Below are 56574 nucleotides of genomic sequence, written 5' to 3'. Positions count from 1 at the left end.
AACTTTACAGCGCGGGCAAGATTAGCCAGATGTTTAGCACAGCAGAAGATGGGACTTATTACCCCGTGTGGTTGGCTTTAAAGAACAAAGAAGACTTGCCCTTTGTGCAGGTTTCACAACGCCCTATCACTATTGCCTTAAAAGAATATGCGCTCAATGCAAAGAGCTCAACCCCGGCTTATGGCAGGATAGAAACCCACCACGAACGCCTATTACACCCTTTGCTAGCCCACTTTGCTTACACCAAATGGGGCGCACACACCAAGACCATCTACCACGAAAAAGCCTTAAAGGGCACAAAGGGTAAAAACTCTTGGCTTTATCCGGACATGGTGGGGGCAAGCTTACCTACCAAAACTTTGAGCCCACCTTGCGCCAATTTGTAGAAAACTTTGGCAATTTGCCCTTGAAACTCTTTTCTTTTGAGCTCAAAAAGGAGATGGATTTAAGCCATTGCAGAGAATATTACTTCCAAGCCATTAGCAATAGTTCTTGGGCGCATGAGGGTTACCTAGTGGTGGAGAAAATCAACACACAAGATAGCGATTTAATGGACTTGCTCAAACGCTTGCACACCAGCTTTGGCATTGGCGTTGTCTTGCTCAATGTGCAAGACATGCAAAAAAGCCAGGTGTTGTTAAACGCCAAATTTAAAGAAAATTTAGATCACGCCATGTTAGGCGAATTGTCCCAAAACAGCCCCGATTTTAAAGACTTCTTAAAGACTTCTTAAAACGCTTTGACTCTCTATCACGAGGCGATCAAGGCGCACATGAGTGAGCAAACCAACTTCCAAGTCTTTGATAGCGTACTAGACAAAGCGGCATTGCAAAGTTATATAGAATTAGAGATTTTGGGGCAAATGCCTAAAGAGGCTTAGGAGAAAGCTATGCAAATTAGCCATGTGGAGCAAAAGGGCACTAAGGTTTATGCCTACGATGAAAATGGTGAAGAGCTTTTTAAAAAATCCGGAGAGTGCATTTTCTTTGTGAATAATTATGCGCTCGTCAGGCGGGGGAATAAAGTATGCAAACTCGACTCATATGGCTATGTTTTAGATGCTAATTTTATTTTAATAATCGGCGGTGTAAGGCACAACGATACCGAAGTCAGTGTTTATGATGAAGAGGATAACGAACTCTTTAGAAAACCCGGGGAATATTTGAGTCGCACAGGAGATAGTGTACGCATCAAACAAGGGGATAAGATAAGCGTATTCAACCCTTACGGTGTTTTGATTAGGACCGAAACACCTAGCACTGAAAAACCCATGGGTTGTCTAGGGTGGTTTATGCTTGTGCTTATTGGGCTGGCGGTCATTGTTTTCATTGCTTATTGCTCTGTAAAACAACATACCAGCAACCAAACTACAAGCCGTGTTTTCACCAAAGATTACAGCCACCGGCAACAAGCCTTTCACGATGCGATGGGGCTTTTTACAGAGCAAGAATACAAAAAAGCCCTAGAGCATTTTATTTGGCTCGCTCAAATCAAATACCGCCCTGCTTTTAGCTCTTATATGGCTGGGCAATGCGCCTATAAAGAAGAACACTACAAAGAGGCTAGTGAATCACCCACCCGCTAAAGACGGGTGGGCTTCTTGCTTCAACGATCCATAACTAGCAGTATCCAGTATGTAGCCATACTTGGTTACAGCCCCGTTAGCGGAATCTCCACAAGCGTAACTTCGGGTAATCCCTACCCTAGTTTTATCTACCTTGATAGCGTGTCGCTCATCTAGCATTCCCAAAGCATAGTTTCTGATATTGATGCTAGCGTTTAGGTCTCTGTGGTGGTATGTTTGACAACAAGGGCAGATAAAATTTCTAATAGGCAGTGGCTTTTTACCTGTGTTGCTCCCACAGGTCGAGCAGATTTGAGAGCTAGGGAAGTATTGGTCAATTTTGATAAGGGTTTTACCCTTCCAACCAGCCTTATATTCTAATAGACTAATGAGCCTAGACCAGCTGGCATTGGCAATGCTCTTAGCTAGTTTGTGGTTTTTGACCAAATTCCTAACTTTCAAGGTTTCTACTGCTATCAAATCGTATTGATTGGTTATCTCATTACTGATTTTATGTAGGTAGTCCTCTCTGCTATTCCTGATAGAAGCGTGGATTTGTGCCACTTTCTTGGCTTGTTTTTTTCTATTACTAGAACCTTTTAGTTTCTTAGACAATCTCCTTTGCGCTTTAGTGAGTTTGGTTTGTAGATTCTGAAAAAACTTTTTATAGGGATAGAGCACGCCACTACTGGCTATCACTAAAGACTCTAAACCCATATCTAAACCCACAGCTTTTTTGATAGTTGTGGGTTTAGGTTCAGGCTCATTATCCTCATAGCTTATAGAGAGATAGTATTTATCTGCTACGCAAGAGATAAACCCCTGTTTGACGATAGAGTTTGTAGGCAAATGCCTATGAAACTTGGCTTTAATAGCTTCTTTGAATTTGGGTAGCTTGACTTGGTTGTTGCCTAAATCCATCTCTAAGTGTTGCGGGACACAGAAAGACTGCTTCGCATGCTTTTAGATTTGAATCTAGGATAATCTGCCAGCTTAGAGAAAAACCTATCAAAGGCTGTTGTCAGCTGTCTTAGTGCCATTTGCAAGCTTTGAGAGTTGCATTCACTTAGGTAAGCGTAAGCCTCTTGTTTTTTGAGAGTAGTGAGCGCCTTTTGCATGCTAAAGTAATTTTCTCTAATGCCTTGTGCGTATTGCTTTTGGCGGTATGCTAAAAAGTAGTTATAGACCACCCTAGCACAGCCAAAGTGCTTGTGTATCAAGGTTTTTTGCTCTATGGTGGGATAAATTCTAAACTTTATTGCTTTAAGCAATTTCTTACGCCTTAACTTTACATCATTATAACATAATTTTATAAAATATTTTTGAGGTAGAGCTATGAAAGAAAACCATTACAAACTCAAAGGCTATTTGTCCACAAACAGGAGCAAACATAATCTAAAAGCCCATTTGATTTTAGTGTGTAAATACAGAAAAAAGTTGCTCGTAGGAGATGTGGCTATTTTTATAAAGTCTGTGCTTGAAGAGATAGAGGAAAGTTCAGATTTTATCATCATAGCAATGGAGACAGATAAAGATCATCTACACCTGATGATTCAATATATCCCTAGGGTGTCTATCAGTTCCATTATCTTGCGGATCAAGCAGATGACTACTTATAGAGTTTGGAGAGAACCAAGATTTATCCCGTTCTTACGCAAGCATTTTTGGAAAGAACAAAAATTTTGGACAGATGGATTTTTTGCCTGTTCCATAGGAGAAGCTAACCCAGAAACCATCAAAAGATACATAGAAAATCAAGGGTAGGGGGCATTCATCCCACCCGCTAAAGACGAGTGGGATTTCTGCCGGAGAGTCTTAAATTTTACCAGCAAAGCCTAAAAATCAAAGAGCAAGCCACCTACACAGCCATTTTATTAGAAAATCTAGCTAACTCTTATAAAGCCCTCAAAGATGAGAAAAATTATGCGCGCTACAGGCATCTTTTAGATCACTATCCCCAAAATGGGCAGGGCAAATAAGCCCACACTATTTGGCAACAAACCCACGCTAAACAGAAAACTCTATACGGATTACAGATTTATTAAAAAGAATACATCCTCTAACACCTAAGCAAGAGAGCCTTGAGCCTGCTCTAAGACAACGAAGTCTTAAAGGGTTTCTCTAAGAAAGGAGGTGATCCAACCGCAGGTTCACCTACGGTTACCTTGTTACGACTTCACCCCAGTCGCTGTGTGTGCCGTGGGCAGTAGCTGCTTTAGCATCCTGACTTAAGGCAAACACAACTCCCATGGTGTGACGGGCGGTGAGTACAAGACCCGGGAACGTATTCACCGCAACATGGCTGATTTGCGATTACTAGCGATTCCAGCTTCATGCAGGCGAGTTGCAGCCTACAATCCGAACTGAGAGGCGTTTTTAAGATTGGCTCAACCTCGCGGCATTGCATCTCTTTGTGCGCCCCATTGTAGCACGTGTGTAGCCCTAGGCGTAAGGGCCATGATGACTTGACGTCGTCCTCACCTTCCTCCTGCTTACGCAGGCAGTCTTCTTAGAGAGCTCAGCTTAACCTGTTAGCAACTAAGAAAGAGGGTTGCGCTCGTTGCGGGACTTAACCCAACATCTCACGACACGAGCTGACGACAGCCGTGCAGCACCTGTTTTCAGGGTCTAGCAAGCTAGACACTCCGCTATTTCTAGCAGATTCCTTCAATGTCAAGCCTAGGTAAGGTTCTTCGTGTATCTTCGAATTAAACCACATGCTCCACCGCTTGTGCGGGTCCCCGTCTATTCCTTTGAGTTTTAATCTTGCGACCCATCTCCCCAGGCGGGATGCTTAAGGCGTTAGCTGCATTACTGGGGGGACAAAGCCCCCAACAACTAGCATCCATCGTTTAGGGCGTGGACTACCAGGGTATCTAATCCTGTTTGCTCCCCACGCTTTCGTGCAATCAGCGTCAGTATTGTTCCAGCAGGTCGCCTTCGCAATGAGTATTCCTCTTGATCTCTACGGATTTTACCCCTACACCAAGAATTCCACCTACCTCTCCCACACTCCAGAGTTGTAGTTTCAAATGCAGTTCTATGGTTAAGCCATAGGATTTCACACCTGACTTACAACCCCGCCTACGCACTCTTTACGCCCAGTGATTCCGAGTAACGCTTGCACCCTCCGTATTACCGCGGCTGCTGGCACGGAGTTAGCCGGTGCTTATTCGTGAGATACCGTCATTATCTTCTCTCACAAAAGGAGTTTACAATCCTAAAACCTTCATCCTCCACGCGGCGTTGCTGCTTCAGGCTTGCGCCCATTGAGCAATATTCCCTACTGCTGCCTCCCGTAGGAGTCTGGACCGTGTCTCAGTTCCAGTGTGTCCGTTCACCCTCTCAGGCCGGATACCCGTCATTGCCTTGGTGGGCTCTTACCCCGCCAACAAGCTGATAGGACATAGACCAATCCTTTAGCGATGAATCTTTCCCCCATAGGGTGGTATTTGGTATTAATCACCATTTCTAGTGGCTATCCCAAACTAAAGGGCATGTCATCTATGCGTTACTCACCCGTGCGCCACTAATCCGCCTAGCAAGCTAGGCTTCATCGTTCGACTTGCATGTATTAGGCACGCCGCCAGCGTTCACTCTGAGCCAGGATCAAACTCTCCATAAAGTTAAGTTTATCCTAAACTGGCTCTGTGCTTGATAGATTTCTCTACAAGCACACAAGATTACTCTGTTATAGACAAGTTGTGTCAAAAACTAGAGTTCTTTAAAGCCAAAAACAAAATGCAAAAACAAATTTGGCTTCAAGACTCTCTTGCTTAAATGTCAAAGAACATTGCGCTTGCGTTTCAGCTTTTTAAGGGCTTTAACTTTGGCAAAACGCGATTATAGGATTTTAAAGCTTAAGGGGGGCTTAAGCGGAGGTTAAATCTCCAAATCATAACTGATCGAAGTCATCACATAGCTACGATCCTGTGTAGTGGGGGCAAATTTAGGGTTAGGCGCACCAAAGTAATCCACTTTATAGCCTCGATGCATCCTCACTTCATAGCCATTGAGGCGTAGCATTAGGTGGATGTGCTTGCCTAAGTTGTATTCACAAGTTACCCCCAAGCTCTGCGCATTAGCTCTAGGCGCAAAGGTGAGTTTGCCAAGCAAATACCAAGAGAAATCATGAAACTTGCCCCCCACTCTAGCGTGCAAAGTGAGGGCATTGGCATCGTAAAGGTTGGTGTAAGCGTCCTCATAGGGGGTGTCATCGGTTGTGTCAAAGGACACAGGCGAGCCATTCCAGCCCAGCTGGGCATTGGAGTTGCCAAAGTTTTTATACACACCCCAACCGATGTAGTAGTTTTTGTAATACAGCCTTTGGCGCACGAGTAAAGTCGCTGTGGCTGTACCGATTAAATTGCCCCGATAATAAGTCTTGGCTAGAGCGTGGCTATAAATGGGAAACCATGCATAGACATCGCTTTGGAGTTTAAACTGCCCCCGCTCAAATACAGCACTTAACTGCACACCCGGAGCGTTGAAGTTTTTAGGGTAAAACCAAAAGAAGGGCATGAGGGTGTAGTGTTTGGTGTTGTAAGCTAGGCTCACCGCGTGCATGCCGTAATTGACCCGTCTGCCATCGCTAAATTCATAGCTCACAGGGGCGTAGAAGTTGCGGATAAACTGGATATTAGCCAAACCCCGTCCATAAGTGCTAAACCATCTAAGCTTGAATTTGCCTAAATGCAAAAAGAGGGTAAAGCCTTGATTATAGCCACGCAAAAACAACGCTTCAGGGCTTAAATACCGCCCCGCCTTGATCCCAAAAATGTCTTTGTAGGTGTAGCTTAGATAGGCATTGTATAAAATGTAATTTTTGGCGTGCGACTCGTCCTCTTCGCGTGTATGCCGCCAAGGGGCGTTCATTAAATAGCCCTCCCAACGCCCCATATAATACCAGTTAGCTGGCTGGAGCACCCCGTTTTGATCTCTTAACCCCCTAGTGGAGTCGTAGGCAAGCCCGCCGATCTCCCCTCCAAGCCCCACTTCTAGTTTTTGATTCTCCACAGATTTAGGCAATAAATTAGCGTTTATTTCTAAAGCCCCAATGGTTGTTACATAACTGCCTGTGGGGTAAAGTCCTTTGTTTGTATTGATGGGGGCATTGTTAAAACCGATGCGTGAGAAAGAGCCGACACGCCCTGAGATTTTATAATCTAGAGCGCGCAACTGCGGGGCAAAAGGGGAGAGGAAAAAGGCACAAAAGGCTAGGACTTTTTGAATCAAGCAAAGCCCCCTTTGTGAGATTGTGTAAAAACTAGATTGTATAATAAAAGTCCTTAAAAATCGTAGCCCATGGAGGTCATCACATAGCTGCGATCTTGCGTGTTGGCTTGAAACTTAGGGTTATATCCTGCCGAAAAATAGCCCACTTTATAGCCCTTATGTATGCTAACATCGTAACCATTGATTTTCAACATTAAGTGGGTGTGCTTATTTAGGTCGTATCTTAAGGTCAGCATGAGGCTTTCGGAATTGGCCCTAGGTGATTGTATGATTTTGCCTAGTAGTTGCCACGAAAAGTTTTTTACCTTAAAGCCCAAATAGGAGAAAGCCGTAAGAGAGTTAGCATTATATAGATTGGAATAAGCCTTTGCATAGGGGGTGTTGTCTTTGGTGCCAAAGGGGACGGGCAAACCGGTCCAGCCGATACACGCGCTGGCGTTGCCAAAGTTTTTATACACCCCCCAGCCAAAGTTGTAATGGTTGGCAATGTCAAAATGCTGGTAAATCAATAGACTAGCCGTGTCTTCCCCAACCAATGCGCTTCTAAAATATCTGTGCGTCATATAGGAGTCATAAATGGGAAACCACGCATAAAAGTGGGTGTGGACTGTCCAATTGGCACGGGCTAATTTAAGGTCAAGCTGCAATCCCGGGGCAGTGTAAAGCTTGGGATAAAACCACACAAAGGGCATCACCGTGATGCGGTTGCGTTTGTAGTCGCGTCTATAGACAAAACTTAAAGATTGTAGACCGTAGTTAATGTGCTGGCCATCGGGGAATTTGTAGCTAATGGGAGCGTAGAAGTCGCGGATATACTGCAAATTAGCACGAGCCCGTCCGTAGGAGCTAAACCATTGCAAGCTCCAGTTGCCAAAGTGTAAAAAAAGTTGGACACCCTGATTATATCCACTTAGAAACAAGGCACGGCTACGGTAACGCCCAAGCTTAAAGCCAAAATGGTCTTTGTAGTTGTAATCCAAATACAAAGTGTGGAGCACGAAATCGCGCGTATGCATGTCGGTTTCATAGCGTGAGTGTTTCCAAGGGGCATCCATAAAATAGCCTTCCCAGCGTCCCATGTAATAATAGTTTGCCGGTAGAAAACCTTTTTCTAGCCCACTCGTGTCCGTTAGGGTTTGTGTCGAGTCGTAAGCCAAATCTCCGATCTCTGCCCCTATGGCGGCTTTTAGTTTGTGGTTTTCCACCCCTTTGGGCAAGAGATTCACGCTCATTTGCAAAGAAGCCACCAAAGTAACATAGCTGCCTGTGGGGTAAATGCCTTTTTTGGTGTTGATGGGGCTGTTGTTAAAGCCAATGCGCGAGAACGAGCCTGCAAGTCCAGAGATTTTATAATCTAGGGCGTGGGCAAGATCAAAGACACCAAAAAGTACCGCTACAAGCCGTTTCATAATCTTGTCATTTTAGCAACCGTTTTCACAAAATTCTAAGATTTGCCATGCTAGAATGCAGGCCACTTTTATTTTACCATAAGGAGTTTTGATGGGGTATTTAAGCCATTGATTTGTTTGGCTTTCTTAAGCCGTTTGGGTGCATATGTAGAAGTGGGGTATGCTGAGGGGCGGCGAGCACCTTTACACCCCGTGAAATTAACTGTGTTGAGCGTCAAGGCGTTGGCAAATGCAAAACGAAGGCAACAGCTTTTAGAAAAGCGGGCGGTGCAAGAGGCGCTTTTAGCGACCGAGCAAGCCCTCAAGCGTTTAGTCAACTTTAAGGCTTTAGACATCCGCTCCGGGCAGTACGATGGGTTTGTGGGTAAGTGCCAAAAGCATGTCAATATTTACTTCCCCATCAGCAACGCCTCTACGGAGTTGCAGAGTGATTACCATGTCAGTTTCCATTGGCGCTTTTAGGCGCTCTTGGTGATGATCCCTCCACCTAGCACGCAATCTTTTTCATAGACTGCTAGGGCTTGCCCTAGGGCGACTCCATAGACAGGCTCTGTAAAAGTGGCTTTGATGGTGTCGCCTTCTAGGTGTACCTTAGCTTTAGTGGGGGTGCTTCGGTAGCGCACTTTCACCAAATATATCCCCTCTTTGAAGGTTTTGGGCAAGGATTTGTTTTGCGCCTCTACTTTAAAGACCGCCAAATCTTGCTTTTTGCCCACAATGATCTCGTTTTTGCTTGCGTCAATGCCTACGACAAAATGCGGGGTGTGTGCGCCTTTCAAGCTAAAGCCTTTGCGCTTGCCGATGGTGTAGTGCATGTAGCCCTTGTGCGTGCCGACCACCTGCCCGCCCAAATCCCTAACCACGCCCTCACAATCCACTTTTAAATGTTCTTTGAGCGTGTCTATATAAGATTTTTCCACAAAGCAAATTTCTTGCGACTCTTTATAACTTTGCAAATCCCCTAAAAAGGGCATCGCTTCTAGAGCTTTGGGCTTGATCTCACTTTTGGACAAATCCCCTAGCGGAAAAACGAGCGCGTCTATCGCCCTTTGGGGCAGGGCGTATAAAAAATAGCTTTGATCCTTGCTCAAATCCGCGGCCTCTCTAATCCTTAGCACCCCTTGCACCTGCTCTAAACGGGCATAATGCCCCGTGGCGATTTTCTCACAGCCCCTACTTAGGGCAAAGTCTAGCCCTAGCCCAAATTTCATCAAGGGGTTACACAGAGCGCAAGGGTTTGGGGTTTGCCCGCTTTTATAGGCATCTATGAAAGCTTGATACACCTTCTCTTTAAACGCCTCTTGAAAATCCACGACCTCAAAGGGGATATTTAAAAACTCCGCGACAGCCTCACAATTTTTAATGTATTGGGCATGTTTTTCCTCTTTGCCGTGTAATTTTAAATACACCCCTAAAAGTTCATGCCCAGCCTCTTTTAAGAGATAGGCACTATAAGAGCTATCAACGCCCCCACTCATCAAAACAGCTATTTTCATTCATTCATCCTCATCTTTTGGTTTAGGCGGCGGGGGCGGCGGGGGCGGTGCTTTAAATGGCGGTCCTTTTTGCAACATTTCGGTCAAGTTGGCTGCTTTTTGCGGGTCCATTTTGGCCAGAATTTTACCCATGTCCTTTGCTTCAAGTTTGGATAAAATCGTGGCGGCTTGATCGATGGGCATGTCTTGCAAAATGGGGGCGGCTTTGGAGTCTTTCATTTTGGCATAGGTCGTGGCGACCTTAGAGCTGCTCGCCTCTTTGATCTCTTTTAAAAGTTCTTCATTTTGTGCAACCAATTTTTTTAGATCTTTTTCCTTTTGTGCCTGCAAGTCCTTAAACGCCTTTTGCTTTGCCTCAAATTCCTTCAAGCGCGCTTCTAGCGCCTCCTCTCGCTTGGCCACTTTGGCGTTGCGCTGATCTAAAAGGCTTTGGGTTTGTTCTTGTAAATTTTGTAAGGTCAGTGCCCGCTCTTGCAAGACTTGTAGCTGGTTATTGATCTCTGCCTTGCGGGATTCAAAAATCGCATTGCACTGCAAAAACTGCTTAGACGAAGGGTCTGCACCCTTTGGAGTTTTTAGACTAGGGAAGGGCTCGGGCGGATTTGCCCCATTGCTTTGGATGTGGCTGGTGTCCTGGCTGGTGTCGCCAAAGAGCAACCCTGCACAGATCATAAAAAGTCCTAGCCTACGCACGGCGTGCCTTTTGTTTTTGATAAAAGACTTCAGCCCCGATCGCATCCATTTGTTTTGCCTCTTCTTTTTCAAGCTTTTGTGCCATTTTACGGAGTTCTAAGGTGTATAAATACTGCAACTTCTCGTATTCAATGCACGCATTTTTATACAGCTCTTTTAAGTGGGTGTCTATGGCCTTAAGTTCGCTAATCTCTAGCCCCACTTGGTCTATGGCATATAGGTAGTTCTTTTTGAGGCTGTTGCACTGGGAAAACGCCGCCATGTTGGCTTGGGTGGGCACGCTTAGGGTGTTTAGATCACTCACCAAACCTTGTTGCTCCTCGTATTTGGCGTGGATTTTGGCAAGGTTGCTTGCAATGTCTGCCTCACAGCGTTGCATGGCTTGCTTTTTGACACGCACCAAAGCTTTAAAGGTTTTTAAGTTCATGGCAACAACACCATGTTTTCTCTTTGGGGGCTGGTAGACACAGCGCTGATCTTCACCCCGATAAGCTCTTGCAAGGCAAGTATGTATTCTTGCGCCTCTTTGGGCAGAGCATTAAAATCGCTCACCCCCGCGCTGTTTTTCCAGCCTTTAAAACGCTTGTAAATGGGCTTTGCCTCCTCTAGGCTGGGGCTCGCGTTTTCATAGCCCACACCCACCAAAATTTCCTTCAAGCCATCCAAGACATCGAGTTTCATCAAGGCAACCTCACTGCACCCATTTAAACGGCAAGCATAACGCACTGCAGCTGCGTCAAAATACCCACACCGCCTAGCCCTGTTTGTGGTTGTGCCGTATTCATGCCCCTTTTCTCTTAAATACGCCCCCACTTGTCCTAAATCCTCAGTGGGGAAGGGCCCTAAGCCCACGCGGGTGCAATACGCCTTAGCCACCCCGATGATTTTATCAATGTCCTTGACGCTAAGGCCACTCCCACTGCACGCCCCCGCCGCGATAGTGGTGGAGCTGGTAACAAAGGGGTAAGTGCCAAAGTCCACATCGAGCATGCTCCCCTGTGCGCCCTCTAGTAGGATTTTTTGCCCGTGATCTAGTGCCTCCCATAAAAGGGCTGTGGTGTCCGTGGTGTAGGGTAAAATCAAGGGGGCGTAGGTGTTTAAATAGTCCTCAAGGGCGTTGAGTGTGGGTAGGTCTGGGGTGTTGGCATGTGCACTCAAGTTGTGGGCGAGCTTGTCTTTTAAGAGTTTAGGCTCTCTTAAATCCCCCACTCTAAGCCCCACTCGTCCGACCTTGTCTTGATAAGCGGGGCCTATGCCCTTCTTGGTTGTGCCGATCGCGCTTTGTGTACTCTCGGTGTGTACATCTTGCATGGGGTGGTGGGGCAAGATCAAATGCGCCCGATCGCTCACAAACAACCGCCCCTTTAAATCCCCAAAAGGCTGCATTTCCTGCACCAAAGCATCCAAAGCCACCACCACACCATTGCCGATCACATTTTGACACTGCGGATACAACACACCCGAGGGGATCAAGTGCAGGGCGTGGGTCTTGCCCTTGGCCACGATCGTGTGCCCGGCGTTGTGCCCGCCTTGAAAACGCACCACAAAATCGTAATTGGGGGCCAGCCTGTCGACTAGCTTGCCCTTGCCCTCATCGCCCCACTGCACCCCCACAACTACATCAGCCATACGAACTCCTTTTTAGACAAAGAGCGAATGTACGCTCTCGTTGTGGTAAATCCTGCGGATCACTTCAGCAAACAAGGGCGCCACGCTCAAGGTGGTGATCTTGGCGTGCTTGCCCTTGTGGGGGATCGAGTTTGTCACCACGACCTCATCAAGCGCACTCTCTTGGATGCGTTTAATGGCGTTGCCACTGAGCACCGCATGCGTGCCGATCGCCATCACCGAGTGCGCCCCCCTCGCCTTGAGCATCGCCGCCGCTTTGCAAATAGTCCCGGCAGTGTCAATCATGTCATCGATCAAGATCACATCACGCTTGTTGACATCCCCGATGATGTTCATCACCTCCGCCTCGTTTGCCCGCTCACGGCGTTTATCCACAATGACTAAGTCTAGCCCTCCCATTTGGCTGGCAAAATACCTCGCCCGAGAAACGCCCCCAATGTCGGGGCTGGCGATGATGTGGTTTTTAAACGCCCTAGATAAAATGTAATCTTTAAAGACAATCGAGCCATAGAGATTGTCTACCGGAATGTTAAAAAATCCTTGTATTTGTCCGGCGTGCAGGTCCATCGTGATGATGCGATCGATCTGCACGGTCTGCATTAAATCCGCCACAAGCTTTGCACTGATGGGTACTCTAGGGGCGGCTTTGCGGTCCTGCCTAGCATAGCCAAAGTAGGGGATCACGGCGGTGATCGAGCTTGCACTGCTGCGCTTGAGCGCGTCCACCATGATCAAAAGTTCCATCAAGTTATCGTTCACCGGGGCGCAAGTGGGCTGGACGATGCACACATCGCGCCCCCGCACCGACTCGTTGATCTGCACATTGATTTCCCCATCGCTAAAATGCCCCAAGATGGCCTTAGACAAGCCCACATTTAAATGCCTTGCCACTTCCTTGCTAAAACTCGGGTGCGCACTCCCACTAAAGATTTTAAAACTGCGCGTTTTCATTTAAACTCCTGTAAAGTGATCCGCCGCTTTGGCTTTCAGCGTGGTGTAAATCGCCTCAAAATCCACCCCATAAACGCGGGTTTGGGCGGTGGTGGTCATGAAATTCGTGTCTTTGTTAAAACGGGGGACTAAATGCCCGTGCAAGTGGGGTGCGATGCCCGCCCCCCGCCTCTTTGATGTTAAAGCCCAAATTCACCCCCTGCGCCCCAAAGGCATAAAGTAATTGCACCCCCTCATACAGGCGTTTTTGTAGGTGCAACCACAGCTCTAGCCCTAGACCCTCTGGGCTGTCTTGGTGGGCGTGGGGGATGAGCATGAAATGCCCGGGGGTGTAGGGGTAGCGGTTCATCACCGCAAAGCAGTGTGCATCTCTAAAGAGCACATGGTTTTTTATGTCGTCCTTGGCATTTTGGCTAATGGCGCAAAAGACACAACCCGGTGCGTTTTCACCCGTCAAGTAGGGGCTGCGCCACGGGGCATATAAATGGTCCATCACACCTCCTTAAATGTAGTTAGGTGCATCGTTGGCAAAGAGGATCAAATCTTTGGCAAAGGTGATCGTTTGCAACACCTGCTCTAACTGGCTCTTGTCTTGTAAAAACACCTTTTGAGGGCGTTCTAGATGTTGTGTGAAAAGCTCGGCGTTGAGCTCGCCTGTCACCACCACAATGTCAAACACCTCTTCAATGGCTTGGGCTAGAGCGATGTTGGATTCCTCATCGCTTTCCACGAGACCGGGCGTCACGATCACCTTACGCCCGGGGTATAAGCTCGCCAAACGCACGCTCTCTAGCATGCCCTTTAAATTGCCATTGAAGCCATCGTCAATGATGAACTTGTCGTTTAAATGCAAGGGGTGTAGGCGGTGGGGCACGGGTTTGAGCTTAGACACGAGTCGCTGGAGTTGCTCTGTGGCAAGCTCAAAGTAACGCCCCACCAGCACTGCTAAGGCGATGTTATCCACGCTAAACGCCCCTAGGATTTTGGTTTCAAAGGGAATCCACGCATTGTCTAAAAAGAGCTCAAAGCTGGTCCCCTCTAAATTGGCATTCACCGCACGCACTTGTCCGGGATAGGGCTGGATTCGATTCTCGATCCCGCTGTAAAAAGGCTCTAGGGGGTTGTTTTCGTGGCAAAAGGCACGGATCAAACGGGGGGATTGCAAGAGCTCGGCTTTGGTTTCGTAGATCGTCTCGATGTTTTTAAAATACTCAATGTGCTGGTTTCCGATCTCGGTGATGATGGCGTAGTGGTGGGCTAGGAGTTTAGAGATCGCCTTGATATCGCCCTTTTGGCGCGCCCCGGCTTCGGCGATGTAAAGAGTTGCGCTCTCTTCTAGGTTGTTGTTGATGTCTTGGCTTAAGCCTAGGAGCGTGTTGACACTGCCTAGCGAGCTGTAAATGGTGTATTTGCCCTGCAACATTTGGTAGAGGTAGTTTTTCACGCTGGTTTTGCCAAAACTGCCCGTGATGGCGATGATGTGTAAATCTTTCATGCGCCTTAGTTTGTCCTTAGCGAGACGGACATAGCCACTGGAGATCAAGCTCTCAAGGGCTTTGTAGGCAATGTGCACGAGCACGATCAAGAAAAGATACATCCCAAAAAAGCTTTGGTTGTAAGCGTGGGCTAAAAGCGCATCCGTGGATAAAAAGAGCAACAAGAGGGCAAAAAAACGCCCCACACGGGGGGTGAAAACGAGGGGCTTGTCTAAATTGCCACGCCAAATGAGCAGAGCGGGCAACTGCACCGCCCCCACAAAGACCATAAAGGCCAAATCCCACCCTTTTAGCTGGGTCAGCACAAAAACCGCCAAGGGCAACAGGGCGTGGGTGAAGTGCCAGCGGCGTTTGTGGTGCTTGGTGAGCACCCGTATAAAGCTGTAATTATACCACTGTAATAAAGTGATCAAGTAGTAATTCAAACTCAAAATAAAGCCCCAAAGGGCCATCCATTTTAAGGTGTCTAGCATACTTCACCCCACTCTTTTAAACATTGTAAATATTCCCCCTCCACCTGTGCTCCCTGCTTGAGAAAAAAGTAATGATCCCCCTTTAAAACCACAAAGTGGTTGGTCGGCACCAAGGAGGCGATTTTTTGCCCGGCGTGTAGGGGCGTGGCTGTGTCCTCTTGCCCCCATAAAATCAAGGTCTTTTTAGCACAGGCTTTAAACTCGGGGCTAAAATCCTGTTGCACCGTGTATTTAAAGGTTTCATACATAGCCGGGTTCAAGTGGTCTGCGTCCTTGCCTTTGAGTAGGACAAGCATTTTTTTAAGCCCCACAGTCTTTAGGCATTTGGCAAGGTGGATTTTAAAGCGGGTCTTTAAAGACTTTTGCACCAAAATGCCGGCACTGCTGAGCAAAATAAGGTAAAGGCTTTGACACAGCAGGGCGACCTTGCCCCCGAAGCTGTGCCCCATCGCCGTGTCGATCTCTATGTGCAAAGAGCGGCAAAACGCATCCACGATTTGGGCGTAATCTAGAGGGGTTAAAAAGGTGTGATTGGGGCTTTTACCAAAGCCGGGCAGGTCTAGGTAGAAGTGGTTAAAGGCTTTAAAATGGGGCTTAAAAGCTAGTTGCATGATCTCTTTAGAGCTGCCCCAGCCATGCAAGATGAGGAGGTTTTTAGGGGCCTTGTTGTCGCAAAAATCGTAGGCGATTTCAAAATCTAACCCCTTGTAAAAGATGGTCCGTTTAGCCATTATTTGGCTTTTTGGATTTGGTTGATGTAGTTATAGGTGATGGGGATGGGGGTGGGCTTGGGCAGTTCTACATGCTCTAGGATGCGGGCGAAGTCTTCAAAGAGATAATGGGCGAGGCTGCCTGGAATCGGGTTGATCTCGTTTAAATAGACTTCATTGTCGATCACAAAGAAGTCGCAACGGATGATCGCTCCCACAAACAGCGGGTCGTAAAGGGCCTTAAACAAGGCACGCATTTTTTCCTCTAGGACCGGGCTAAGATCGGCTTTAGCCACCTTAGCCGTGCGTCCAAAGTCCAAATACTTTTGATCAAAGCTCAAAAAATCCTTCTTTTGGGGCTCTTCAATGGTGGAGAAAATAAATGTACTTTCACCCTTCTCTTGGATTTTGCACCCGGCAAGGTTGTACTCTTTCACCCCTTCTTTAAAGGGCTCGATCAAGACCTCGCTGTCAAACTCAAAGACCTCGTCTAAAACAAAGGCGGCTTCGCGATCTTCTTTAATCACCCCGATGCCAAGAGAACTGCCCAGACGGTTGGGCTTGACAATCAAGGGGTAATCCATAGCCTTTAGGGCGTTTTTGTCGTGGTGCTCTAAGAAAAGATAGGGCAGGGTGCAAACTCCCTTTTCTTTGGCAAGCATTTTGGTGAAGTGTTTGTTAAAACTAAGCACGCTTGCCTCCACTCTAGGGCCGATGAATTTCACGCTAAAGAAGTCCAAGAGCGAAGCGAGTTTGCCATCCTCACCATCTGCCCCGTGAATCAAATTGATGAGCATGTCAAAGGCGGTCTTTTTAGAACCGAGCAAGCCCTGCGTGTAAAAACCATGCATTTTTAAAGTGAGCTCGGGGCATTTTTTATACTGCCCACTGGAAAAAAGTTGCGAGCGCATGTCCTTTGGCTCGATCAAATAGAATTTATGCGCCCCATCTAAAAAGATAAAAGCCTTGATTTGTGTTCCCAACACCTCTTTAAGCGCGATCGCGCTCACAATGCTGATTTCGTGCTCAAAACTTTTACCGCCAAACAATAGCCCATACTCCACTTAAATCATCCTTGCAACAACGACCTAGAAAAGCCCCATTATACCCAAATCTCATAAAAATAAGCCCCTTAAACAGATATAAGGTTGTTTAGGGTACAATGGCAAGCTAAATTTTAAAACAGGTGCTAGGGTGTTTCTCAATAAAAATCAAGCTTCTTTTATGCTTTGGTGGACTAGGGGGTGTGTGTGCCTTCCATAGAAAATGCCAATGAAGCAAATCTCATCAACATAAATATTTCAAAAGCCCTCCACGAAGCCAAGAAAGTCTTAAGAGATAGGGGTGTACGCAACGCTTTGGAGTCCGAGTTGCTTTTAGCCCATGTGCTGGGCGTGGATCGGGTGTATTTACACATACACGCCCAAGAAGAATTAGACCCCTTTGCCTTCGAGCATTTCATGCACATGGTCAAAACCCGCGCCAAAGGCAAGCCCATTGAATACATCACCCATGAAGTGAGCTTTTATGGGCGGACCTTTTTTGTGGATGAGCGGGTGCTCATCCCTAGACCTGAAACTGAGATTTTAGTGAGTCAGGCCTCAAAACTGATTCAAGATTATGGCATTAGAAGCGTGGTAGAAGTGGGGATTGGCAGTGGGGTGATTTCTGTGAGTTTGGCGATGGCAAATCCTAAAATCTCCATTTTAGCCACAGACATTTCTATGGACGCTTTAGAAGTGGCAGGCATGAACATCAGCACCTTTAATTTACAAGAGCGTATTGAATTGTTCCAAACCTCTTTGCTCGAGGGTGTGAACATTAAAGCCCGCACTTTAGTGGTGAGCAACCCCCCCTATGTCCCCCTGGATTACCCCCTTGATGACTCGGTGCGCTACGAGCCAGAGATTGCGCTCTATGGAGGCGAGCATGGCGATGAGATTTTAAAGGTCTTGGTTGATGAAGCGGCCAACAAACGGGTGAAGTATTTGGCTTGTGAGATGGGCTACAACCACAAGGCATCCATGAGCGAGCATTTGGGTTTACAAAAGTACCACCCAAGCTTTTACACGGACTACGCCGGGCTGGATCGGGGCTTTGTCGCCACTAGACGAATCTAGTTGCGCTCTTTGTAATCCCCGTATTCAAAACGCTTTAAAAGCTTAAAGTTCTCCCCGTCTAACAGGCCTAAAGAGGGCAGGGCAATGCCGTTGAAAGTGTTGTTTTTTACAATGGTGTAGTGTAACATGTCCTCAAAGATCAAGCGATCGCCCACTTGCAAAGGGCTTTTAAAGTGATAAGGCCCGATAAAATCGCCTGCCAAACAACTAGAGCCACCTAACATCACCCCTCCCTGTGGGTCAATCTCCGCCCTCTCTATCCCCTCTTCATTGAGGTGCAAGACTTGGGGCGTGTAGGGCATTTCTAGGCAGTCTGGCATGTGGTTAGCAATGCTGATGTCTAAAATGGCAATGTCTTTTTCATTATGCACGATGTCTATGACGCTGGCAAGCAAAAAGCCCGTCTGCCAACCCACCGCTTCCCCGGGCTCTAAAAAAATGTCTTGGATGTGTGGATATCTGGCCCTAAAATCGTGGATGGTACTTTTAAGCACCTCCAAATCATAGCCCTCTTTGCTGATGTGTTGCCCGCCTCCAAAGTTCATCCACTCCATTGTCTCAATCGTGTCCCCAAAGTGTTTTTGGACATGCTTTAGGGTTTCTTGCAGAGCGGGCGCGTCTTGCTCGCAATGTGTGTGGAAGTGTAAGCCACTAATGCCCCCTAGCCCGTATGTTTGCACACCCTCAATAAAGGCGGTGGGGGTGATGCCAAGGCGGCTGTAGGGCGCACAGGGGTTGTAAATAGCGGGACGCACCTCGCTATAAAGAGGATTGATCCTTAAGCCCATTTTAATGGGGGATAGCCCCAAATTTTTAAGCTTTTGGTTTTTGAGTAAGATGGTGTCTTTGTAGCGTTGGTATTGGCTAAAAGAGTTAAAAATGATGTGCGAGGCGATGGGTAGGAGATGTTGCATATCACTCTCTTTAAAGCCGGGGCTAAAGACACAAATCTCCTTGCCGCTCTCCCTTGAGCCAAATTCCTCATACGCCAAAACCGCCTCATACACTCCACTCGCACAACACCCCCACAAGCTCGAGCGCACCCACTCAAAGCACCGCCAAAAGGCAAAGCCCTTTAGGGCTAACAAAATTTTGATTTGTGCCTCTTGTTGCACCCGCTCTAATAAGGCTAAATTCGCCTTGAGTTTGTTTAAATCTAGGACATAACAAGGCGATGGGATAGCGTTGTAGTCCATTAGGCGGGTCTAACCTGCATGAATTGTTTGATGATGCGCTCCACATCCAGAGGGTTAGACTTGGAGATGAAGTCATCGGCGTGTAAAGAGCGTGCCATTTCCTCATTGCTGCTCCCACTCATGGAGGAGTTGACCACAATGGGAATGTTGATCGTACGCTGGTCTAATTTCGCCCGTCTGATCACCTCAAACCCACTCGCCTCGGGCATTTCCAAGTCGGTGATGATTAAACCCACTTCCTCAACGGGGGTTTGGGGATCAAAGAGATAATCTAAAAGCTGTTTGCCATTGATGAAGTCTAAATGCTTGATGCCCAATTTATCTAGGATCACTTGCATGGTTTTTAAGACGCTGGGCGAGTCGTCTGCTAAAAGCACCATTTTATCGCTGTAAAGCTGGCTGAGCTGGTCTAATTCCTCGTGGCTCTCTTGCTCGATCCAAGGGAAGACATCCACGAGCATTTTTTCAATGTCCACGACTTGCACCAGCCGCCCATCAAAGTAGCGGGTGCGGCTGACTAATTTAGAGTTGCCCGTGTTGCCCCCCACACCCGCGCTTTGTTCGATCTCGGTCCATTTTTTATTGAGGATGCGGTCTGCCTCATAGATGCGCACTCCGATTGTCCAGCGCGAAAACTCGCAAATCATCACAATCTCATCCCCATTGTCCGCCTTTTCAATGCGGTAAGGGCGTAAATCCCGCTGCTTGTTTGCGCTGTCGTAATAAAACCACTTTTTCATGTCAATCAAGGGGATTGTAAGCTCCCTGATGATGATGAGTCCCTCCACTAAAGAATTAGGTTCGTGGCTGATGATGGTCAAGCTCCCATTGTACTTCACCACCTCACGGATCTTAAAGACATTGACGGCGTATAAATCCTTGTTCTTGCCCAGCCTAAAGCAGAGCAGTTGCAACTCATTGTTTTTATGCAGACTCGTGACTTGGTCGATGTGGGCTAAATTGTTAGGCATCCTCTTCCTTTAGCGTGCATTTGGTCTAATTATAACACAGCTAAACATTGAATCTAAAGTGCATCACATCGCCATCTTGCACGATGTAGTCCTTGCCCTCCACACGCAGTGCCCCCTTGGCTTTAGCCCCCGCCTCACCCCCATAGGCGATGAAATCTCGATAAGCGATCGTTTCGGCTTTAATGAAGCCCTTTTCAAAGTCTTTATGGATCACCCCGGCGGCTGTAGGCGCGCTAGAACCTTTGACGATCGTCCATGCCCTCACCTCTTTGACCCCAGCGGTGAAATAACTCATCAGCCCCAAAGCCTCAAAGCCTAGTCGAATGATTTGCTCTAGTCCGCTAGATTCCACGCCCAAACTTTGCAAAAACTCCAACGCCTCCAACTCCTCCATCCCCACAAGATCTTCTTCTAATTTGGCGCAGAGAGCCACAAACCCCGCCCCTCTAGCTGTGGCCAACTCTTGCACTTTTAGGGCGTGGTCGTTCAAGCTGCTGATGCACGCCTCATCCACATTTGCCACAAAAATCACTTTTTTTGCGCTCAAAAAACGCAATTCTTGGTTTAGGGCGAGAAACACGGGGTGCTCTCTGCCTTGAAAACTGCTCGCAGGTTTGAGCTCGTTTAAGTGGGTCAAAAGGGCATTGGCAACCTCTAGGCTGGCTTGGGCTTCTTTATTAGTTTTGGCAAGTTTACTTAATTTTTCTAGGCGTTTTTGTAAGGTTTGTATGTCGGCTAAGATCAATTCCACTTCTATGGTTTCCATGTCGCTTAAGGGATTGACCTCTCCGCTCACATGCGTGATGTCATCGTCCTCAAAACAGCGCACCACATGCAAAATCACCCCGCACTCTTTGACATGGGCTAAAAATTGGTTACCCAACCCCTCGCCCGCACTCGCCCCCTTAATTAAGCCCGCAATATCTACAAACTCCACGCTGGAGTGTTGGATTCTCTCAGGTTTGACAATGTCTGCCAAAGCCTTTAAGCGGGCATCGGGGACATCTACAACCGCCTTATTCGGGTCGATGGTGCAAAAAGGGTAGTTTGCACTTTGGGCGTTTGCGCTCTTGGTGAGCGCGTTGAATAAGCTAGACTTACCCACATTGGGCAAGCCCACAATGCCGATGGACAGCCCCATTTAAGCCAAAATATCCAAGACAAATTGCACGCACGCACGCACGCCGGCACCGCTCGCCCCCGCCACATTGACATCCCATTCTTTTTCAATGTAGGCAGGCCCGGCAATGTCGATGTGTAGCCATTTGTCCTTGTAGGCTTCACGGATAAACTCGTTTAAGAAAAGCCCGGCCGTTACAGCTCCGCCATAGCGTACGGGAGTGATGTTGGCGATGTCTGCCATTTTGGAGTCTAAGAGTTTGCGTAAGTGGCGGTTAAAAGGCAATTTTGCCACAAGTTCTCCACTCTTTAGGGCGGATTCTTCAAATTGCGTTTTTAACGCCTCATTATTGCCCATGATTCCACTGGTGTAAGAACCCAGCCCCACCACACAAGCTCCCGTGAGTGTGGCAAAATCCACGATCAAATCGGGCTCTAAATCCTGGGCAAAACTCAAGCAATCGACCAGCACTAAACGCCCCTCCGCGTCCGTGTTGCGTACCTCAATGCTCTTGCCCTCTTTGGAGATCAAAATGTCATCGGGGCGGTAAGAGTTGCCCGAAATCATGTTTTCTGCCAAGCCTAAAATGGCATGCACCTCCGCCTCAGCATGCAAATGGGCTAGGGCGTTGATGGTGGCGAGCACCGCACACGCCCCGCCTTTATCGGCTTTCATGGTGAGCATGTACTCAGCGGTTTTAATGCTAAGGCCGCCACAATCATAGGTCAAACCCTTGCCCACCAATACGATTTTTTTCTTGGCGTTTTTGGGCTTATAGACCAAATGCACGAGCCTAGGGGGGTTGGCAGAAGCCGCATTCACGGCCAAATAAGCGTTCATGCCTTTTTCTTTAAGGTAGTCCTCCCCGTGTATGAAGCACTCTAGCCCGTTCTTTTCGGCCAAATCTTTGGCTTTCTGGGCAACATAGGGGGCATTGGCAACATTGGGGGGGGTGTTTACCAAATCACGGGCGAGATTGACATGCTCAACCATGATCTTAGACTTGTCTAGGGCTTTTTGCAAGGATTTTAAATGTTGCTCACCGCCTAAAGCCACAAGGACTTCTTTTAAATGGACCTTGCTCTTCTTTTCCTTGTAAGTCTCAAATTCATACATGCCAAATTGCAAGCCAGCAAAAATCGCCTCCATCGTTTCCTCTAGGGCGTGTTTATGTACGCTGTGCTTGGCGGTGTAAAGCCCAATTTTCGCGCTTTTCACGCATTTTTTGAGCGTGTGCACGGCGTTAAACGCCGCTTCCCTGAATAAATGCACATCGCTTTGGGCCACGCCCACATACAGGGCTTGGTTTTTTTGATCCCAAAACACTCCCTCACCCTCGTAATTGTGGGTTTGCAACAAATGCGGGTCAAGTGCGGCACTCAAATCCTTCTCAATGAGAAAAATAATCGCAATATCCGCCTTAACCGCTTCAAAAGAAGCCTTCTCAAGCTTGAGTGAAAACATCTGCATCCTTTCTATCTATTGGATTCTTTGGATTTTTTTATCCATTTTCTTGGTGTGGGTTTGGAAATACCACGCGACAAACCCCACAGACACCAACAATATTAGTATAAGTAGATAAGGATAATGCTTAATCAACCTCAACAAATTAAAAAGTTGTTCGCCAAAACACCACGCCAATAAAATGGTGATGGAAGCCCACACAAAGGCGCTTAAAAGATTGATTGTAGCGAATTTAAATGCGCTGTAACGGGTGAGCCCAATGCTGATGGGGATGATCGTGCGCATGCCATACATGTAGCGTTGGATAAAAATCACAAACCAACCATACTTTTGTAAGAGTAAATGCGCTAGGGCGAGTTTACGCCGTTGTTTTTCTAGCTTTTTGTTTAAATAGGTCTTGCTCGTGCGCCCAATGTAAAAATACATTTGATCCCCACTAAAGCCCCCAAGGGCGGCCACGCTGATCGCTAAAAAGAGATTCATATGACCTGCATAGCAGGCCATGCCCGCTAAAATCAAGCCGATCTCCCCCTCTAAAATGCTCCAAAAAAAGAGAATCACATAGCCCCAGCTGGCGGCGTAATTGTTCCACAAATTCAAAATATAGGCTTCCATGCCCTAAGAATCGTACTCCAACACACTAAAGGCGCTCGCTTTTTCAGAGACCTTCTCTAAGCCCCCAAATTCATTTAACGAGATCAAAAAGCACGCCTCCACACAGTGTGCTTGCAACTTCTCCAGGAGTTCTAAGCTTGCTAAAGCCGTCCCCCCCGTGGCGATCAAGTCGTCGATCAGTACAACATGCGCATCGTTGAGTTCCCTAAAGGCATCGGCGTGGATTTCTATGGTGTCTGTGCCATACTCCAACTCGTAGGATGCACTTAGAGTTTGGTAGGGCAGTTTGCCCTGTTTTCTAATCGGCACAAAGCCCGCTTGCAGGGCATAGGCTAGGGCAGCACCCAAAATAAACCCCCGCGCCTCAATCCCCACGACAAAATCGATGTTGTGTAGTTTATAGCGGTCCTTAAGCGCATCTATGAGTGTGCCAAAGAGCACCGGATGGTTGATTAAGGGGGTGATGTCTTTGAATAAAACCCCGGGCTTTGGGTGGTTTTGCACCTCCCTGATGGCTTCTCTTAGTTGGGCTTTTAATTTTTGGCTAAACATGGGTAAGTGTCCTTATAGCAATGCCTCGATTTTTTGTTCTAATTCTCTAATGCGGGCCTTGTATTTATCGGTCTCTAAGCGGTATTGGGCATTGCGCTGCTTTAAGACCTTCACCTCATCTTTCAAGGCGTTCATCTCGTGGGTCAAAATGTCAATGTTGCCTAAAGAGCGTTGCAGTTGCAGTTGGTGCTTTTGGATCAACACCTCCGCCTCTTGCAAGGTGAGTTTCATAGAAGCCGAGTACTTTTCTTGTCTTTTAGCCACCGAGCGGTAAAAGAAAGTCCGCACCGCCATGTAAGCCACAAACAACACCACAAGGGTGATGACCATCCATTGCGCTAACACTGGAGAGCCTCAATTTTTTCTAAACGCCCCACATGCCGCCCGCCTTCAAACCCGGTTTGTAAAAAAACTGCCACCATGTCTAAAGCCGCCCCAAAGCCCACGACATTTTGCCCCAAACAAAGAACATTGGCATTGTTGTGTAAGCGCGCCATTTTTGCCATGTAGGCATCGGTGCATAGCGCGGCCCTAACGCCCTTAAAGCGGTTAGCCCCAATGCTCATGCCAATCCCACTCCCACACACCAAAACCCCCCTAGTGTTTGGCTTGTCTAGCAGGGCTTGCACCACCAAAGCGGCGTAATCGGGGTAATCCACCCGCTCCCCCTGAGTGGGTTTAAACACCTCTAGGCTGTGGCTTGCTTTAAGCTGTTCTTCTAAAAAAGCACACAATGCTAACCCCGCATGGTCGCAACCCAAGATCACATGCATTTAATCCTCCTGTGTGGGTAAATGGTGTCTTTCTGTCATTTGCGCCTCTAGCCCCTTGACGCTTTTGAACATGCGCTGCCAACGCACGGTGAATTTATCCCTAGGTTTTTCGCCCGCCTCTATGCTATTGGATAAATTTAAACTAAAGTAAATGAACCACGGCGTGCCGACAATGTGGCTATAAGGCACACTCCCCCAAAAACGCGAGTCGCTGCTGTCATCGCGGTTGTCCCCCACCATGAAATAATGGTCGGACGCAATCTTAGAATAAAAAGCGTTTTCTCCCTCCAGATCAATGAGTTGCATGCCCACCCCCATTTGGCTTTGTATTTGGTGGCTGGCTAGGGCTAACATGATGGGAAAAGTTTGGTTGTGTTTGCTGTAGAAAATCCCCAAGTGTTTGTCGGCATAGGGAGCAAAGACAAAGTCTTTGCCTAAGAATTGTTGCACTTTATGCTTGGGGAAATGCTTAGAAATGTAATTGGGATCGGTGTCGCTCTCTTTGGGGTGCAAGTAAAAACCATCTTGTTTAAAAATGACCTCATCGCCCCCTGTCGCAAAGAGTCGTTTGACATAATAACCCTTGTTAGTGGGGGGGATAAACACCACCACCTCGCCCCTTTGCGGTCTTTTGCCCTCGATTAAATGCCCGTTATTTTTAAAGTCGGGAAAGAGTGGGATGTCAAGCCACGGCAATCTTGGAATGGGGATGCCGTAACTGAATTTTTTCACAAAGAGCATGTCGCCCTCATAAAGTGTCCCAACCATGGAGCGGGAGGGGATGATGAACGCTTGCGCCACAAAGAAAATTGCCAACAGCACTAAAATGATTGTCCCGGTCCAACTCATCACAAACCGGCGCAACGCTTGAAAGAAACCCATAAAACCCCTTATTGAAAATTTAAGCACAGCCCTTAGCGGCGTGCAAAGTGTTTTGCAGCAAACAAGAAATCGTCATCGGCCCCACACCCCTAGGCACGGGGGTGATGAAACTCACTTTATCCTTTAAACCCTCAAAGTCCGCATCGCCCACGACCTTGCCCTCCACCTTATTAATGCCAATATCCACGACCACCGCCCCCTCTTTGACCATGTCCGCTTTTAAGAGCTTGGGCTGTCCCACGCCGATACACACAATGTCAGCGTTCTTGGTGTAAAAACCCACATCCTTTGTCAAAATGTGGCACAGACTAATGCTCGCCCCAGCGTTGAGCATCAAAGACGCTAGGGGCTTGCCGATGATGTTGCTCGCCCCCACAATCACCACATCTCTACCCTTCACTTCAATGTGGTAATGTTCTAAAAGCTGCATCACTCCCATCGCCGTGGCGGGCAAAAATCCCGTGTAAAGGCTGTTAGAATACACCCTCCCCACATTGAGCGGATGGAAACCATCCACATCTTTACTAGGATCGATTGCCTCAATCACCCGCCTTGTGTCTATGTGTTTGGGTAGGGGCAGTTGCACCAAAATGCCATGCACGCTTGTGTCGTGGTTGTGGGTGTCCAGCAAGCTTAACAGCTCTTCTTGCGTGGTGTGCTCGCTTAAATGCTCTAAGACACAAGTGATCCCCACTCTAGCGCAGGCTTTGGCTTTCATATTGACATACAGCACGCTTGCGTTGTCTGTACCCACTAAAACCACCACTAACTTAGGGCAAAATCGCAGGGTCTGTTGCAAAGCCTGTACTTCGTGGCGCAAAGCCTCTTCTTTTAAGCGTGCCAGCGTGTAGCCATCTAGTAAAACCATCACCTAACTTACTTGAATTTTTACGCTATTATAATCAAAAATCTTTGAAAGAGACAGCTTGCCAAGACAAAGCGTGTTTTTAGCCTGTGTTTTCATCGTCTTCCTCTATGGAGCGGACAAGCCCAAGGATGGCAGTTTCATCACCATTTTAGAGTACGGTAAGGAGCTTTACAACAATCCGCGCAACATCAGTTGTGTAAAATGCCATGGGTGGAAGGGCCAAGAGCAAGTCATCACCCGCTTCACCACCGCCACAGACCAAGAGCGCATTTTTAAAGCCCCCCCCATCTATGGCTTGAGTTTCGAGCAACTGAAGAATGCCCTAGAAAGAGGTAAATCCATCATGCCCCGCTACAACCTCACCCCCGATGAGATCAAGGCGATTTACTACTACCTGCGCTCCACTAAACAAAACTAAGCCCCCTTGTAATTTTTAAAGATGTCTTGGCTCACCTTGTAGCTGCAAAACTTAGGGCCACACATGGAGCAAAACTCGGCCTCTTTAAAAACCTCTTGGGGCAGGGCTTCGTCGTGGTACTCTCTTGCCCGATCGGGGTCTAAGGCCAATTCAAATTGCTTGTTCCACTCAAAGGCATAGCGCGCATCGCTCATCAAGTCATCTCTTACCCTTGCGTTGATCCGCCCCCTTGCGATGTCGGCGGCATGGGCGGCAATCTTGTAAGCTAAAATCCCCTCTCTGACATCTTTAGCATTGGGTAAGCCTAAGTGCTCTTTAGGCGTAACATAACAGAGCATCGCCACGCCCTTATAAGCCGCTAAACACGCCCCGATTGCGCTGGCGATGTGGTCGTAGCCGGCAGCAATGTCTGTCACCAAAGGACCTAGCACATAAAAGGGAGCTTCGTTACACAATTCTTTTTGCAATTTGACATTGCGCTCGATTTGGTTTAAGGGCACATGCCCGGGGCCCTCAATCATCACTTGTACATCTTTTTCATAAGCCCTTTGGGCTAATTCGCCCAGCACTTTAAGCTCGGCAAATTGCGCGGTGTCGCTCGCATCGGCCAAACAACCGGGACGCAGCGAATCGCCTAGACTTAAAGACACATCGTATTCTTGGCAAATGGCTAGAATCTCATCAAAGGCCTCGTAAAAGGGGTTTTGTTTGTGATAATGCATCATCCAAGAAGCCATCAAACTCCCCCCACGGCTCACAATCCCCATTTTACGCTGACTGACATAGGGCATGTGCTCGAGCAAAAATCCGCAATGGATGGTGAAGTAGCTCACCCCCTGTTTGGCTTGTTTCTCCAGCACTTTTAACATCGTGCCTATGTCTAATTGCATCACATCGTTATTGACATCGTGCAAGATTTGATACATCGGCACGGTGCCAATAGGCACGCTCGATGCGGCGATGATCTCTTTGCGGATTGCGTCCAAATCCCCGCCAGTGGATAAGTCCATCACCGTGTCCGCCCCGTATTTGATGGCGATTTGTAATTTCTCCACTTCTTCTTGGGTGGAGTGGATGATGGCAGAACTGCCGATGTTGGCGTTGATTTTAGTTTTTAGAGCAATGCCAATCCCCATAGGCTCTAAGTTTTGGTGCCGGATATTGGCAGGAATGATCAAGCGCCCCCTTGCCACCTCTTTACGCACCAACTCGGGGCTTAGTTCTTCAATGTTGGCGATGTAGTGCATTTCTTCGGTAACCATGCCCTTTTTAGCGTAGTGCAGTTGGGTTTTAATGGGCTCTGTGCGTTTGGCTACATAATCTCTTGGCATGTTTCTCCTTTGCTTGAAAAGCTCCACACTAACACAAGCGTTTGAATGTAGGCTTAAAATGAGCCCTAACACACATTTAAGCTAGCAAATATTAGAATTTGTTCTTGGTTTTTATGGTTTAGTTTAAGCTTTAGGAAGCTTTAGGGTCAATGGGTGGGGGTTTAATTCACCTAAAGGGTCTATTTGCAGCCACACCAAGATCTTTCGCTCATTTTAGCCGCAGCAGGGGCGAGCACCCGCTTTGATCCCCGTTTACCCGATTACCCCCACATTAAAAAGCAATTTTGGTCCTTAAACGGCACGCCTTTGGTGCAAAAAGTCTATGAAGATTTTAGAGATTTGGGGCTTTTTTCACAGATTTTTCTTGTGGTGTCTAACCGCTTCGAGCAAGTCTATTTAGAGCAACTCCTATGCGGTGAGGATTTAAGCGTGCTTGTGGGGGGAGCGAGTCGCCAAGAGTCGGTGCAAATCGCCCTAGAGTGTGTGCAAACCCCCTTAGTTGTCGTGAGCGACATTGCCCGTTTCAATGTAGAGCCCGAGTTTGTAGAGCGGCTCTTAGAGCGCATGCAAGGGGGGCTTGATTGTGTCGCCCCAGCTATAAGCGCAACCGACACAATGGTTTATTACAACCCCACAGCGATCCCGCCCTACCAAGCTTTAGATCGCAAGCGGGTTTTAAGGGTACAGACCCCCCAAATTTGCCGCACCCAAGCTCTAAGAAAGGCCTACAGCACAGGGGAGTTCACCGATGAGAGCAGTGCTTTTTTGGGTGTGGGTGCGCATGTGGCCTACATCGAGGGTAGCTCCAGCTTAGATAAACTCACTTACGCCCACGACCTGCCCCCCCACAGCGTTTACACCACCACGCACACGGGGCTAGGCTTTGATGTGCATGGCTTTGAGGGGGCAAAAGTGATGAAGCTGGGGGGGATTGTGATCGACCCTAGCGATTGTGCGGATTGTGGGTTTAGGGCGCACAGCGATGGTGATGTTCTCCTACATGCGCTCATAGATGCGCTGTTAGGAGCGATTAGGGGGGGTGATATTGGGCTGTATTACAGCGACAAAGACCCCCTTTTTAAAAACAAGGATTCATCTGAAATGTTACAAGAAATTCACAGACTAGCGCAAAATATGGGGCATTGTGTGGAGGGGATAGACATCACCCTTTTTGCCGACATGCCAAAAATCAACCCCTATAGGGCATTGATTAAACAAAATGTGGCAGAATTGCTCGGTATGCGAGTAGAAAACATCAACCTAAAAGCCACCACCTTTGAGGGGTTGGGCTTTGTAGGTAGAAAGGAAGGCGTGGGCGTGCAAGTCTTGCTCCAAGCCCGTACGCTACACACAATCCATGAATAAAGTCGGCAGTGTTTTAATCATTGAGGACGAGGTGCATTTAGCCCAAAGCATCCACTCCGCCCTAAGCAGCGCGGGCTATCAATGCCAAAGTGCCACGAGCATTTTCCACCCCTTCAAAGAGGATTATGATGTGATCTTGCTCTCCTCTAAGGCGTGCGTGGATCGCTGTGAGCTCTTTGTGCGTAAGAACGCCAGAGCGGTCATCATCGTCATGTCTCCCTTTGTGAGCGAGGATGGGGTCAACCGCCCCCTAAAAGCGGGGGCCAAAGACTACATTTTAAAGCCCTTTAAAATGGAGGAGCTTTTAAGGAAAATCACCTACCACCGCTCTTACCAAAAGGCGATCGAACGGACGAGCGTGTATGAAAAATACTTGGATTTTAGTGCCCAAAATTGCGGCTTTGACATGCGTGTCAACCACAGATTCCCTCTAGTCTTGCAAAGCCACGCGCAGATCGGAGCAGACATGTTCGTCTTAAACTACGCCCGTTTGCACGACTTTTATTTGGAGTTTTTCTCTTTAAAAAACCTAGAGGACTTGCCAAAGCAGCCCAAGCATTTTAAATACCCCGAACGCTCTTGCATCACCTACTTCACGCATTTAGAAGTGCTGAGTTTAAAGGAGAGAGAGAGGTTTTTAAGCACCCTTGAAGCCCACAGTGCCATTGTGAGCTTTGTGGGGCAAGAGAGTTTGGATTACGCTAATTTGCTCTCTTTAGAGAGTAGCCAGCCTGCCATCTCTTTGAATTTGCTCTCCATCCAAGACTACGAAAAAAGTGCCATCCAGCAATTCAGCGCGTCCTACACGGATACCGAGCTAGCCAAGAGGCTGGGCATCAGCCGCAAATCCCTTTGGGAGAAACGCCGCCGTTACAACTTGCCTAGAAAAGGGCGTTTAGAAGCTTAAAGATTGGACTTTGGCAAGCACAAGCGCAAACGCCACTTTAGCCCCAGCCCCCCTGAGGGTTTGGATCGCTTGGCATAGGGTCGTGCCTGTGGTGAGCACATCATCCACTAAAAAATAAGCCAAACTCGGATCGCCCCTAAAGACAAAGCCCTTAGGGTTTTGCTTGCGAAACTCTAAGCTCTGCCCGGCGTAGGTGATGTCTTTTGTGGCGCGTAATCTATTGTAAAGCACCTTGCAGGGGCTGTGGGCACAAAGCGCGCGGGCGATGGCGGCGGTGTGCGAATAACCCCTTTTAATGTGGTCATCAATGGGCAGCGCATGAAGGGGGGTGGCTAAGAGGGGCTCTAATAAGTGTTTTAGACGCAAGGCTAAGAGGGGCAAGAGGCGGCTGCCGATCAAGGTGTATTTGCTTTTTAACAACAATTCAATGTCTTCGTAGACATAAAAGCTAAGGACAGGGGTTTTAGCTAGCCTGTGGGTTTGGAGGCGTGGAGATAGCTCGGTGTAACAGTGCTTGCAAAGAGGCTTGAAGCTCCACACCCCACAGCTAAAACAGCGCATTAGACCTTAAACTTCTTGAACTCTATGTCTAATTCTTGGTTTTTCTCCACAATTTGGGTGCTGTGGTTTTCTAAATTCTTACGCACTTCTTTCACCCCAGCAAAGATTTGGATGAATTCGGTGATGACCTGATTGAGCTCGTCCATTTTTGCCACCACGACTTTGTTTTGCTCCACGGTGTTTTGGGACTTCGCTTTGGTTTGGCTCAAATTGTCCTTAGCGTTTTGCGCATCCGTGATGAGCAGCGAGGTTTTCTCCGACACCTCTTGGGATTGTGCCGCCCCATTTTGCACCCGATCGCCCATGTTTTCAATGCTTTGAGTCACCATGTTCACCATTGCCGTGATCTCACCCAAAGACTTTTGCGTTTTTTCAGCAAGGTTTCTCACTTCATCGGCCACCACAGCAAAGCCCCGTCCGTGCTCGCCCGCTCTGGCTGCTTCAATCGCCGCATTGAGGGCGAGTAAATTCGTTTGGTTTGCGATGCTATCAATGATGGATAAGATGTTTTTAATCTCGGCAGCGTGCTTGACCAACTCGGCCGAATCCGCTGCGATCTCTTGTTGGGTTTGCACGGACACCAAAATCAAATCCACAGAGTTTTGGATTTTTGTGATGAACTCGTTTAAAATGATGTCGGTCGCATCCAAATTTGCGATCGTTTCGCTGAGGTTATTTTGCGCCAAACGCAAACTTTCTCCAGCTTCTTGGTTGATGTGTTTTAAGTTCTCCACAGAATCTAATTCTTTTTGCCCAGCAACTTTCAACCTATCCGTAGATTCTTTTAGGGCCTGCCCCACCTGGTTGTTGTCTTCCACAATGCCCTTGCCGATTTTGACGATTTCGGCTATTTTGGCGATGAACTGGTCTATATGGGAGGAAACCGCAGCGATTTCATCGCCACCAACAATGTTTAAACGGCGCGTTAAATCCGCCTCTTTAGAGGACACTAAATCCTTTGCGGTGTTTCTTAGGTGGTTTAAAGGTTTGGTAACCTTTTTTTGCACCACAAACAAAAGTAAAATAATAATAAATATAGAAATACAGACCATCCACGAAAGGGTTTTTATGCTGAAGATGTGGGCGTTGTTGAAAGACTCTTTTAAGGACAATTTGACTTCCATCACCCCGATCATGTCTCCGGGTTTGTTGTTGACATGGCACTTCACACAAGATGCATCGCCCACTAGGGGCTGTAACACCAATACATGTCGCCCATTGCCTTTGCCCTCCACCACCACTTCTTGAGGGGTTTTGGGGTTGTTGAAGTAATTGCGGATGCGCGGATCGTTGGTGAACTCTGTATTGAGGCCAAAAAGTTTGATGTCGCCCTGTCCGGGGTAAAACTTCATTTTCACACCCGGGAGTTTGTTGCTATCATCTATGGCTTTGTAAATGGCTTTGGTTGTCCCCACTGTGATGGCTTGTACGATGGTATTGATGATGGAGGCGTTGATGCTTTTAGCCACGGCCTTGCCCTGCGTTTCGGCTAAATTTGCGTAATCTCTTTGGATCAACATAAAGACCAACAGCGCAAAGAGACTGAGTAAAATCACTAAGTATGTTAAAGCCCGGGTTTGCAAACTCTTAAACACTTACACTCCTCGCATTATGAAACACCCATCCCCAAGGGGAGTGGCTTCCTAACTAGAGCATCCCAACGGACACTAACACGAAAGGCTTTGTGTTTAACGCCCACAAGGTCATTTCCTTCCCCAAACGGCGGACACGGCGATTCTAGCACAACTAAAATTACCAAGTGCTTACATTTTTGCCCTAAAAAACGGAGTTCCACGCACAATCTGGATAAAGGATAAACGCCCTTGATCGCCGCACAAAAATTAACCCACATAAGGTAAACGGGTGTGCGGGCTGATGTCCGTACCATGTAAGGGGGAAAAATCTTTACATCTAAACAGCTCCACGCCCACTCTTGCGACCATTGCCGCATTATCGCTGCAAAATTCTAGGGGGGCTAACAATAAATCACACCCAAATTCTTCACAAAGGGCATGGATGCACTCTCTAATGTAGAAATTTGCGCTCACTCCCCCCACAAGCCCTAGAGTTTTGATGGGGCTGTTTGCAAAGTAACGGCGCAGGTTTTGCAGCAAGTGGGCGGTGGCTGTTTTTTGAAACCCGGCACACAAGCGGGCTTTAAAACTCTGGTTTAACCCCCCCTTTTCTCTCTCTTGCAAAATAGCTAGGCGCACGGCGTTTTTAAGCCCCGAAAAGCTAAAGGCAAGCCCCTTATGGTCTTTAAGCGGCAAGGTGAATTGTAGGGCCTCTTGTGGGGGGCAGGCTTTGGCCAAACTCTCCACCACAGGACCGCCCGGATAGCCCAAACCTAACATCTTAGACACCTTGTCAAAACTTTCGCCTAGGCTGTCGTCCATGCTTTGCGCCACAATGTGCATCTCTTGGGGGCTCTTAACCTCTACAATGAGCGTGTGTCCACCCGACACGAGCAACACGCTTAGGGGAAACACTAGGGGTTTGTCAATGAAGAGCGAAAAAATATGCGCTTGCAAGTGATCCACAGAAATTAAGGGGATTTTTAGCCCCAAAGCTAGGGTTTTAGCCAACATCAACCCTTCTAAAAGGGCAACACTCAAGCCCGGGCAAGTGGTGATCGCAATGGCTTTAAGCGCGCCAAAGCTGCCTAAAAAGTCCCTTGCCCTTTGGGCCAAAAGGGGAAGGTTTAGGGCGTGTAGGCGCGAGGCAAGTTCAGGCACAACGCCCCCATAGGGGCTGTGCGCACCTTCTTGGGAGATTTTAGAGTGCCAAAGCAATTTGGTGCTTTGTAGGTCTGTGAGTGCGAGCGAACTGTCATCGCAACTGCTCTCAATGCCAAGCAACATAATACCCCTTGTGCGCTATAATAACAGGCATTATACTAAAGGGACGCTATGAAGAGATTAAAGGCTGAGTGGGAAGAGCAAACGGCCATTTTAATGGCATATCCACACGCTGCCACAGACTGGGGAGCGTATTTGGAGGAGGCGCAAGAGTGCTTTTACAACACCATTTACGCCCTAAGCCGCTACCAAAACATGATTGTTTGTGTGCACCCCAACGACACTGAGAGCCAAGATAGCTTGGCTAAAATCAGCCAAGTGCAGATCGCCTTATGCGCTAGCAACGACACATGGGCTAGGGACTTTGGGCCTTTGTGCGTAGAAACCAATGGCATTGCCCTTTATTTGGATTTTATTTTCAACGCATGGGGGGGCAAATACCAAGCCAACTTAGACAATGCGATCAGCTCCAAGCTCGCCCAAAAGGGACTCTTAAAGTATCCCTTGCGCTTTGTTAATTTTGTCCTAGAGGGGGGAAGTGTCGAGAGTGATGGGGCGGGGACGATCTTAACCACCACTTCTTGCCTCTTAAACCCCGATCGCAACTCCCATTTAGACCAAGCCCAAATCACAGAGATTTTAAAACAAGAGCTCGGGGCACAACAAATCTTATGGCTAGAGGTGCAACCCCTAGAGGGGGACGACACAGACGGGCATGTGGACACTTTGGCGCGCTTTTTAGACGCCAACACGATCGCTTATGTGAGTTGCAGCGACCGCAACGACCCCCACTACGACAACTTAAAAAATATGGAGGCACAGCTCAAACGCTTGAGAAACTTGGAGGACAAAAGGTATGAGCTCTTACCCCTGCCCATGCCTAGCCCCAAGTTTTACCAAAACGAACGCCTGCCCGCCACTTACGCAAATTTTTTATGGGTGAACAACAACAAGCAAAAGGTGTTGTTTGTCCCCACCTATGGCGACCCTGCCGATGGCAAAGCCCTAAAAATCCTGGAGGATTACACGGGGGTTGAGGTCGTGGGCGTGGATTGCTCGGTTTTGATTCGCCAAAAGGGGAGCTTGCATTGCGCCACCATGCAGCTTTACTAGGTTGCTTTGGTTAAGCTTGTCATCAGTGGACGGGTACAGGGCGTGGGCTTGCGCCCCTTCATTTACAACACCGCCCTAAAGCTTGGCACAAAAGGCTTTGTTTGCAATGTGGGTGGGCAAGTAGAAGTGGTGCTTGAAAGGGCGCATTTGGACGCATTTTTAAAAGAGCTGGCGCATAAGCCCAAAGAAGCCCAAATCACAAACATCACCAACGAGCCCACCGCCCCCCTAAACTGCCCCTTTCACATCGCCCCGAGTCGTGGAATTTCTTTAAACCTAAGGGACAACCTACCCCTAGATTTGGCCATATGTGCGGATTGCCTCAAAGACACACAAGACCCCAATAGCCGTTTTTATCTCTACCCCTTCACGGCTTGCGCGCATTGTGGTCCGCGCTTTAGCTTGCTTGAGGGCTTGCCTTTTGATCGCCCCCACACTTCTATGAAAAATTTTACACTCTGTGAAGATTGTGTCAAGGACTACCACGACCCCGCAAACCGCCGTTTTTTTGCCCAAACTTTAAGCTGCCCCAAATGCCCCATTAGTTTGAACTTTTATGACAAAAAAGGCACAGCACACCAAAACGCCCTACAAGAAGCCATAAACGCCCTAAAAAGGGGAGAGGTGGTGGCGATCAAGGGCGTGGGGGGCTTTGCGCTCACAGCTTTAGCCGACAACAAGGGGGCGATAGAACAAATCCGCGCCTTAAAAACCCGCCCCTTCAAGCCTTTAGCCTTAATGGTGGCTAGCCCAAAAGAGGCGTTAAAATGCGTGCATTTAAACCCCCAAGAGCTAAAAGCCCTAAGCTCCAAAGAAGCCCCGATTGTGTTGGCGCGCAAAAAAACAGATCTTTACAACCACTTAGCCCCAAACCTAGACACTTTGGGCATACTCTTGCCCTACACCGCCTTGCACCATCTCATCTTACAAGAAGTGGGGGTGCTTGTTTTCACAAGCGCAAATTTAAAAAGCGAGCCCATCATCACAGAGTTAGAGGAGTTGCAAGCCAAATTTCCTAAACTTAGCATTTTAGACCACAAACGCCCCATTGTGCATGGCATTGACGATAGCGTGGTGCGCCTTGTAGCAGGGCAAATGCGCCTTATACGCCTAGCTAGAGGCTATGCCCCCTTGCACTTGCCCCTAAATGCATCGCAAAACACGCTAGGCATGGGGGCGCAAAACAAGGCGAATTTATGCTTCATCAAAGAGGGTTGTTTGGTTACGCCTGAGCTTAGTGCCCTTGAGAGCGTGGCAAGCATTGAGAGGTATCAGCAGGATTTAAACTTTTTCACCAAACTTTATGCCAAGCCCGAAGTTGTGGGGCTAGATTTGCACCCCAATTACACGGCTAGCCAAATCGGCAAAGAGCAACACGCCCCCCTTAAAGAGGTGCAGCACCACGCCGCCCACCTGCACGCCCTGCTTGCCGAGTGGGGATTAGAACACCCCCTTAAAGAGGGGCAAGCCCTCTTGGCCTTCATTTGCGATGGCTTTGGGCTGTCTCCAGAAAAGAGCCTTTGGGGTGGGGAGGTGTTTTTAGCCACCTATCAAGGGGGCAAGTTTCACACCAAGCACTTACACAGCCTACAAGCCACGCTTTACCCCCGCTCTACCGAGCTGCTAAAAGATGCACACACGCTAGGCTACGCTCTAGCCCACCAACATAACCTAGCCTTTGCCCCCCTGCTTTTAGATCCCCAAAAAGCACAAAATGTCGCCACCTTGCTAAATAAACAAATGGCGCTCATCTCTAGCACTTCTGTGGGGCGGCTGTTTGATGCTGTGGCGAGCTTTTGTCAGGTCGGGGCGTTTAACACCTATGAAGCCCAAAGCGCCATGCAATTAGAGAGCTTGGCTGCCACCCATCCTACCAACGACATCTACCCCTTTGACATCCAAAAGGACATCTCGATCGCCCCTATGCTAAGGGCAATGGAGGCGGACATTTTAGCCCAAGATCACGCCCTAGTGGCCAAGAAATTCCACAACACCCTAGCCCACATCGCCCTAAATTTATCTGTGCGCTACGATTTACCCCTACTGCTAGGCGGGGGGGTGTTTTTAAACCGCTTGCTAGGCGACACCATCCAAGAGATTTTTAAAAATCGGGTGTTTTTCCTGCCAAAACTACTGCCCCCCACAGACGGGGCTTTGGCGTTAGGGCAGGCGCATTTTGTAGCAAATTCATTATAAAGGGGCTGTATGCAAGTTGTGGCTTTAAGCTGTGGCAATGGGGGCAAAGAGGCGCAAGACTTCATCCATAAAGTTTTTATGCCCCATTTGCAAGGGTTTTTAACAGCAGAGGGTGAGGATGCGGGGGTGTTTGAGGCTAGGGGGGCATTAGCCCTTAGCACTGATAGCTTTGTGGTCGATCCGCCCATCTTTAAAGGGGGAGACATCGGCAAGCTGTGCGTGTGTGGGAGCGCAAACGATGTTGCCATGCAAGGGGCGCATCCTGAGTACCTAAGCGTGGGCTTCATCTTGGAGGAGGGGCTAGAGGTTGCGCTTTTGCAAGAAATCTTGGCTTCTATGCAAGCGCAACTGCGCTTAGGGGGGCTTAAACTGCTCTCTTTGGATACCAAAGTTGTGCCAAAGGGCTGTGTGGATCAAATTTTCATCAACACGACCGCCCTAGGTCCTGTGCTTTACCCACATTTGAGCGCAAAAAATCTTAAAGAGGGGCAGGTGATCATTGTAAGCGGAGCTATCGGCACGCATGGGGCAGTGCTCTTCTCCCAAAGGGCAGAAATCCAGCTAGACACGCCTTTAGTCAGCGATTGTCAGCAACTATACCCCCTCTTAGAACCCGTGTTTCAAAGCGGGTGCAAACTCCACGCTTTAAGGGACGCGACAAGGGGGGGCTTAGCCTCTGTGTTGCACGAGTGGGCGCAAAGTTCAGGTGTGGGCATAGAGGTGGAGGAAGATTGCATCCCCATTTTAGAGGGGGTTAGGGGGGTGTGTGAGATTTTAGGGCTAGAGCCTTTTATGCTCGCCAATGAGGGGGTGTGCGTGCTTTGCGTGGAGGCAAAGGATGCGCGCCAAGTTTGCGCTCTGTTGCAAGAGGGGGGGGCCAAAAAGGCGTGTGTCATCGGGGAGGTGGTGGCTGGGCGCGGCGTAACTTTAAAAACCCCATGGGGCTCTAAACGCCCTTTAGACATCCTAGAGGGCGAGCTGTTGCCTAGGATTTGCTAAATGTTAAAAAAGCGTTTACCTTGCAGGTTTAAAGTTTTGGCGCATTTTGATTATATTTGAAGGAGCAACAATGCGACACGGAGATATCAGCAGCAGTCCAGACACCGTTGGCGTGGCGGTGGTGAATTACAAAATGCCTAGGCTACACACTAAACAAGATGTCCTAGACAATTGCCATAAAATTGCAGACATGATCACAGGCGTGAAACAAGGTTTGCCTGGGCTAGATTTGATCATCTTTCCCGAGTACAGCACGCACGGCATCATGTATGATCGCAAAGAAATGTTTGACACGGCGGCGAGTGTGCCTGGTGAAGAAACCACGATTTTTGCCAACGCCTGCAAAAAGAACAAGGTGTGGGGCGTGTTTTCTTTAACGGGTGAAAAGCACGAAGACCCTAAAAAGAACCCCTACAACACCTTGATTTTAATCAACGACAAGGGCGAGATTGTGCAAAAATACCGCAAAATTTTGCCCTGGTGTCCTATTGAGTGTTGGTATCCGGGGGACAAAACCTATGTCGTGGAAGGCCCCAAGGGCTTAAAAGTCTCTCTCATCATCTGCGATGATGGCAACTATCCTGAAATTTGGCGCGACTGTGCGATGCGTGGGGCCGAGCTCATTGTGCGCTGTCAAGGCTATATGTATCCTGCTAAAGAACAACAAATCAATATGGTCAAATCTATGGCGTGGGCAAATCAATGCTATGTGGCGGTGGCCAACGCCGCCGGGTTTGACGGGGTGTATTCTTACTTCGGGCATTCCAGCATTGTGGGCTTTGACGGACGCACTTTGGGTGAGTGTGGGGAAGAAGAGTATGGGATTCAATACGCCCAACTCTCCGTGCACGAAATCCGCGATGCCCGTAAACACGACCAAAGCCAAAACCAACTCTTCAAACTCTTACACAGAGGCTATAGTGGGGTCTTCATCAGTGGCGATGGGGATAAAGGCGTGGCCGAATGCCCCTTTGAGTTTTACAAAACTTGGGTCACCGATCCCAAAAAAGCCCAAGCCAATGTGGAAAAATTCACAAGACACCACATCGGCGTGAAAGACTGCCCCATTTACGATTTGCCACATTAGTGCCGTTTTGGCAATCTTAGGTGCAAAGTGTGTTATAATAGCGGGTTTTTGAAAATTTACACAAGGAAGCCTATGGAAAAACACGCTTTAAGCACCGCCCTTTTGGCAACTCTTTTAATCACAGGGTGCACCCAAAGCACCCCTGCTAAAAACACAACGCCCAACAAACCCGCCGCCGCACAGAAAACCTCTGCCCAAAGCACCCAAAGCACGAAAAAAACGACACAACAAAGCAACCAGCAAAACCAAGACGACGACATCAACTACGAAAGGCCTTTGATTAGAGGGAAAAAGTAGACACACAAGGGGGGGTTAGGGCAGACAAAACCTACGAAAGCCATGACTAAAAATCCACAATCTATCCAAACGCTTGCTGGGTAAAAAATTCAAGAGGAAATGGTCGGAGTAGCGGGATTCAAACCCACGACCTCACCCACCCCAAGGGTGCGCGCTAATCAGGCTGCGCCATACTCCGTGAAGGGCCAATTCTATCTAAAAAAGATTAACCCTAACTTAAGTTTTTAGCCCACCTAAAAAGTTTAGTCTAAAGCCTGCACGAAGTGGCGTACTTCCTTGTCTAGGGCTTGGATTTGCTCTAAATTTTCTAGGGGCGGGAGTTTGTCTTTAAAGTGTTCTAGACTATGCGCCACCAGTGCGCTTATTTTGCCAAAGGGCATCGCCCCCGCCTTGAAAATTTGTAGGGCCTCTTCATTGCTGGCGTTGAGCACCACGCCCAGCTTGGGCTCTTGTAAAAGCAAGTCTTTAAACCTCCAAAGGGGGTATCTGTCGGTGTCTATGGGCTCGAATTTAAACGGGGTGCTAAATATTTCAAGGGGCTTTGTGGGGGCGTTTGGGGCGTTTTCTGGACTTAGGGCATGGATGATGGGCAGGCGCATGTCGGGATGGCTCAGTTGTGCATGGTAGCTTTGGTCTTTAAAGCGCACCAAAGCGTGTACACTTGAGCTGCGCTCAAGACATGCATCCACTTTAAGCCCTCCAAAGAGCCAATGCGCCTCCACGAGCTCAAAGAGTTTATTTGCCATGCTTGCCGAGTTGATGGTGATGTCCACACCCATTTGCCAGTTGGGGTGTTGCAAGACCTCCTCAAGGCTTTGGTTTGCGATTTGCTCTAGAGGGGTGTCGCGCAAAGCCCCCCCACTGGCGGTTAAAAACAAAGTGTCTATGTGTTCTTTAGGTGTGTTTTTGAGCAGCACATTGAGCGCAAAGTGTTCGCTATCAATGGGCAAAATGTGCGCCCCTTTTAAAAGCCACCCGCCCACCACCAAAGACTCTTTATTGGCTAAAGCTAAAGTCTTGCCCGCTTTAAAAGCACACAAGCTGGGTTCTAGCCCGCTAAAGCCCACAAGGGCGTTGAGCACCAAGGGGCTTTGGCTACTTGCCACCATTTGGGCGATCCCCTCCCCCCCAATAAACACCTCTGTGCCTGCGGGGACTTGCAAGTGGGGGTAGTCTTGTTTTTCTAAAATCGCAATTTTTTTGGGTTTATGGGCGGCGATTTGGGCGTTTAAAAGCTGCACATTGCGCCCGGCGCTTAAAGCTTCTATGGGTAAGTTAAACAGCTCTGCCACTTCTAGGGCTTGCCGCCCCACTGAGCCTGTGCTGCCTAAAATGATCATAAAGCGGCTTCTATAGCGGCTTTCGTGCATAGCAGGAAGTGCAAACTTATAGCGGCAAAGAACATGGCATCTAGGCGGTCTAAAACCCCCCCATGTCCGGGCAAGATGCTCCCGCTGTCTTTCACCCCCGCCCGCCTTTTCAAAGAGCTCTCATACAAATCCCCCCAAATGGCGCTGATGGCCATAATTGCGCTGGTTACAAAGGCGTAGAGAAAGCCCACATACTTTAAGCCCACCAGCCCCCCCACCACGCTCGCAAACATGAAACCGACAAACGCCCCCTCAAGGGTTTTTTTAGGCGAAGAGGGGCTTAAGGGGATGTTGCCAAAGAGCCGCCCGCCAAAATACGCCCCCACATCGGCAAACACCACCACTGCCACGAGCCACACCACCGCCATCACCCCAAACTCTCTAAACAAAGCCAAAATGTAGACAAAAGGCAAAGTGGGGTAAATAAAGATAAAGCTGTGGTGCACATCAAAGCCCTTATAAGCCAAGAACCCGACCACAAACATCCCTATCATCACCGTGCTCTCAATGGGCGGGGCGATGTAGACAAAACACCACACAAAGGTCAAGCCCACATAGTGCCACACATTGGGTGCATAGCCATAGATTTTTTGGTAAAGGTGCAAGGCTTCGTGAGCGCCGATCAAATAGAGAATGCCCAACACTGCCCAAAACAACCACAAGGAGTCCAAAGACAACACGATGGTGGCCAAAATGAGCAAAGCCACCCCCGTGAAGTAACGTGCCCTTTCCCCAGAAAATTTTGATTTGAGTTGCATTGCGATCCTTTAGTGTGTAAAAATGATGTGAACAAGGCTATAAGCAAAGGTACTGATGAGGACAATGCCGATCAAATTGAGCCACAAGCCGGCCTTGATCATGTCCTTCATCTGCAAATAGCCCGAGCCATAGGCGATCGCGTTGGGTGGGGTCGCTACAGGGAGCATGAAGGCGCAAGTGGCGGCAAGGGCTACAGGAACGGTGAGGAGCAACACTTCAGCCCCATGAAATCCCAGCCCCAAAGCCACACCCCCAAAACGGGCAAGAAGGCGGCGGCGGTGGCGGTGTTGGAGGTGATCTCTGTTAAAAAAATCACCATAGTTGTTACAAGCACAATCAAGAGCAAGAGGGGGATATGCCCTAGCAAGGCGACTTGCTTGCCGATCCACAAGGACAGCCCCGTTTTAGAAAATTGCGCTGAAAGGGCTAACCCCCCGCCAAAGAGCAAGAGCACATCCCAGGGGAGCTTTTTCATGGTGTTCCAATCAATAAGGCGGGTGTTTTGTGCGGGGATGATGAATAAAAGCACTGCCACAGCCATCGCGATGATTGAATCCACATTGGCAATTTTAACCCCCCTAGAGTGTAAAAAACTGCCTAAGAAAGTCCAAGCAAGAGAGGCGAGCACAAAGAGGATGGCGACCCAGCGCTCCCCGCCGTCCATGCGCCCAAGTTTCTTTAACTCTTCTTGGATCATCTCTTTGCCTCCGGGGATGTTTTTGATTTTAATGGGAAAGATCACATGAGTGAGCAGTGCCCAAGTGGCAAAGAGCATGAGTAAAGATAAAGGCATGCCAAGGATCATCCACTTGCCAAAGTCGATTTTCACATGCAAGGCTTCTTGCATGTAGCCGGCTAAAAGCGCATTGGGGGGTGTGCCTATGAGCGTGCCTAGCGAGCCAATAGAGGCACTGTAGGCGATGCCTAGCATCAGGCACACGCTAAAGTTAGTGCGGTGCACCGGGGTTTTGGCATCCTTGCCTTTGTCTACAATGTTTTGTAAAATCCCTCCTTGTGTGCTGGTGCGTGAAAGCGGGCTGGAGTCCAAGGGTTTTGCTTGCTCTTGGTTTTGTTCTAAGAGTTTGGCGACTAATTGCAACACGCTAAGGCCTACGGGCATCATCATCACGGCCGTGGCGGTGTTGCTCACCCACATAGACAAAAACGCTGTGGCGAGCATGAAGCCGGCGACCAGTGCCCTAGGGCTGGTCCCCACCAAAGCGATGATGTTTAAAGCGATTCTGGTGTGTAAATTCCACCTTTGCATCGCCATCGCCAGCACAAACCCCCCCATGAACAAAAAGATAATGGGGGAGGCGTAGCTTGCGCCCACATCTTTAAAGCTTGCCACCCCACAGAGGGTAAACAGCACTAGGGGCAGCAAAGCGGTCGCCACCAATTCAATCGCCTCACTCATCCACCACACCCCCATTAAAACTGCGATGGCAGCCACAAAGGGCATGCTCTCGATCTTTAATTTAGGCTGGTTGAGGCTGTGCTGGATGCTCTCCAAGTGGGCGGACATGGAAAAATACACCAATAAAGCCAACACAAGACCGACTACAAATCCAACCCAAGGGACATAGCGGCCAACGCTCGGCTGTGGCATCACAATCCTTAAAAATAAAATAAAAGCTCAATTTTAGCTAAAAGGACTTGTAATGTGTTTAAAAACGGCGTTTAAACTACCAGCGATAACCCAAAGATGCAGAGAAAATACGCAATTGTCCTAGGTCGTTGGATTGGTAATAGCCATTGCGGTTGCTTTTAAAGGTGAAAGTCCCCCCCCAGCCGATGTCAAAACCCCTAAAATTATATTTTGCCCCAAAGGCGATGGTGTAGCCATTGGAGTCGGGAATGCCGATCGCCTCTTGCGGGCTAGGGGCCTGATCGTAGCAAAACGCCCCCATTAAACGCAAAGAGCGCCCCATGTAAGTCGCGCCCACCCTAAAGGTGTTGGTGTCGCGCCAGCCCGCCCCCATATTCATCACCCCGCTAAAGTCCGCCAGCCCCACCATCTTTTTAAGGGTAGCCGAGTTTAAGGTCTGCACCGCCCCGCCGATGCCCTGATAGCTCGCATTGGCAAAGTCTGGGGTTACCAAGAATTTATTGCCCTGCGACCAAAAAGTGCGCCGATACACCCCCTCGATGCGCAAATGGTGCTTGAAAAACTCGTGAGCATAGGCGATGTCGAGCATTTCGGGTAAGGACACATTAATGTTCAAGCTCCCCCTTGTCAGCACATCGCCTAAACTTGGCCCTAGTTCCGTTAAAGCGGTCAGCCTGCCACGCATGTTAAAGGTTACACTGCTGTTGTAAACCACAGAAAACATGCCATTGTCAAACACGCGCATGCTCGCCGCTGCTCGATAACCACCGCTCCACGCACTGCCATTGCTCTGTTGCACCACTTGCGCCGTTCCATACAGATCGGAGTCGGCTTGTTGCAGCCCACTGTAGCGCATGATTTGCTTGAGCCCACTATAGTAAGCTTGGCACTCTGTGGAATTGGGATCAACATTGGGTTGGCAGTTGATGGCGGGTTGCCAACCGATGCTGGCGAGTTGCTGGCGCATGGAGCTTGGGACTTGCTGGCTAAAGACTTTGTTGGGCAGACCCAAAATTTGGCTTGCGGTGAGCACTGATGCGCCGTGCAAGGGCACATACACGGTGTTGTTAAAACTGCCCGTGGCGTAAAGCCCACGCCCCGACACGCCCACAGAAAAGCGGTTGTTGATGGTGTAGCTGATGCTGGGGGCAAGCTCAACCATCATGATAAAAACATCGCGCAGGAATTCGCCCCCGGGCCCATGCCACTTCATGCCAAGTCCTGAGGGGGCCGTAAAACTGCCCCCAAAAGTAAAGCCATTGTGCGTGCGGCTTTTATAAAAGAATTTGGGCAAGATGAAATTGGTCGTGCCCGTCCAGCCGGGCACCACTTGATCGCTAGGCATAGAGGCCACGGTAACGACCTTTTGGTTGGTTAAATTCTCTAGGTTGTTGATGAGTTTTTGGGCAGCGGGCAGGCCATTGATGATGATTTTATCGCCTACGACGGATCCGACATCGCCCAGCCCCAAAATGCCTAGAATTTTTAATAAATTCTGCTTGCTCTTGTCCACCATAAGGCTGGTGATGGAGTAAAGCCCTTGATTGCTGCCAGGTACCATAAATTTAAAAGCGGGGATGTTGATGACCGTGCTGGTCACCTCAAACTCGCTGCGGTTTTCCCCCCAATCGTTGGTAAAACCCATGTTGGCTGGGTTGTAATAACTCGCATCCGCCCCGCGTGCCCCAGCCACATAAGCCGAGCCCAAAGCGGTGCCATTCAGGCTCTGCTCGGAGATTTGAAACCCATTAGCCATTAAAGAAACCGGTAAACAAGGCCATAAAAAGCGTAAGCGCAAAACAAACTCCCTAAATCATTGCGGGTGGTAGGCTTCAAACACGATGGCCACGCCCGTGGTCATGTTCTGGAACAAGGTTTTTTCGGGGTTGCGTTCGTAGTAAATGAGCTGCCCATTTTCCACAAAACGCTGAATCAAAGTACCATTAGGGGTGATTTGCTTGCCGATGCCTTGAAAAATGTCGCGCCCCAGCACAATGTCGTCAAAGAGGTCGCCATAGCTCACCTTGCCAAACATGTCCCTAGCTGCACTCCACTTGGCTGTGCAGGTCCCCGAAAAGCAAATGTAATTTTTCTTAATGACAATGTCGCCCAAACGGTGGCTGAGTTTGTAGAGCACGATTTCCAAATCCCCCTCTTTGGTGCGTCCGATGGTCCCGTAGTCGTAAAAGCGCAACACGGGCGTGTAAATGTAAATGAGCTTAAATTTCTCCAACTCCTGCCTAATTTTGGCTTCTTCCTCTCTTTGCCGCTGGGCGTAACTCTTTTTGATGAAGAGCTTTCTATGGGGCTTTTTAGGTTTGGCAACCTTGGGCTGGTGGTTACACGCACTTAAAAGCAACCCGAATAACCCGACTGCCAGCAACCGCCCCCACAAAACACCCAAACGCAAAATTTAATCCGTGTCTCACCCGCGTGCACGGTTGAAGACATTGTACCAAATGCGCCCGTCTAGTTTGAGCTCCATGCTCACCTGGCACAGCCCGTCTTTATAGATCGTTTCGGTGATCTCGGCATTGCGGATGAGGGCGTTGACTTTAGTCTTGATCACAGAGTTTTGCAAGATCATGTCTTTGACCGTGTCTGTGGCGTTCACGCGAATCCCATACATTTTTTCGCCCAGTTGGCGGTAGCCATCTACGATCGCCGCCCTTTTGGCTAAAGCGAGGGCTTGGGAGGGCGAAATGGTCGACTCGGGCGCGACACCCATGCCCACTGCGCTCAGTTCGATCACATTGGTGGGGGTGAGGATGGGGGTGTTGGCGATCATGCCATTCTCCCCAGCTGAGGGGGCGACACTTTGGTTGGAATTGTCAAAGTGGGTCGTGATCTGCGGAGAAGAAGGGTTTTCTTTGGGGAAAACGGGCATGGAGCGGGGAGAACGCCCATTGTTAAAGGTCGTGGGCGGGTAAATGGGGGCTTGCAAGCCTGTGGCTGAGGGTGGGATGAGCTGTGTAACTCCGGGTTTTTTAAACCAGCCACACCCTACAAATGCTGCTGCCAAACCAACAGAAAGGCACAAAGGGGCGGCTTTTTTTAAAACACCAACACCGACTGCCAAATTCACTTCTCGCTTCATCACACAAACCTTTCGATAATTTAAGCCCCCATTTTAACACAAAAACCCTAAATTTTGTAAAAAGCCCGCATGCGTTTTTGGATTATCAGCATGCCAAAGAGGAGGGCAAAGCTTAAAACACTCAAAGTGAGAGCGTATTGGTTTGCTAGGGCTAAATTATTCGCTTCGGCTTGGGTGTAAATGGCGATGCTCGCCACCCTCGTTTCTCCCTCAAGGTTGCCCCCCACCATCATCACAACTCCAAATTCACCGATGGTGTGTGCAAAAGTCGTGATGAGTGCCATGAACAAAGCGGGCTTGATGTTAGGCAAGAGCACCCAAAAGAAAGTAAAAACCTTGCTTTTGCCCAAGGTATAGCTCGCCTCTCTTAGCGACTTTGGCAAGCTCTTTAGGGCGTTTTGGATGGGATTTACCATAAAAGGTAAAGAGAAAATGACGCTGGCCAACACCAAGCCGCTAAAGCTGAAAACTAAATGGATGTCAAATTTTTTTAAAAACACCCCAAGAGGGCTCGTGGGCGCAAAGAGCACTAAGAGGTAAAAGCCCAACACCGTGGGAGGCAAGACTAAGGGCATCCAAGTTAAGGTTTCCAAAACCAGCTTTAAAAACCCATCTTTAAACGCTAAATACGCCCCTAGTGCCAGTCCTATGGGGCATAAAATCAGGGTCGTCAAACCCGCCAGCTTGAAAGTCAAGGCGAGCGTGGCGATGAAATCAGTTTGCAAAGGGGGCGATTAAGTAGCCATGGGCTTTTAAAAGGGCTTGCCCTTTGATACTCAAGATAAAATCCGCAAAATCCTTGGCTAATTTTTTATCCCCTCCCCATTTGGTGAGTACCATCGCCTGTTCTATGGGGCTGTAATACTCTTGGGGCACAATGAAATAATGCGCCTTTTTATCCATTAAAGAGAGAGCGCTAAAGCCTAGTTGTGCGGCCTTGCTTTCAACATAGGCGGTTGCTTGCCCCACCGAGTTGGCCTCAGCGATCTTGAGTTGCAAAGTATCGGCAAGGTGCAACTTTTTTAGCACCTCCATGCTCGCCCGCCCATAGGGGGCTAGGGCGGGGTTGGCGATGGCTAAATGGTCGTAAGAATCTTGCAGTGCGTCTAAGGACTTCACCGGCCTTGTTGCGCTCCAAAGCACCAACACCCCTCTGGCATAGACTTGTACGGGGTAGGGGGTGAAGCCCCCTTTGGCCAACTTTAAGGGACGGTCTTTGTCGGCACTGATGAATAAATCATAGGGTGCATCCAGTGTGATTTGTTTAAACAAACTCCCCGAAGACCCAAAGCTGATGAGTACCTTGTCCTTGGGGTGGTTTTTTAAAAACGCGACCTTGATCGCCACTAAAGCTTTGCTCAAATTCGCCGCTGCCGCAACTTTAATCTGCGCCCCAAAACAAGAACACATAGCCAAAACAAGAATCAACAAACGCATGGGCATCCTTTCTACAAAATTGTAACCCCTTATTATAAGCACATACAGACAAATATTAAGTTGTGCTACAATGCTTAATCTAGCCTAAAGGGAGTGCATGACAAATTTAGAAAGAGTGGAGCAGGCCATCAATGCCCTAAAAAATGGGGAGTTGGTGATTTTGATGGACGATGAGGACAGAGAAAACGAGGGGGATTTGGTGATGGCGGGCATTTTCAGCACGCCCGAGAAAATCAATTTTATGGCGAAGTACGCCAGAGGGCTCATTTGTGTCGCCCTGACCCAAGAGATCGCCAATAAATTTGATTTAAAGCCCATGGTGAGCCACAACGACTCCAAACATGAAACGGCTTTCACGATTTCCATTGACGCAAAGGCAGCCAAAACGGGCATTTCGGCCTATGAGCGCTCTCTAACCATCGAGCTTTTATGCAAGGAGCACAGCAGTCCAAAGGACTTTGTGCGCCCGGGGCACATCTTCCCCTTGATTGCCAAAGAAGAGGGGGTTTTGGTGCGCACAGGGCACACGGAGGCGAGCGTGGATTTATGCAAATTAGCGGGGTTAAAGCCCGTGAGTGTGATTTGTGAGATCATGAAAGAGGATGGCTCTATGGCAAAGAGGGGGGATAAATTTTTGCTCGATTTTGCCAAGACCCACGAGCTGAAAATTTTATATGTGTCCGACATCGTGAGCTACCGGTTGCAAAGTGAGAATTTATTGACTTTGCTTGGAGAGTCGCCCGCCACTTTAGCCGGGCTAGATTGCCAAAACTTGGTGTTTTTAGACCATTTGAAAAGGAAACATTTTGTCTATAGGTTTGGGGAGCTTGGCGATGCCCCTTTGGTGCGTTTTCACATCATTAGAAGCGATCACGAATTGTTGAGCCATGCGGCAAACCACGACTTTTTCATGCGTGTGGTCAAGAAACTGAGCTGTGAGGGGGGGGTGTTGGTCTTCATTGATCCCCAAGCAAAGGTGCATGACACGCTGAAAAACTTTGGTGTCGGGGCGTTGGTGCTCAAAAGTCTTGGCATTAAACGCTTTAGGCTACTCACCACGCAAGATCACCCCGAGTACACTGCCTTGAAAGGCTTCGATTTGGAGATGTTGGAGGCGATTTGCCCCTAGATTTTGCGGGCGATCAGCAACCCAAAATTCACCCACTTAAACAGCACTTCGGGTTGTTTAAAGCCCGCTTGCTCTAAGAGAGCCATGTTTTCTTGCAAGCTGTAGGGCACTAGGACATTTTCTAGGGCTTCTCTTTTAAAGGTGATTTCGCTTAGGGTGTAGCCCTGCGCTTGTTTGTAAAGGTAGTACAGCTCCACCATTTGCTTGTCTAAAATGCGGTCCAAGCTCATCATTTTCTCCGCCACAAGCACCACTCCCCCGGGCTTTAGGGCATTAAAAATGCGCTGCATCAAGGCTTGGCGTTGCAAGGGGCGGATGAATTGCAAGGTGTAGAGCAAGACCACAGCCCCTGCGTTGTCTAGGGGAGTTGTCAGCAAATCTTCACAGCGCAAAGACACGAGAAGACTTTTTAGCTTTTCTTGCGCCTTTTCTAACATGCTCGGCGCATTGTCTACACCCACTAGGGGCGTGTCTTTAGGCAAAAGGGGGGCAAGCGTGGCTAAGAAATTGCCCGTAGAGCAGCCCAAATCATAAACCACGCCCACTAAATCCTGCGCTACAAAGTGGCTGGCAAGTTTTAAAGTTTCGTGATAGTGGGGGATGGAGCGTGCGAGCATGTCGTCAAACATGCCCGCCACTTGGCTGTCAAACTCAAAGCGTTTAGGCAAAGGGGTGCAAAAGAGGGTGTCTTTCAAAGTTGGGCAAGCCCAAAAACGGGAGAGCTAGGGCTAGCGTAGGCCTTTTTGGGGATTCGCCCGGCCAGATAGCTTTGGCGTCCGGCTAAAACGGCATGCTTCATGCTCTCAGCCATTAAAACGGGGTTTTGGGCTAGAGCGATGGCGGAGTTGGTTAAAACCCCATCTGCGCCTAGCTCCATCGCAATGCTTGCATCCGAGGCACAGCCCACGCCCGCATCCACAATCACGGGGACTTTCACAGCTTCTTTGATAAAACCGATGTTGTAGCGGTTTTGGATGCCTAGTCCACTGCCAATAGGCGAGGCTAGAGGCATCACGGCACTAGCCCCGGCATCTTCAAGCTTTTTTGCCACGATGGGATCATCATTGCTGTAAGCGAGCACACAAAAGCCCTCTTTGGCCAAAATTTCACAGGCGTTTAAGGTTTCTAGCACATCGGGATAGAGAGTGCGCGAATCGCCGATGATCTCTAGCTTGATAAAATCAATTCCCGTGGCTTCCTTAACCAACCTAAAAAGCGCAAGGGCTTCTTTAGCGGTGGTGCAACCGGCGGAGTTTGGCAAAAAGCTGATGTGGGTGTCTTTAAAGGTGTCTAACAAGTTCTCACTGTGTGGGTCGGTGATGTTGACCCGCCTAACCGCCACGGTCAGCATGTCCGCTCCGCTGGCTAAAGTGGCTTTTTTGGTGGTGGCGAAGTCTTTGTATTTGCCACTGCCCACAATGAGGCGGGAGGTAAAGGTTCTAGAGCCAATGACAAGGGGGTCTTGCACGGCTAGGCTTTCTTATGCACGATTTGGTTGATGTAATAATCCACAGAGCCCAAACCTTCCTTTTTCGCCCACTCTAAACACTCGGACACAAATGCCCAGTTGATGTGTTCGTAGAATTTCTCCAAATAGACGGGGCGGGCGTTTTTATGGTCGATGTAGTAGGCGTGTTCCCACACATCCACGACTAGAAGGGGTACTTTATGCTCGGTTACGGGGGTGTGGGCGTTGCTGGTTTGCACAATTTCGATCTTGTGGTTAGCGGGGTTATAAACCGCCCAATTCCACCCAGAGCCAAAGAGCGTGGTTGCGCTTTTGATAAAAGCTTCCTTAAAGGCTTCTAATGAGCCATAGTCTGCGGTGAGGGCGTGTTTGAGTTCATCGCTCATTTGGGTGGCTTTGGGGCTTAGGCAGTCCCAATAGAAGTCGTGGTTGTAGATTTGTGCGGCGTTGTTAAACACCCCTCCGCTGGATTTAGTGAGGATGGTGAATAAACAGCTGTCTTTAAACTCGCTGTCTTTGATGAGGTTGTTGAGGTTATTGACATAGCCTTGGTGGTGCTTGCCGTGGTGGTAGTCAAAAGCGGTGGGGCTTAGAAAATCCCCCATGCTGTCTTTGCTGTAGGGCAATTCTCTTAAAGTAAACATGTTTTCTCCTTGCATTTGAATTAGGGGGGTATTATAGTCATTTAACTTACATTTTTAATAAACAAGGGCTTTTTAGGATTCTAAGAGACGGTTTAAGAGGAGGTCTTGTTGTTCTTGAAACACCAAAATGGGGTCTTTGAGGCTGCTGTTTAGATAATCCACATAGGGTTTGCTGGTCTGGTAGTAGTTGCGGTTGTCTTGCATGTTGATCGCAATTTGGCATGGGATTTTATTAGAACTGAGGTAGTGCAAATTGAGCAAGAGGTCGTTTAGCATGCCTAGTTTGCTTCCACTCACTAACAGCAATTTTGTCTTGAGGTAGAGGGCTAAATCCACAATCCGCACCTTTTCATCTAAAGGCACAAGCAAGCCTCCCACGCCCTCAATGATGAGCAAATCGCATTTTTCTTGCAGAGCTTTGAGCTTTTTCTCTATGTGTTTGAAGTCTATGGGGGGTAGGTGGGGTTCAAAACGGGCGGCCACAAAGGGGCTAGCTGCCAAAACAAAGCGGTAGAAACTGATGTCCTCTAAGCTTAAATCGGGGTCTATGTGCTGATTGGCTTCTAAAAGGACTTGGGCATCCCCTTGTTCTTGTGTGTTGATCCCCGTTTCAATGGGCTTTGCCAAAAGGGTTTTAATGCCTTTGTCGTTGTAAAGCTGGGCGAGTTGTAGGGCTACGGTGGTCTTGCCCATGTCTGTATTGGTGGCGCTGATAAAAATAGGGCGGTACATACTAAGTCCTTGTCGTGGTTTTTAGTAGCGGTGTATTATAGTATAAATGCCCCCTAACGATACTTTTAGCTTAACTTTTCTATAATTGGGGTCAAATTCTGTGAGGATGTTCCATGCTTAGAGTGCTTTTTGGGATCAGCGATACACAGGAGTGTAGAAGTGGGGCGGATGCGGCGATGAGGCTGTTTTCTCAGATCAAAGAGGTACATTTCACTTTGGTGCATGTCAGCCCAGAGGTGTTGATTTACCCTGAGAGTGGGATCATGAACTACAGCCAAACCGAGGTTGTGGCGAACGAGCAATCCCAGCAACTCATTGACGAGTTTATGGAGCTTTTTGCCCAACAGGGCATTTCTTGCGAAACGGTGCTGAAAATGGGTAATCCTGTGGATGTGGTCTTAGAAATGGCACCCAGCTTCGATCTCTTAGTCATCGGGGCGAGCGAGTCGTCCATGTTTTACCGCCTTTTTGGCTCGCACCAAAATAGTTTCATTGACAATTCCCCCATCCCCGTTTTGGTGGCAAAATAATGCCCCCCATCACCACAAGACTCAACCGCCTACTCAACGCTGCGATGGCCTTGGCAAGCAAGCTCTCACACCGCTACATCACTCCCGAGCATTTGTTTTTCATCATGTTGAATGACAAAGAAGTGCAGGGCTTTTTAAGGCGTTTGGACTTAGACATTGAAGAGGCGAAACAACTGGCGCAAAACTATCTCACCGAGAGTGTCCCTACTTACGAAAACGCCCTAGAGGGGCATGGTAAAACGCCTGTCAATGATGAACACCTGAACCATCTTTTTCAAGCCTTGAGCCGTTACGCTAAAGAAATGCCCCACAAAATCCTAGATGTGCAGGATTTATTGTGGCTCATGGTAGAAAAGATCCCCTGCTATGCCACAGACATTTTAAAAACCTATGGCGTGGATGGCCCTAAAATCTTAGAGCAACCCCCTCTAACTTTCTCCAAAGAGAAAACCCCTGCTTTAAGGAAGTTTGCTAGAGATTTAAACGCCCTAGCTGCCCAAAACGCCATCGACCCCGTGTCCCATAGAGAGAATGAAATCAAGAAAGTGATCGAAGTTTTGGGGCGGCGCAAGAAAAACAACCCCCTATTGGTGGGCGAGCCGGGCGTGGGTAAAACCGCCATTGCTGAGGGGCTAGCCTTAAAAATCGCCCATCAAGAAGTCCCCCCCTTTTTGCTCGGGCGCACGATTTACGCTTTAGATTTGAGCGCAATGGTTGCCGGGAGCAAGTATCGGGGCGAGTTTGAAAAACGCCTCAAAAAGACCCTAAAAGAGTTGCAACGGGATAAGGGAAGCATTTTATTCATCGATGAAATCCACACCGTACTAGGGGCGGGGGCTTCCAGCGCAGGGGCACTCGATGGGGCAAACATCTTAAAGCCCATGCTCGCCGATGGCTCTTTAAGTTGCATCGGTGCAACGACCTTTGACGAATTTAGGGCGGTGCTTGAAAAGGACAAGGCCTTTTGTCGCCGCTTTAGTAAAATCGACATCCTAGAGCCCTCCAAAGAGGATTGTTATGGCATTTTGGAGGACATCGCTGGCTATTATGAGCGCCACCACAAGGTCAAATACAGCAAGGAAGCCCTGAAAGCTTGCGTGGATTTGTCCGTGCATTACTTGCATGAAAATTTCCTACCCGATAAAGCCATTGATTTAATGGACATGGCGGGCTCGTTTAAGAAAATTTATACCCCAAACACCCACGCCCCCACGATCTCTAAAAGCGATATTGAAAATGTGCTGTCCTTTAAAATTGACATTCCCAAAGCCCACATCAGCCCCGAAAAGAAGAACCACTTAAAGGGGCTCGAGGATCAGCTCAAAAAAGAGGTCTTCGCCCAAGACGAGGCGATCGCCCGTTTGGTCGAAACCATCAAAATCCATGCTTCGGGTTTGGCAGGCGTGCGAAAACCCGTAGCCAGCTTTTTATTCGTGGGGCCTAGTGGTGTGGGCAAAACCGAGCTTGCCAAAGCCCTAGCCAAGCACATGCACCTACACCTTGAGCGCTTTGACATGAGCGAGTATAAAGAACCGCACAGCATTTCTAAGCTCATCGGTGCGCCCTCGGGCTATGTGGGCTTTGAGCAGGGTGGGTTGTTAGTCAATGCTATTAGAAAACACCCCCGCTGTGTGTTGCTCTTAGACGAGATCGAAAAGGCACACCCTAATGTTTATGACTTGTTGCTACAAATCACCGACAACGCCACGCTCACCGACAACACTGGGCGCAAGAGCGACTTTAGCCACACCATTTTGATCTTGACTTCCAACGCGGGTAGCCAAACTCTAGGCAAACTCGGATTTTTGGAGGACAACGCCCACAGATACCACAACGCCCTAAAAGAGATATTAAGTCCAGAATTGCGCTCAAGGCTTGATGCGATTTTGACCTTTAAGCCCCTAGACTTGGCGCATTTGGAGTGCGTGGTGCAAAAAGAGTGCAAGAAAATAGAAGCCATGCTTGCGCCCAGAAACATCAGTCTAGCGGTGGATAAATCCGCTGTCCATCACCTAGCCACCTTGTGCCAAAAAGACCCCCTAGGTGCACGCATTGTAGAAAAATTAGTCCATCGACACATTAAAGTGAAACTAAGCGATGCCCTGCTCTTTGGAGGACTTAAAGAGGGGGGAGGTGCCAGGTTTTTATGGCGCAACCAAGAAATGCAGCTTGTGCCAAAAAACCCCAGCAAATCCCGTAAACTACGCCAAACCACCAAAACGCCCTAAGGTGAGAAATGCCCCTAATCCAAGCCCTTTATAGCAAAATCCACCGCGCCGTGGTGACGGACGCGAATTTAAATTACGAAGGCTCGATCACTTTGGGGGAGGACTTGCTGAAAGCGTCTAAACTCGCCCCCTTCATGAAGGTGGATATTTTAAACATCAACAATGGGGCGCGCTTTAGCACCTATGTCATTGAGGGACAAGGCTGTGAGGTCTGCATTAACGGGGCGGCAAGCCGTTTGGTGCAAAAAGGCGATCTTGTCATCATTGTCGCCTATGTATCGCTTGCCCTGGAGGACTTAGCCAGCCACAAACCCCACATCGTGTTTGTAGATTCGCACAACGCCCCGACATTAAAGGACAATTCATGTTAGATTTTAGCCAATTTGGCGGTTTGCTCTCTAGCTTACAAGAGCAGATTAAAGAAATGGAGGAAAAGAGCAAGAACACCACTTTTGAAGCCAAGAGTGGGGGCGGACTCGTGAAGGTCAAATTCAATGGGGCGGGTGAGTTGCTAGACATTTTCATTGACGATGGCTTGCTTGAAGACAAAGAAGCCTTGCAAATCTACTTGATGAGTGCCTTGAACGAAGCGTATAAACAAGTGGAGGACACACGCAAAAACTCAGCCTTTGGCATGCTTGGGGGCTTAAATCCCTTTGCAAAATAGGGTTTACCTTTTGACCTTTAGAGCCAACTAATGCCCTGCACATGCCAAAAACGCTTTTTTCTTGCCTTTATGGGGCTTTTGGGGCTCTTTTTAAGTGCGCTCAAGGGCTACGACTTCTCACATTGCCAAGCTTACTACAAAAGGGCGAGCCACCCAGGGAGTGTGTCCTTGTTTTGGAAGGATGGGGCTGTGTCTTTCGCACATGGCAAAATCCCCAAAGGGGCAAAAATCTTAAAAGCCGACCCCTTCATTGGCTTTTATCTACTCAAAACCCCCCCTACAGAGTTTGCTTACAGTCTCTTAGATATAGACGAGCACGCCTACACCCACCCGCTCGCCAGTGTGAGTGCACACCAGGCCACAAGAGGGCAGATTGTCAGACGCCAAGAGGGGTTTTTAGACTATGCTAGATTTTCTGTCCCCGTGGCGGCCAATGGCGTGGTGAGCAACATTTGTTACCAAATTTATGGCGTGGGGGTGGGCGGGGGCTTTATAGAAGCCCGCTACATTAAACGCTTTTTGCGCCAAAGCACGCCCTACTATGGCGACATCGGAGTGCGGGTGCACCAAAGGGGGGGTGTGGTCGTGGAGAGCGTGGATCCCTTCTTTGCCAACAACCCCTTTTTAGAGGGGGATAAAATCACCAACATCAATGGGCGCAACATAGACAGCGTGCGGGATTTTGAGTGGATAGTGAGTAATTTAGCCTATCAAAAGAGGGCAAGGGTGCAAGTCTTGCGGAGAGGGCGTTACAAGACTTTGGGCGTGAGTGTGGATAGACGCTATGGGGGGTTTTTACTGCCTGATAGTTTTTTGGAACGCTTTGGGGTGAAGCTAAATGCCCATTTTGTGATTCAAGCCCTAGCCAAAAACCGCCCCAAAGCCATTAAAGTCTTGCATGTGGGCGACAAGCTTGTGTGGATCAACCGCAGACCCATTGCCCCGGCAGGGGCTAGCTTTAGCGCAAAACTCAGTGCCTTGCGCCGCGCTTTAAGCCACGGCTACATGCAGGGGGGGATTGAATTGTTAGTTTTAAGAAATGGATTTGAGTTCTATGTCCGTCTGTGATTTGCACTTGTTTAACGAGGTGTGCACCGCCTTTGAGGGGTATTTAAGGGCGCATAAACCCACCTTAAACACCTTCCACCCCTTTTTTGAAAAAGCCCTTTGGGAAATGCTTTTAAATGGGGGTAAACGCTTTAGACCTAAGTTGCTCTTAGCGGTCGTGTGCGCTTTTGTGCGCTCTAACCAGCGCATACAACAAGCCTACCCCATCGCTCTAGCCCTGGAGGTGTTGCACACTTATTCGCTCATCCATGACGACCTGCCCTGCATGGACAACTCCCCCTTGCGTCGCGGACACCCGACTCTACACACCACCTACAACGAAACCACCGCTACTTTAGTGGGCGATGGTTTAAACACCTACGCCTTTGAGCTCATCGCAAATGCCAAACTCTCAAGCCCCCTAAAGGTGCACTTAGTGGCGACTCTAGCGCAATGTGGGGGGGTTAGGGGCATGGTGCTAGGACAAGCCCTAGATTGCCACTTTGAGGGGCAAGAGCTAGAACAAGCCGAGTTAGAGGAGTTACACACCCTAAAGACGGGCAAGCTC

57 protein-coding genes, 1 tRNA gene, 1 rRNA gene and 3 pseudogenes (2 of these 62 running past the window's edge) are annotated in these 56574 nt (G+C 48.6%); 22 read left to right on the top strand and 40 right to left on the bottom strand.

Going from position 1 to position 56574, the window contains the following annotated elements; translation table 11 throughout:
• The 3 genes from K6J72_RS08185 to K6J72_RS01270 form a co-directional block, all read left to right on the top strand.
• A protein-coding gene (locus K6J72_RS08185) for a hypothetical protein (RefSeq protein ID WP_260320612.1) crosses the window boundary here: on the top strand, positions 1 to 386 show its 3' portion. It extends 112 nt beyond the left edge of the window; the window shows 386 of its 498 coding nt (coding positions 113–498); the start codon falls outside the window, past its left edge; it ends in the stop codon at positions 384 to 386.
• Positions 371 to 733: a hypothetical protein gene (locus K6J72_RS08180; RefSeq protein ID WP_260320611.1), complete on the top strand. Its 363-nt coding sequence runs from the start codon at positions 371 to 373 to the stop codon at positions 731 to 733. The genes K6J72_RS08185 and K6J72_RS08180 overlap by 16 nt, the downstream gene beginning before the upstream one ends.
• Positions 734 to 889: 156 nt before the next feature.
• Positions 890 to 1585 carry a hypothetical protein gene (locus K6J72_RS01270; RefSeq protein ID WP_221279952.1) on the top strand — a complete coding sequence of 232 codons (696 nt, stop codon included), beginning with the start codon at positions 890 to 892 and terminating at the stop codon, positions 1583 to 1585.
• Here the strand turns inward: K6J72_RS01270 and K6J72_RS01265 are convergent.
• Positions 1571 to 2835: pseudogene (locus K6J72_RS01265) on the bottom strand (RNA-guided endonuclease InsQ/TnpB family protein). The gene K6J72_RS01270 and the pseudogene K6J72_RS01265 sit on opposite strands and share 15 nt — an antisense overlap.
• A gap of 64 nt (positions 2836 to 2899) precedes the next feature.
• Between K6J72_RS01265 and tnpA the strand changes: the two are divergent.
• Both tnpA and K6J72_RS01255 read left to right on the top strand, forming a co-directional pair.
• A complete protein-coding gene (tnpA, locus tag K6J72_RS01260; RefSeq protein WP_034376438.1) occupies positions 2900 to 3328 on the top strand; it encodes an IS200/IS605 family transposase in 429 nt (142 codons plus the stop codon).
• Between the two features lie 29 nt (positions 3329 to 3357).
• The gene (locus tag K6J72_RS01255) at positions 3358 to 3543 is read left to right on the top strand and encodes a hypothetical protein (protein ID WP_221279949.1); all 186 of its coding nucleotides are present in this window, start codon (positions 3358 to 3360) and stop codon (positions 3541 to 3543) included.
• A 147-nt stretch (positions 3544 to 3690) separates the two neighbouring features.
• On the opposite strand, the gene K6J72_RS01250 is transcribed toward K6J72_RS01255, so the two are convergent.
• From K6J72_RS01250 to K6J72_RS01240, 3 genes are all read right to left on the bottom strand, one after another.
• Positions 3691 to 5189 (bottom strand): 16S ribosomal RNA (locus tag K6J72_RS01250).
• Positions 5190 to 5446: 257 nt separating this feature from the next.
• Positions 5447 to 6796 carry an outer membrane family protein gene (locus tag K6J72_RS01245; RefSeq protein ID WP_221280999.1) on the bottom strand — a complete coding sequence of 450 codons (1350 nt, stop codon included), beginning with the start codon at positions 6794 to 6796 and terminating at the stop codon, positions 5447 to 5449.
• A 56-nt stretch (positions 6797 to 6852) separates the two neighbouring features.
• Positions 6853 to 8208, bottom strand: a complete 1356-nt coding sequence (locus tag K6J72_RS01240) for an outer membrane family protein (protein WP_221279947.1) — start codon at positions 8206 to 8208, stop codon at positions 6853 to 6855.
• 108 nt (positions 8209 to 8316) lie between these two features.
• Here K6J72_RS01240 and K6J72_RS01235 point away from each other — a divergent pair, with 108 nt between their 5' ends.
• Positions 8317 to 8670 (top strand): hypothetical protein, encoded by a 354-nt coding sequence (locus tag K6J72_RS01235; protein WP_221279946.1) that lies wholly within the window; start codon positions 8317 to 8319, stop codon positions 8668 to 8670.
• On the opposite strand, the gene mnmA is transcribed toward K6J72_RS01235, so the two are convergent.
• From mnmA to K6J72_RS01190, 9 genes and pseudogenes are all read right to left on the bottom strand, one after another.
• A complete protein-coding gene (mnmA, locus tag K6J72_RS01230) occupies positions 8667 to 9704 on the bottom strand; it encodes a tRNA 2-thiouridine(34) synthase MnmA (protein WP_221279943.1) in 1038 nt (345 codons plus the stop codon). The genes K6J72_RS01235 and mnmA overlap by 4 nt on opposite strands.
• Positions 9705 to 10376, bottom strand: a complete 672-nt coding sequence (locus tag K6J72_RS01225) for a MotE family protein (RefSeq protein WP_221279941.1) — start codon at positions 10374 to 10376, stop codon at positions 9705 to 9707.
• A 13-nt stretch (positions 10377 to 10389) separates the two neighbouring features.
• Entirely contained in the window at positions 10390 to 10824 is a 435-nt protein-coding gene (locus tag K6J72_RS01220; RefSeq protein ID WP_221279939.1) for a flagellar FliJ family protein, read from the bottom strand.
• Positions 10821 to 12026, bottom strand: a complete 1206-nt coding sequence (locus K6J72_RS01215) for an adenylosuccinate synthase (protein ID WP_221279937.1) — start codon at positions 12024 to 12026, stop codon at positions 10821 to 10823. Before K6J72_RS01215 ends, K6J72_RS01220 begins: the two co-directional genes overlap by 4 nt.
• Positions 12027 to 12038: 12 nt before the next feature.
• The gene (locus K6J72_RS01210; protein WP_221279934.1) at positions 12039 to 12977 is read right to left on the bottom strand and encodes a ribose-phosphate pyrophosphokinase; all 939 of its coding nucleotides are present in this window, start codon (positions 12975 to 12977) and stop codon (positions 12039 to 12041) included.
• Positions 12978 to 13470 (bottom strand): annotated as a pseudogene (locus tag K6J72_RS01205) (HIT family protein).
• Between the two features lie 9 nt (positions 13471 to 13479).
• On the bottom strand, positions 13480 to 14946 hold the full coding sequence (locus K6J72_RS01200; RefSeq protein ID WP_221279932.1) for a Mur ligase family protein: 1467 nt from the start codon (positions 14944 to 14946) through the stop codon (positions 13480 to 13482).
• On the bottom strand, positions 14940 to 15677 hold the full coding sequence (locus K6J72_RS01195) for an EstV family lipase (RefSeq protein WP_221279930.1): 738 nt from the start codon (positions 15675 to 15677) through the stop codon (positions 14940 to 14942). The genes K6J72_RS01200 and K6J72_RS01195 overlap by 7 nt, the downstream gene beginning before the upstream one ends.
• Positions 15677 to 16720: a D-alanine--D-alanine ligase gene (locus K6J72_RS01190; RefSeq protein ID WP_221279929.1), complete on the bottom strand. Its 1044-nt coding sequence runs from the start codon at positions 16718 to 16720 to the stop codon at positions 15677 to 15679. Before K6J72_RS01190 ends, K6J72_RS01195 begins: the two co-directional genes overlap by 1 nt.
• A 222-nt stretch (positions 16721 to 16942) precedes the next feature.
• On the opposite strand from K6J72_RS01190, the gene prmC reads away from it, so the two are divergent.
• Entirely contained in the window at positions 16943 to 17776 is an 834-nt protein-coding gene (prmC, locus tag K6J72_RS01185; RefSeq protein WP_221280998.1) for a peptide chain release factor N(5)-glutamine methyltransferase, read from the top strand.
• Here prmC and nspC read toward each other — a convergent pair.
• From nspC to folD, 10 genes are read right to left on the bottom strand one after another with little or no spacing between them, the layout of a single operon-like run.
• Positions 17773 to 18972 carry a carboxynorspermidine decarboxylase gene (nspC, locus tag K6J72_RS01180; RefSeq protein ID WP_221279926.1) on the bottom strand — a complete coding sequence of 400 codons (1200 nt, stop codon included), beginning with the start codon at positions 18970 to 18972 and terminating at the stop codon, positions 17773 to 17775. The two genes, prmC and nspC, sit on opposite strands and share 4 nt — an antisense overlap.
• Positions 18972 to 19943 (bottom strand): chemotaxis protein, encoded by a 972-nt coding sequence (locus K6J72_RS01175; RefSeq protein WP_221279924.1) that lies wholly within the window; start codon positions 19941 to 19943, stop codon positions 18972 to 18974. Before K6J72_RS01175 ends, nspC begins: the two co-directional genes overlap by 1 nt.
• A 40-nt stretch (positions 19944 to 19983) precedes the next feature.
• Complete coding sequence (gene ychF, locus K6J72_RS01170; protein WP_221279921.1) at positions 19984 to 21084, bottom strand: redox-regulated ATPase YchF; 1101 nt, start codon at positions 21082 to 21084, stop codon at positions 19984 to 19986.
• Positions 21085 to 22527, bottom strand: coding sequence for a leucyl aminopeptidase (locus K6J72_RS01165; RefSeq protein WP_221279917.1), 1443 nt, complete (start codon positions 22525 to 22527; stop codon positions 21085 to 21087).
• Between the two features lie 15 nt (positions 22528 to 22542).
• Positions 22543 to 23142 (bottom strand): DedA family protein, encoded by a 600-nt coding sequence (locus K6J72_RS01160; protein WP_221279915.1) that lies wholly within the window; start codon positions 23140 to 23142, stop codon positions 22543 to 22545.
• A gap of 3 nt (positions 23143 to 23145) precedes the next feature.
• On the bottom strand, positions 23146 to 23694 hold the full coding sequence (locus tag K6J72_RS01155) for an adenine phosphoribosyltransferase (protein WP_221279910.1): 549 nt from the start codon (positions 23692 to 23694) through the stop codon (positions 23146 to 23148).
• 12 nt (positions 23695 to 23706) lie between these two features.
• Positions 23707 to 24039 (bottom strand): coiled-coil domain-containing protein, encoded by a 333-nt coding sequence (locus tag K6J72_RS01150; RefSeq protein ID WP_082346437.1) that lies wholly within the window; start codon positions 24037 to 24039, stop codon positions 23707 to 23709.
• The gene (gene rpiB / locus K6J72_RS01145) at positions 24033 to 24467 is read right to left on the bottom strand and encodes a ribose 5-phosphate isomerase B (RefSeq protein ID WP_221279907.1); all 435 of its coding nucleotides are present in this window, start codon (positions 24465 to 24467) and stop codon (positions 24033 to 24035) included. The genes K6J72_RS01150 and rpiB overlap by 7 nt, the downstream gene beginning before the upstream one ends.
• Positions 24468 to 25349 carry a signal peptidase I gene (gene lepB / locus K6J72_RS01140; RefSeq protein WP_221279906.1) on the bottom strand — a complete coding sequence of 294 codons (882 nt, stop codon included), beginning with the start codon at positions 25347 to 25349 and terminating at the stop codon, positions 24468 to 24470. It lies immediately after the preceding gene.
• A 19-nt stretch (positions 25350 to 25368) separates the two neighbouring features.
• Entirely contained in the window at positions 25369 to 26217 is an 849-nt protein-coding gene (gene folD / locus K6J72_RS01135) for a bifunctional methylenetetrahydrofolate dehydrogenase/methenyltetrahydrofolate cyclohydrolase FolD (protein WP_221279903.1), read from the bottom strand.
• A gap of 58 nt (positions 26218 to 26275) precedes the next feature.
• Here folD and K6J72_RS01130 point away from each other — a divergent pair, with 58 nt between their 5' ends.
• A complete protein-coding gene (locus K6J72_RS01130) occupies positions 26276 to 26635 on the top strand; it encodes a c-type cytochrome (protein WP_347709322.1) in 360 nt (119 codons plus the stop codon).
• Here the strand turns inward: K6J72_RS01130 and thiC are convergent.
• Positions 26632 to 27966 carry a phosphomethylpyrimidine synthase ThiC gene (thiC, locus tag K6J72_RS01125; RefSeq protein WP_221279901.1) on the bottom strand — a complete coding sequence of 445 codons (1335 nt, stop codon included), beginning with the start codon at positions 27964 to 27966 and terminating at the stop codon, positions 26632 to 26634. The two genes, K6J72_RS01130 and thiC, sit on opposite strands and share 4 nt — an antisense overlap.
• A 183-nt stretch (positions 27967 to 28149) precedes the next feature.
• On the opposite strand from thiC, the gene ispF reads away from it, so the two are divergent.
• Positions 28150 to 29331, top strand: a complete 1182-nt coding sequence (ispF, locus tag K6J72_RS01120; RefSeq protein ID WP_221279898.1) for a 2-C-methyl-D-erythritol 2,4-cyclodiphosphate synthase — start codon at positions 28150 to 28152, stop codon at positions 29329 to 29331.
• The gene (locus tag K6J72_RS01115; protein ID WP_221279895.1) at positions 29324 to 30238 is read left to right on the top strand and encodes a response regulator; all 915 of its coding nucleotides are present in this window, start codon (positions 29324 to 29326) and stop codon (positions 30236 to 30238) included. The genes ispF and K6J72_RS01115 overlap by 8 nt, the downstream gene beginning before the upstream one ends.
• Here K6J72_RS01115 and K6J72_RS01110 read toward each other — a convergent pair.
• The 3 genes from K6J72_RS01110 to tsaD form a co-directional block, all read right to left on the bottom strand.
• Entirely contained in the window at positions 30227 to 30799 is a 573-nt protein-coding gene (locus K6J72_RS01110) for a ComF family protein (protein WP_221279892.1), read from the bottom strand. The two genes, K6J72_RS01115 and K6J72_RS01110, sit on opposite strands and share 12 nt — an antisense overlap.
• Entirely contained in the window at positions 30799 to 32394 is a 1596-nt protein-coding gene (locus K6J72_RS01105) for a methyl-accepting chemotaxis protein (RefSeq protein WP_221279889.1), read from the bottom strand. Before K6J72_RS01105 ends, K6J72_RS01110 begins: the two co-directional genes overlap by 1 nt.
• Before the next feature lie 246 nt (positions 32395 to 32640).
• Positions 32641 to 33660, bottom strand: a complete 1020-nt coding sequence (tsaD, locus tag K6J72_RS01100; RefSeq protein WP_221279885.1) for a tRNA (adenosine(37)-N6)-threonylcarbamoyltransferase complex transferase subunit TsaD — start codon at positions 33658 to 33660, stop codon at positions 32641 to 32643.
• A 48-nt stretch (positions 33661 to 33708) separates the two neighbouring features.
• Here tsaD and K6J72_RS01095 point away from each other — a divergent pair, with 48 nt between their 5' ends.
• From K6J72_RS01095 to K6J72_RS01075, 5 genes are all read left to right on the top strand, one after another.
• Positions 33709 to 34710, top strand: a complete 1002-nt coding sequence (locus tag K6J72_RS01095) for an agmatine deiminase family protein (RefSeq protein WP_221279883.1) — start codon at positions 33709 to 33711, stop codon at positions 34708 to 34710.
• A gap of 6 nt (positions 34711 to 34716) precedes the next feature.
• The gene (gene hypF / locus K6J72_RS01090; RefSeq protein ID WP_221279881.1) at positions 34717 to 36906 is read left to right on the top strand and encodes a carbamoyltransferase HypF; all 2190 of its coding nucleotides are present in this window, start codon (positions 34717 to 34719) and stop codon (positions 36904 to 36906) included.
• A 9-nt stretch (positions 36907 to 36915) separates the two neighbouring features.
• Positions 36916 to 37905, top strand: a complete 990-nt coding sequence (gene hypE, locus K6J72_RS01085) for a hydrogenase expression/formation protein HypE (protein WP_221279877.1) — start codon at positions 36916 to 36918, stop codon at positions 37903 to 37905.
• A 70-nt stretch (positions 37906 to 37975) separates the two neighbouring features.
• Complete coding sequence (locus K6J72_RS01080) at positions 37976 to 38992, top strand: aliphatic amidase (protein ID WP_221279876.1); 1017 nt, start codon at positions 37976 to 37978, stop codon at positions 38990 to 38992.
• Positions 38993 to 39064: 72 nt separating this feature from the next.
• Complete coding sequence (locus K6J72_RS01075; protein ID WP_221279872.1) at positions 39065 to 39289, top strand: hypothetical protein; 225 nt, start codon at positions 39065 to 39067, stop codon at positions 39287 to 39289.
• 100 nt (positions 39290 to 39389) lie between these two features.
• Here K6J72_RS01075 and K6J72_RS01070 read toward each other — a convergent pair.
• From K6J72_RS01070 to modA, 9 genes and pseudogenes are all read right to left on the bottom strand, one after another.
• A tRNA-Pro gene (locus tag K6J72_RS01070) sits at positions 39390 to 39467 on the bottom strand.
• A gap of 64 nt (positions 39468 to 39531) precedes the next feature.
• Positions 39532 to 40629 (bottom strand): 1-deoxy-D-xylulose-5-phosphate reductoisomerase, encoded by a 1098-nt coding sequence (dxr, locus tag K6J72_RS01065; RefSeq protein WP_221279869.1) that lies wholly within the window; start codon positions 40627 to 40629, stop codon positions 39532 to 39534.
• Complete coding sequence (locus tag K6J72_RS01060; protein ID WP_221279865.1) at positions 40626 to 41417, bottom strand: phosphatidate cytidylyltransferase; 792 nt, start codon at positions 41415 to 41417, stop codon at positions 40626 to 40628. Before K6J72_RS01060 ends, dxr begins: the two co-directional genes overlap by 4 nt.
• A gap of 9 nt (positions 41418 to 41426) precedes the next feature.
• Positions 41427 to 43027 (bottom strand): annotated as a pseudogene (locus tag K6J72_RS01055) (SLC13 family permease).
• A 76-nt stretch (positions 43028 to 43103) separates the two neighbouring features.
• Entirely contained in the window at positions 43104 to 44783 is a 1680-nt protein-coding gene (locus K6J72_RS01050; RefSeq protein WP_221279863.1) for an OmpP1/FadL family transporter, read from the bottom strand.
• Between the two features lie 57 nt (positions 44784 to 44840).
• Entirely contained in the window at positions 44841 to 45437 is a 597-nt protein-coding gene (locus K6J72_RS01045; RefSeq protein WP_260320609.1) for an HP0838 family lipoprotein, read from the bottom strand.
• 15 nt (positions 45438 to 45452) lie between these two features.
• Positions 45453 to 46124, bottom strand: coding sequence for an LPP20 family lipoprotein (locus tag K6J72_RS01040; RefSeq protein ID WP_260320608.1), 672 nt, complete (start codon positions 46122 to 46124; stop codon positions 45453 to 45455).
• 47 nt (positions 46125 to 46171) lie between these two features.
• A complete protein-coding gene (gene modB, locus K6J72_RS01035) occupies positions 46172 to 46849 on the bottom strand; it encodes a molybdate ABC transporter permease subunit (RefSeq protein ID WP_221279860.1) in 678 nt (225 codons plus the stop codon).
• The gene (gene modA / locus K6J72_RS01030) at positions 46839 to 47561 is read right to left on the bottom strand and encodes a molybdate ABC transporter substrate-binding protein (RefSeq protein WP_221279859.1); all 723 of its coding nucleotides are present in this window, start codon (positions 47559 to 47561) and stop codon (positions 46839 to 46841) included. Before modA ends, modB begins: the two co-directional genes overlap by 11 nt.
• Before the next feature lie 97 nt (positions 47562 to 47658).
• On the opposite strand from modA, the gene K6J72_RS01025 reads away from it, so the two are divergent.
• Positions 47659 to 48690: a bifunctional 3,4-dihydroxy-2-butanone 4-phosphate synthase/GTP cyclohydrolase II gene (locus tag K6J72_RS01025; RefSeq protein ID WP_221279856.1), complete on the top strand. Its 1032-nt coding sequence runs from the start codon at positions 47659 to 47661 to the stop codon at positions 48688 to 48690.
• Here K6J72_RS01025 and cmoA read toward each other — a convergent pair.
• The 4 genes from cmoA to bioD form a co-directional block, all read right to left on the bottom strand.
• The gene (gene cmoA, locus K6J72_RS01020; RefSeq protein WP_221279852.1) at positions 48687 to 49385 is read right to left on the bottom strand and encodes a carboxy-S-adenosyl-L-methionine synthase CmoA; all 699 of its coding nucleotides are present in this window, start codon (positions 49383 to 49385) and stop codon (positions 48687 to 48689) included. The two genes, K6J72_RS01025 and cmoA, sit on opposite strands and share 4 nt — an antisense overlap.
• A complete protein-coding gene (locus K6J72_RS01015; protein ID WP_221279849.1) occupies positions 49382 to 50158 on the bottom strand; it encodes a thiazole synthase in 777 nt (258 codons plus the stop codon). Before K6J72_RS01015 ends, cmoA begins: the two co-directional genes overlap by 4 nt.
• Positions 50159 to 50160: 2 nt before the next feature.
• A complete protein-coding gene (gene sodB, locus K6J72_RS01010; protein ID WP_221279845.1) occupies positions 50161 to 50802 on the bottom strand; it encodes a superoxide dismutase [Fe] in 642 nt (213 codons plus the stop codon).
• Positions 50803 to 50874: 72 nt separating this feature from the next.
• On the bottom strand, positions 50875 to 51534 hold the full coding sequence (gene bioD / locus K6J72_RS01005; RefSeq protein ID WP_221279844.1) for a dethiobiotin synthase: 660 nt from the start codon (positions 51532 to 51534) through the stop codon (positions 50875 to 50877).
• Positions 51535 to 51647: 113 nt separating this feature from the next.
• On the opposite strand from bioD, the gene K6J72_RS01000 reads away from it, so the two are divergent.
• The 6 genes in view from K6J72_RS01000 to K6J72_RS00975 are tightly spaced (at most 30 nt apart) and all read left to right on the top strand, a layout consistent with a single transcriptional unit that may run on beyond the window.
• On the top strand, positions 51648 to 52064 hold the full coding sequence (locus tag K6J72_RS01000) for a universal stress protein (protein WP_221279839.1): 417 nt from the start codon (positions 51648 to 51650) through the stop codon (positions 52062 to 52064).
• Positions 52064 to 54292: an AAA family ATPase gene (locus K6J72_RS00995; protein ID WP_221279835.1), complete on the top strand. Its 2229-nt coding sequence runs from the start codon at positions 52064 to 52066 to the stop codon at positions 54290 to 54292. Before K6J72_RS01000 ends, K6J72_RS00995 begins: the two co-directional genes overlap by 1 nt.
• Before the next feature lie 8 nt (positions 54293 to 54300).
• Entirely contained in the window at positions 54301 to 54663 is a 363-nt protein-coding gene (panD, locus tag K6J72_RS00990; RefSeq protein ID WP_221279833.1) for an aspartate 1-decarboxylase, read from the top strand.
• Complete coding sequence (locus tag K6J72_RS00985; protein ID WP_221279831.1) at positions 54657 to 54959, top strand: YbaB/EbfC family nucleoid-associated protein; 303 nt, start codon at positions 54657 to 54659, stop codon at positions 54957 to 54959. The genes panD and K6J72_RS00985 overlap by 7 nt, the downstream gene beginning before the upstream one ends.
• 30 nt (positions 54960 to 54989) lie before the next feature.
• Positions 54990 to 56027 (top strand): DUF7488 domain-containing protein, encoded by a 1038-nt coding sequence (locus K6J72_RS00980; RefSeq protein ID WP_221279821.1) that lies wholly within the window; start codon positions 54990 to 54992, stop codon positions 56025 to 56027.
• Positions 56014 to 56574, top strand: the 5' portion of a protein-coding gene (locus K6J72_RS00975; protein ID WP_221280994.1) for a polyprenyl synthetase family protein. 330 nt of this gene lie beyond the right edge of the window; the window shows 561 of its 891 coding nt (coding positions 1–561); it begins with the start codon at positions 56014 to 56016; the stop codon falls past the right edge of the window. Before K6J72_RS00980 ends, K6J72_RS00975 begins: the two co-directional genes overlap by 14 nt.

Source organism: Helicobacter sp. NHP19-003 (assembly GCF_019703305.1).
Taxonomy (GTDB): domain Bacteria; phylum Campylobacterota; class Campylobacteria; order Campylobacterales; family Helicobacteraceae; genus Helicobacter; species Helicobacter gastrocanis.
This window is presented reverse-complemented; position numbering and strand designations above follow the sequence as displayed.

Excerpts from the sequence above, each read along its gene's own strand:
- K6J72_RS01040 (WP_260320608.1), bottom strand. The coding sequence starts at position 46,124 with ATGAAGCGAGAAGTGAATTTGGCAGTCGGTGTTGGTGTTTTAAAAAAA.
- K6J72_RS01080 (WP_221279876.1), top strand. The coding sequence starts at position 37,976 with ATGCGACACGGAGATATCAGCAGCAGTCCAGACACCGTTGGCGTGGCG.
- K6J72_RS01240 (WP_221279947.1), bottom strand. The coding sequence starts at position 8,208 with ATGAAACGGCTTGTAGCGGTACTTTTTGGTGTCTTTGATCTTGCCCAC.
- bioD (WP_221279844.1), bottom strand. The coding sequence starts at position 51,534 with ATGTACCGCCCTATTTTTATCAGCGCCACCAATACAGACATGGGCAAG.
- panD (WP_221279833.1), top strand. The coding sequence starts at position 54,301 with ATGCCCCTAATCCAAGCCCTTTATAGCAAAATCCACCGCGCCGTGGTG.
- folD (WP_221279903.1), bottom strand. The coding sequence starts at position 26,217 with ATGGTTTTACTAGATGGCTACACGCTGGCACGCTTAAAAGAAGAGGCT.
- K6J72_RS01215 (WP_221279937.1), bottom strand. The coding sequence starts at position 12,026 with ATGGCTGATGTAGTTGTGGGGGTGCAGTGGGGCGATGAGGGCAAGGGC.
- K6J72_RS00985 (WP_221279831.1), top strand. The coding sequence starts at position 54,657 with ATGTTAGATTTTAGCCAATTTGGCGGTTTGCTCTCTAGCTTACAAGAG.
- K6J72_RS01025 (WP_221279856.1), top strand. The coding sequence starts at position 47,659 with ATGACAAATTTAGAAAGAGTGGAGCAGGCCATCAATGCCCTAAAAAAT.
- K6J72_RS01115 (WP_221279895.1), top strand. The coding sequence starts at position 29,324 with ATGAATAAAGTCGGCAGTGTTTTAATCATTGAGGACGAGGTGCATTTA.
- modA (WP_221279859.1), bottom strand. The coding sequence starts at position 47,561 with ATGCGTTTGTTGATTCTTGTTTTGGCTATGTGTTCTTGTTTTGGGGCG.
- K6J72_RS01160 (WP_221279915.1), bottom strand. The coding sequence starts at position 23,142 with ATGGAAGCCTATATTTTGAATTTGTGGAACAATTACGCCGCCAGCTGG.
- K6J72_RS01210 (WP_221279934.1), bottom strand. The coding sequence starts at position 12,977 with ATGAAAACGCGCAGTTTTAAAATCTTTAGTGGGAGTGCGCACCCGAGT.
- sodB (WP_221279845.1), bottom strand. The coding sequence starts at position 50,802 with ATGTTTACTTTAAGAGAATTGCCCTACAGCAAAGACAGCATGGGGGAT.
- lepB (WP_221279906.1), bottom strand. The coding sequence starts at position 25,349 with ATGGGTTTCTTTCAAGCGTTGCGCCGGTTTGTGATGAGTTGGACCGGG.
- K6J72_RS01050 (WP_221279863.1), bottom strand. The coding sequence starts at position 44,783 with ATGGCTAATGGGTTTCAAATCTCCGAGCAGAGCCTGAATGGCACCGCT.
- K6J72_RS00995 (WP_221279835.1), top strand. The coding sequence starts at position 52,064 with ATGCCCCCCATCACCACAAGACTCAACCGCCTACTCAACGCTGCGATG.
- K6J72_RS01110 (WP_221279892.1), bottom strand. The coding sequence starts at position 30,799 with ATGCGCTGTTTTAGCTGTGGGGTGTGGAGCTTCAAGCCTCTTTGCAAG.
- tsaD (WP_221279885.1), bottom strand. The coding sequence starts at position 33,660 with ATGTTGCTTGGCATTGAGAGCAGTTGCGATGACAGTTCGCTCGCACTC.
- K6J72_RS01175 (WP_221279924.1), bottom strand. The coding sequence starts at position 19,943 with ATGCCTAACAATTTAGCCCACATCGACCAAGTCACGAGTCTGCATAAA.
- thiC (WP_221279901.1), bottom strand. The coding sequence starts at position 27,966 with ATGCCAAGAGATTATGTAGCCAAACGCACAGAGCCCATTAAAACCCAA.
- nspC (WP_221279926.1), bottom strand. The coding sequence starts at position 18,972 with ATGGACTACAACGCTATCCCATCGCCTTGTTATGTCCTAGATTTAAAC.
- K6J72_RS01075 (WP_221279872.1), top strand. The coding sequence starts at position 39,065 with ATGGAAAAACACGCTTTAAGCACCGCCCTTTTGGCAACTCTTTTAATC.
- K6J72_RS01270 (WP_221279952.1), top strand. The coding sequence starts at position 890 with ATGCAAATTAGCCATGTGGAGCAAAAGGGCACTAAGGTTTATGCCTAC.
- tnpA (WP_034376438.1), top strand. The coding sequence starts at position 2,900 with ATGAAAGAAAACCATTACAAACTCAAAGGCTATTTGTCCACAAACAGG.
- K6J72_RS01225 (WP_221279941.1), bottom strand. The coding sequence starts at position 10,376 with ATGATCTGTGCAGGGTTGCTCTTTGGCGACACCAGCCAGGACACCAGC.
- K6J72_RS01220 (WP_221279939.1), bottom strand. The coding sequence starts at position 10,824 with ATGAACTTAAAAACCTTTAAAGCTTTGGTGCGTGTCAAAAAGCAAGCC.
- dxr (WP_221279869.1), bottom strand. The coding sequence starts at position 40,629 with ATGATCATTTTAGGCAGCACAGGCTCAGTGGGGCGGCAAGCCCTAGAA.
- ychF (WP_221279921.1), bottom strand. The coding sequence starts at position 21,084 with ATGGGGCTGTCCATCGGCATTGTGGGCTTGCCCAATGTGGGTAAGTCT.
- hypE (WP_221279877.1), top strand. The coding sequence starts at position 36,916 with ATGCAAGTTGTGGCTTTAAGCTGTGGCAATGGGGGCAAAGAGGCGCAA.
- rpiB (WP_221279907.1), bottom strand. The coding sequence starts at position 24,467 with ATGCATGTGATCTTGGGTTGCGACCATGCGGGGTTAGCATTGTGTGCT.
- K6J72_RS01195 (WP_221279930.1), bottom strand. The coding sequence starts at position 15,677 with ATGGCTAAACGGACCATCTTTTACAAGGGGTTAGATTTTGAAATCGCC.
- K6J72_RS00980 (WP_221279821.1), top strand. The coding sequence starts at position 54,990 with ATGCCCTGCACATGCCAAAAACGCTTTTTTCTTGCCTTTATGGGGCTT.
- K6J72_RS01060 (WP_221279865.1), bottom strand. The coding sequence starts at position 41,417 with ATGCAACTCAAATCAAAATTTTCTGGGGAAAGGGCACGTTACTTCACG.
- mnmA (WP_221279943.1), bottom strand. The coding sequence starts at position 9,704 with ATGAAAATAGCTGTTTTGATGAGTGGGGGCGTTGATAGCTCTTATAGT.
- K6J72_RS01095 (WP_221279883.1), top strand. The coding sequence starts at position 33,709 with ATGAAGAGATTAAAGGCTGAGTGGGAAGAGCAAACGGCCATTTTAATG.
- K6J72_RS01200 (WP_221279932.1), bottom strand. The coding sequence starts at position 14,946 with ATGCTAGACACCTTAAAATGGATGGCCCTTTGGGGCTTTATTTTGAGT.
- K6J72_RS01155 (WP_221279910.1), bottom strand. The coding sequence starts at position 23,694 with ATGTTTAGCCAAAAATTAAAAGCCCAACTAAGAGAAGCCATCAGGGAG.
- K6J72_RS01000 (WP_221279839.1), top strand. The coding sequence starts at position 51,648 with ATGCTTAGAGTGCTTTTTGGGATCAGCGATACACAGGAGTGTAGAAGT.
- K6J72_RS01165 (WP_221279917.1), bottom strand. The coding sequence starts at position 22,527 with ATGTTTTCACTCAAGCTTGAGAAGGCTTCTTTTGAAGCGGTTAAGGCG.